Below are 55,618 nucleotides of genomic sequence, written 5' to 3' on the forward strand. Positions count from 1 at the left end.
TCGACAGCGCCGGCGCCGCCGCCGACGAGCTGACCGAGGCGCTGGACGGCGTGCCCGCGCTGGTCGCGCGGATCGACAGCCTCGCGGCCCAGGCCGGAGAGATGGACCTGCCGGCGCTGAGCGCCGAGGTGCAGGGTCTTGCCGCCGATGCGCGCGGTCTTGTCGGCAGCGAGGCGACGCAGGCGCTGCCGGCGCAGATCGCGGCGCTCACGACGCAGCTGAACGGCACGCTTGGTGCGGTGCGCGGCCTCGTCACCGGCATCACCGATCAGGACGGCGTGGCGCGGCTGCTGGCGGCCGTGGACTCGGCCCAGGCCGCGGCTTCTGGCGTGGAAGGCAGCATTGCCGGTGTTCCGGCGCTGATCGATCGACTCGATGCTGTCGCGGCGCAGGCGCAGAGCGTCGATCTTGACGGCATTGCCGCGCAGGTCGAGGGGCTGGCCGCGGATGCCCGCGTCCTCGTCTCCTCCGAGGCGACGCAGGCGCTGCCGGGCCGCATCGGCGCGCTGACTGATCAGCTGTCCGGCGCCGCCAGCGAGGCGCGGGAGCTGATCGCAGAGGTCAACGAGACCGGCGGCGCGGAGCGCCTGCTGGCCGCGGTGGACGCGGCGCAGGAGGCGGCGCGCTCTGTCTCGGCCTCGGTCGACGAAAGCCTCGCCGGGGTTCCGGCGCTGGTCGCCCGCATCGACGCCATCGCGGAAAGCGCGCAGGCCGTGCCGCTGGACCAGCTTGCGGGCCGGGTCGACGCGCTGCTGCGCGACGCGCAGGCCGTCATCGGTCAGGACAGCGCCCGCCAGCTGCCCGAGGAGCTGAACGGCGCGCTGAGCGAGCTGCGGCAGATCCTGTCGGACCTGCGCAGCCAAGGCGTGATCGACAACGTCAATGCCACGCTGGTCTCGGCGCGCACCGCGCTCGAACAGCTGGCCGTGGTGGCCGATACGCTGCCGCAGCTGGCGCAGCGGGCCGATGCGCTGCTGGTCAGCGCCAGCGGCACGGTCGGTGTCGTGGGCAGCCAGACGGAGCCCGCGCTGCGTGACCTGCGCTCGGCGCTGCGGCAGGTCTCGGATGCCGCAGAGGCCGTCTCCAGCCTGGCCCGCGCGATCGAGCGTCGCCCGAACTCTCTTCTGACAGGACGTTAGGACAGCCCATGATCGCCCCCCTGAGACTGCCCCTGATTGGCGCCTCGCTGCTCGCGCTCGCGGCCTGCGGCGGGCCGGAGTATCGCTACTCGGTCCCTGTCAGCGCGCCCGTGGCCCGCGTAGCCGTCTCCGCCTCCAGCATCGAGGTGCGTGATGTCATGCTGCCGACCTACGCCTCGCTCGAGGAGATCTACACCGGGCAGGCGGGCGGGCTGATCCAGTCCCAGCCCGACCTTCTCTGGGCGGACGAGCCGGGGCGCGCCGCCACGCTCGAGCTGTCGCGCGATCTGGGCATCATCACCGGCGCCCGCGTGGCGCCCGAGCCCTGGCCCTTCGACGATTACGCCGACGCGCGCGTCGAGGTGCGGGTCGAGGAGTTCCTCGCCACGCTGCCGGGCGAGGAGACGCCGGGAAGCTTCCGCATCTCGGGCCAGTATTTCGTGGCGACCCTGGATGCCGAAGGGCGCGACCGCGCGGCCCGCTTCGACGTCGCCGCCGCGGCGCCGGCCGGCAGCGGCATCGCGGGCGTCGCCGCGGCGCGGGCCGCCGCCATGGCGCAGCTGGCCGAGACCATCGCCCGCGAGGGCCTGCGTTAAATGCTCTTCGCCTACGGGCGAGGCGCCAAGGGCGGTGAGGGCGAGGGCGGCGCCCTGGTCCGGCTGCCGCCCGATGCCGATCTGACCCAGGCGGTCTGGATCGACCTCTACCGCCCCACGGCCGAGCAGGCCGAGGCTCTGCAGCGCATCGGCCTGCCGGTGCCCAGCCTTGCCGAGATGGAAGAGATCGAGATCTCCAACCGCCTCTACCGCGAGGAGGGGGTCGACGTGATGACCGTCGTCCTTCCGGGGCGCGTCGATCCGACGCTCGAGGTGCGGGACGACGCCAGCGGGGACCTCGGGCAGCACGTCGCGGCGCCGGTCTCTTTCCTGCTGACGCCCGAGCGGCTGGTCTCGGTGCGCCACCATGCGCCGCGCCCCTTCGAAACCTTTGCCGAGCAGGCGGGCCGCTCCAGCGCCGGCTGCGGCAGCACGCTGCGGCTGTTCCTTGGCCTCGTCGAAGAGATCGTCGCCCGGCAGGCCGACCTGCTGGAAGGGGCGGGCCGGGCGCTCGACCGCGTGTCGGCGACGGTCTTCGGCAGCGACGACCATCCCGCGCCCGAGTTGAAGCAGGCGCTGAGGGACATCGGCCGGCAGGGGGAGTTGATGGGCCGCGTGCGGCTGGGCCTGCTCACGCTGGAGCGCATGCTTTCGGTGGTGCAGCTCTGGCACGGGAAGGGGCCGGACCGCGAGGTCACCCCGCTGATCAAGAGCCTGATGCGCGACATCAACGCCCTCGAGGTGCATGCCGATTTTCTGGCGAACCGCGTGAGCCTCGCCACCGATGCGACGCTCGGCCATATCAACCTTGACCAGAACGAGAGCATCAAGGCGCTGTCTGTCGTCGCCGCGCTGTTCCTGCCGCCGACGCTGATCGCGAGCATCTACGGCATGAACTTCAAGGTGATGCCCGAACTCGACCTTGCCTGGGGCTATCCGGTGGTGCTGGGCGCCATGGTCGTCTCTTCCGCCGGCACCTGGGCCTGGTTCAAGTCGCGCGGCTGGCTGTAGCGGCGGCGAGCGCGGGCCCGCCGCCAGCCGTGGTCAGGTAATGACGTCGGGCTCACCGCGGCCGGTATGGGCGCGGATACCGGCGATGCCGTCGGCGGCCGAGATGATCGGCGTCAGCGCCTCCTGCGGATCGAGCATCAGCGCATCTTCCTGCGTCTCGTAGCGCTCGAGGTAGACGCGGAGCGTGGCGCCGACGGTGCCGGTGCCCGAGAGGCGATAGACCACGCGGCTGCCGTCCTCGAACATCACGCGGATGCCCTGGGCAGAGGCCTTGCTGCCGTCGATCGGATCCTCGTAGGCGAAGTCGTCGGCCTCGGACACGGTCAGCGCGCCGAAGGTCTTGCCCGGCAGATCGGGCAGGGCGCCGCGCAGCGCATCCATCAGGGCGCCGGCCTTCTCGGCCTCGACGTCCTCGTAGTCGTGGCGCGAGTAGTAGTTGCGCCCGTACTCCCGCCAATGCGCCTCCATCAGCGCCTGAACGGATTTGCCGCTCGCCGCGAGGATATTGAGCCAGAGGAGCACCGCCCAGAGGCCATCCTTTTCGCGCACGTGGTCGGAGCCTGTGCCGGCGCTTTCCTCGCCGCAGAGCGTGGCGCGCCCGGCATCGAGGAGGGTGCCGAAGAACTTCCAGCCCGTGGGCGTGGCGAAGCACTCGATCCCCTTGGCCTCGGCGACCCTGTCGACCGCGCGCGAGGTCGGCATGGAGCGGGCGACGCCCTTGAGGCCCTGCGCATAGCCGGGGGCCAGATGCGCCTGCGCTGCCAGCAGCGCGAGGCTGTCCGAGGGGGTTACGTAAATCCCGCGCCCGAGGATCATGTTGCGATCGCCGTCGCCGTCCGAGGCGGCGCCGAAATCGGGCGCGTCCTCGGCCATCAGCTCATCGACCAGCGGCTTGGCCCAGATCGGGTTGGGATCGGGGTGGCCGCCGCCAAAATCCTTCGACGGTACGGCGTTGATCACCGAGCCGGCCGGCGCACCGAGGCGCTTTTCGAGGATCTCGGTGGCATAGGGGCCGGTCACGGCATGCATCGCGTCAAAACGCAAGGTGAAGCCGCCCTTGATCATGCTGCGGATCGCGTCGAAATCGAACAGCGTCTCCATCAGCGCGGCGTAATCCTCGACCGGGTCGATCACCTCGACCGCCATGTCGCCAAGCTGCACCTCGGCGAGGCTGCTCAGGTCGACGTCCTGGCTTTCCAGAATTTTGTAGGCCTCGATCTTGCGGGTGGCGTCGTAGATTTTCTCGGTCACACCCTCGGGCGCGGGGCCGCCGTTGGGCGTGTTGAACTTGAGGCCGAAGTCGCCCTCTTCGCCGCCCGGGTTGTGGCTGGCCGAGAGGATGAAGCCGCCGCCCGTCTCGCGCTTGCGGATCAGGTGCGAGGCCGCGGGCGTCGACAGCAGGCCGTTCCGCCCGACGATGCAGCGCGCCGCGCCATTGGCTGCGGCCATGCGCAGGATCACCTGGATCGCGCGCTCGTTGAAATAGCGCCCATCGCCGCCGACGACGAAGGTCTTGCCTTCCGCGCCGCCGATCCCGTCGATGATCGACTGGACGTAGTTCTCGAGGAAATGGGCCTGCATGAAGACGCGGGTCTTCTTGCGCAGGCCAGATGTACCCGGCTTCTGGCCCTCGATCGGGCTCGTTTCAACCGTGATGACGTCCATCGTCTGCGTCCTTTCCATCTGGCTCTAGCACCATGGCGATAACGGAACTGCCCTGCACGCGGGTCCGCTTTCCGTGAGGTTTCGGGATCTCGTCGGGCCGCGCGGTGTCGATGTAGCGCACCCAGTGCCGGCCGGGCGGCGGCTCGGGCAGGGTAACGCGGGCGGGGCGGCCCTGGTTGAAGACGGCGAAGATCGCGTATTCGAGCGTCGCATAGTCGGGCGTGCCGCTGGCTGTCCGCATCTCGACGCAGATCAGCTTGCGCGAGGGATCCTGCCAGTCCTCGGGCGTCATCGGCTGGCCATTGGCGCGGCGCCAGAAGAGATCCGGCATCCCGTCCGTCTGTCGCGGCTGGGCATGCAGGAACCGCTTCTGCCGCAGGATGGGATGCTCTTGCCGAAAGGCGATCAGCTTTTTCACGAAGGCGAGGAAGGCCGGATCGGCGCCCTCCCAATCGACCCAGCCGATCGGGTTGTCCTGGCAATAGGCATTGTTGTTGCCGCCCTGGCTGTTGCCCAGCTCGTCCCCCGCCAGCAGCATCGGCGTGCCCTGACTGAGAAGGAGCGTCGCCATCAGGTTGCGGCGGCGGCGGTCGCGGGCGGCGATGATCGCCGCATCCTCGGTCGGCCCCTCCTGGCCGAGGTTGCCGGAGTGGTTGTCGGAATGGCCGTCGCGGTTATCCTCACCATTCGCCTCGTTGTGCTTCTCGGCATAGCTGACGGTATCCATGAGGGTAAAGCCGTCATGCGCGGTGATGAAGTTGACCGAGGCACTGGCCGGCCGTCCGTCGTGGTCGAACTGCCGCGCGCTGCCGGCGACGCGTTGGGACAGGCGCCCGACCAACCCGCCGTCTCGGCGCCAGAAGCGGCGCACGTCGTCGCGGAACTTGTCGTTCCATTCCGAGAAGGGCGGCGGATAGGCGCCAAGCTGGTAGCCGCCGGGGCCGATGTCCCAGGGCTCGGCGATCAGCTTCACGGTCGAGAGGACGGGATCCTGCCGCAGCGCCTGGAAGAAGGGCGCGCGCCGGTCGAAGCCATGGGGCAGGCGTCCCAGCGTCGAGGCGAGATCGAAGCGGAAGCCGTCGACACCCATCACCTCGACCCAATAGCGCAGCGAATCCGTGATCATCCGCAGGACCATCGGATGGGCCGCGTTCAGGCTGTTGCCGCAGCCGGTATCGTCAAGGATGTAGCGCGGATCCTCGGCCAGCCTGTAGTAGGTGGCATTGTCGATGCCGCGGAAGGACAGCGTCGGGCCAAGGTGATTGCCCTCGCCCGTGTGGTTGTAGACCACGTCGAGAATGACCTCGATCCCGGCCTCGTGGAAGCGGTCGACCATCTGCCGGAATTCGACGATCTTTCCGATGCTTAGGTACTGCGGCTCAGGCGCATGGAAGCCGATGGTCTGGTAGCCCCAGTAGTTTGTCAGCCCCTTGTCGGCGAGGAAACGGTCCGTCAGGAAGGCCTGGACGGGCAGGAGCTCGATCGCGGTCACGCCCAGATCGGTCAGGTGATCGAGGATCGGCTCCGAGGCGAGGCCGAGGAAGCCGCCGCGATCCGGGATATCCCCGCGGCCCGCCGTCAGCCCCTTCACATGCGCCTCGTAGATCACGCTCTCTTCGAGGGGGCGTCCGGGGCGGCGGGGATGGACCTGCGGGCGCTCGGTCACCACGGCGCGGGGCATGTAGGGCGCGCTGTCGCGGGTGTCGAAAGACAGATCCGCCTCCTCGTGCCCCGGCACGTAGCCCATGAGGGCGTCATGCCAGGTCGGGTGGCCTGTCAGCTGCCGGGCATAGGGGTCGATCAGCAGCTTGTAGGGGTTGAACCTGTGGCCCTGCTCCGGCGCATAGGGGCCGTGGACGCGGTAGCCGTAGTGCTGGCCGGGGCGCAGGCCGGGCAGGTGGCCATGCCAGACATGGTGCGTCTTTTCCGGCAGCATGACGCGGCGCAGCTCCTCGCCCTCGGGCGAGAAAAGGCACAGCTCGATCGCCTCGGCATTGATCGAGAAGAGGGCGAAATTCACGCCCTCCTCGTCCGGCGTGGCGCCCAGAGGATAGGGCTGGCCGGGGCCGGGGGCGGCGGTTCTGGCGATGGTCCGGGCGTCGAGGGTCATGCCGCCGGCGCGACCTCCCGGAAGAGGGCGGCATAGGCCTGGGCGGAGGGGCCCCAGCCGACGGGCTGGCGCATCGCGTTGCGCTGGAGCTGGCCCCAGAGGTCGGAGCGGGCGTAAAGATCGCAAAGCTGGTCGATCGCCACGCCGAAGGTTTCGGCGATGACGGGGTGGAACTGCACCCCCGTCGCGACGCCGCGGTCAAGCGCGGCGGCATTGGCATTGATGACGGTATCGGCGAGGCCGCCGGTCATCGCCACCAGCGGAACCGTCCCGTAGCGCAGCGCGTAAAGCTGGGTCAGGCCGCAGGGTTCGAACCGTGAGGGCACGAGGATCGCGTCGCCGCCGGCGATCAGCCGATGCGCCAGCACTTCGTCGTAGCCGATCTGCACGGCAAGGTTCGGCTCGCGCTCCGCCATCTCGCGCAGGGCGTCTTCGAACCGCGCCTCGCCCGATCCCAGAAGCGCGAGCTGGCCGCCGCGCCGCAGCAGGCGGGGCAGGGCCTCGATCAGCAGGTCGATGCCCTTCTGCTCGGTCAGGCGGGTGACGCAGACGCAGAGTGGCCCCTCGGCCTCGGGCAGGCCCATGGCACCGCGCAGGGCGGCGGTATTGGGGGCCTTGCCGCGGGCGCTGCGGTATGTGCGGTTGATGTGCTCGTCCGTCGCCGGGTTCCAGACGGTCTCGTCGATGCCGTTCAGGATCCCCGAAAGATGGTCGCGGCGGCTGCGCAGCAGTCCGTCGAGGCCGCCGCCGTAGTCGTCGCGCATCAGCTCGGCCGCGTAGGTGGGCGAGACGGTGGTCAGCCGATCCGCCGAGGTCAGCCCCGCCTTGAGCGCCGAGATCCGCCCCCAGAACTCGAAGCCATCGGGGGTGAACCGCTCCGGCGGCAAGCGCAGCGCAGAGAGGCGGCTGGCCTCGGCGAGGCCCTGGAAGGCGATGTTGTGGATCGTGACGATGGTGCCGACCTTGCCGGTCCCGCCCATGGCATGAACGTATTCAGGGGCCAGCGCCGCCTGCCAATCGTGGCACTGCAGCACCTCGGGGCGCCAGGTCCCGCCCTCTGCCTGGGCGTCAGTCACGCCCTCGAGGCCGATGCGCGCGGCGATCCAGCTAAGCGCGGCAAAGCGCTCGGGGTTGTCGGGCCAGTCGGCCCCGCTTTCGTCGATGTAGGGTCCGCCCGGACGGTCGTAGAGATGCGGCGCATCGAGGACCAGAAGGTCCAGATCCGCCGCCTCTGCCGCCAGAACCCTGGCCGCGCCGCCGAAGAGGTCCGGATCCTCGAGGACGCTGCGGGTCTCGGAGAGTTGCGCCATGACCGCCGGATAGCCGGGGATCAGCACCCGCATCCGCAGCCCTTCCTGCATCAGGGCCGAGGGCAGGGCGCCCACGACATCGGCAAGCCCGCCGGTCTTGATCAGCGGGGCGCATTCGGAGGCAACGGAAAGTACGTCGGTCACGGGGTCACGGCTCCTCTTGGGGACGGGTATTAACGGCTCATCCGCGCGCTTTAGTTCCCGTCTCCGCGGCCCAGGCGTCGATCATCGGCTGGGTGACCAGCGTCACGCCTCCGGGCGAGACGCGGAAATGGCGCGCATCCTCTTCGGGATCCTCCCCGACGACGAGGCCTTCGGGGATCGAGACCCCTGCATCGACGACGGCGCGGGTCAGCCGGGCATGGCGGGCGATGGTGACGTAGGGCAGCACCACGCAGTGATCGAGCACGGCGTAGGAATTGGTATGCACCTGCGTGAACAGGAGCGAATTGCGCACCTCGGTGCCCGAGACGATGCAGCCGCCCGAGACCATGGAGGAAACCGCGCTGCCGCGCCGCTTCTCCTCGTCGTGGATGAACTTGGCGGGCGGGGCGGCCTCGGAATAGGTCGAGATCGGCCAGTCGCGGTCCCAGAGGTTCAGCTCCGGGTCGAAGTTGGTCAGATCGATGTTCGCCTGCCAGAAGGCATCGACGGTGCCGACGTCGCGCCAGTAGGCCTCGCGCCCCTCGTCGCGCACGCAGGAGTCGTCGAAACGATGCGCCATGGCGCGCCCCTGCTCGACCAGCCGCGGGATCAGGTCGGTGCCGAAATCGTGGCTGGAGCCATCGTCATGGGCGTCGTTCAGCAGCAGCTCGCGCAGGAGCGGCCAGGAGAAGACGTAGATCCCCATCGAGGCCAGCGCCTTGTCCGGATGGCCGGGCATGGCCGGCGGATCGGCGGGCTTCTCGAGGAAGGAGGTGATGCGCCCGCTCTCGTCGGTGTCCATCACGCCGAAGGCGCTGGCCTCCTCGCGCGGGACGGTCAGGCAGCCGACGGTGACATCGGCGCCGCTGTCGACATGCTGCTGCAGCATGATCTCGTAATCCATCTTGTAGATGTGGTCGCCGGCCAGGATCACGATGTGGTCGATGTTGTAGCCGTCGATGATATCGACGTTCTGCGTCACGGCATCGGCGGTGCCGCGGTACCACATGCTCTCGTCCATCCGCTGCGAGGCGGGCAGGATGTCGAAGAACTCGTTCCGCTCGGGGCGCAGCGGCGTCCAGGCGTGCTGCAGGTGGCGGATCAGGCTGTGCGCCTTGTACTGGGTGGCCACGGCGATCTTGCGGATGCCGGAATTGGTCGCGTTCGACAGGGCGAAGTCGATGATCCGCGCCTTGCCGCCGAAGTAGACGGCCGGCTTCACGCGCCGGTCGGTCAGCTCGCGCAGGCGGCTGCCGCGGCCTCCGGCCAGCACGAAGGCCATGGTGCGCTGTGACAATCTGTGGGTCTGCTGCATTGATCTCGCCCCTCCCTCGGCGCGCCCCCCGCGCCGGTTCGGTGTCGAGACTAGCCCAGCGGACCCGCGCTGCAAAGGCGCCGCCGTCGCCCTTGGCGCGAAAGTTTCGCGGCTACAGAAGGTTGCGCGGCTGCGGCGGGCGCAGGCGCAGATCGGCCGGCAGGGCGTGGTCCATCACCCGCTGGGCATTGGGCATGTCGTTGTGCATCACCCGCTGCGTCGCAACGGCGCGGGTATGCCCAAGGCTCAGCCAGCGCTGGATCAGCCGGGCGCGGATATCCTCGATCGGGACCTCGAGGAAGGCCGAGACATGCCAGAGCGGCGCGAGGCGCGACCAGGGCGCCTCGTCGTGGAGCAGGTAGTTGCCCTCGACGATGACCACCGGGCAATCCGAGGGTACGACCTGCGCGCCGGCGATGGCGATGTCGCGGGCCCGGTCAAAGATCGGGGCGACGACATCCTCTTCGGCGGCGAGGCGGCGGATCAGGTGAAGAAAGCCGCCCGCGTCGAAGCTTTCGGGGGCGCCCTTGCGGGTGCGCATCCCCCACATGTCCAAGACCGCGTTGTCGAGGTGGAAGCCGTCCATCGGCACCACCTCGGCCTGGCACTTCTTCAGCCGCAGGCGCTTGGCCAGTTCGGCGGCGAGGGTGGTCTTGCCGCTGGCGGGTGCGCCGGCGATGGCGACGAGGATGCGGTGCTGCTGCGTCCGCAGCGCCTCGACGCGCTCTGTCAGGGCTTCCACCTGCTCGGTCAGATCCAGCACCTTGCCCTCGTTGCCCCCGTCAGACTGCATTCAACTCCTCTTCGGGAGCCTTAGCGCCCGTCATATAGGCAACTGCGTCGGACATGGAGTGGTTTTTCGGGTCGATGACGCAAAGACGCCGGCCAAGGCGATGTACATGCACCCGGTCCGCCACCTCGAAGACATGCGGCATGTTGTGGCTGATCAGGATGATCGGGATGCCCTTGGCGCGCACGTCCTGGATCAGCTCCAGCACGCGGCGGCTTTCCTTGACGCCGAGCGCGGCGGTCGGCTCGTCGAGGATCACCACCTTCGAGCCGAAGGCGGCGGCGCGGGCGACGGCGACGCCCTGCCGCTGCCCGCCCGACAGCGTCTCGACCGGCTGGTTGATGTTCTGGATCGTCATCAGCCCCAGGTCGTTCAGCTTCTCGCGGGCGAAGCGCTCCATCTCCTTGTGGTCCAGCTGGCGCAGCACGCGGCCCATGAACCCCGGTTTCCGGATCTCGCGGCCCATGAACATGTTGTCGGCGATCGAGAGGGCGGGGGACATCGCGAGGGTCTGGTAGACCGTCTCGATCCCGGCGCGGCGGGCGTCGTGCGGTGTGGCGAAGCGCACCGGCTCTCCGTTCAGGCGGATCTCGCCCTCGTCGGGGATCACGGCGCCCGACAGCGCCTTGATCAGGGTCGATTTGCCGGCGCCGTTGTCGCCGATCACCGCCAGCACCTCGCCCGGGTAAAGCTCGAAGTCGCAGTGGTCGAGCGCGGTGACGCGGCCGTAGTGCTTGACGAGGCCCTTGGCAGAAAGAATGGGGGTCATGCCGATACCTTCCTGATCCACTGGTCCACGGCCACGGCGGCGATGATCAGCACGCCGATGAAGAAGTAGGTCCATTGCGCATCCGCCCCCATCAGCCGCAGGCCGAGGGAGAAGACGCCGACGATCAGCGCGCCGAAGAGCGTGCCGAGGATGCTGCCGCGCCCGCCGAAGAGAGAGATGCCGCCGATCACCACGGCGGTGATCGATTCGATGTTCGCCTCGTAGGCCGAGGTCGGCGAGACGGAGCCGATGCGCCCGATCAGCGCCCAGCCGGCGAAGCCGCAAATCAGCCCGGCGAGGGTATAGACCCCGATCAGGGTGCGATCCGCGTTCACGCCCGAAAGCTGCGCGGCCTCTGCGTCGTCGCCCACGGCATAGACATGCCGCCCCCAGGCGGTGGAGCGCAGGATCCAGGCCAGGCCCAGCACCAGCACCACCATGAAGACCACGCCGACGGTGAAGACCGCGCCGCCGATCTGGAACTTGGCCCCGAAAAGCTGCAGCAGCGACGCCTCGGCCTGGATGTCCTGCGCGCGGATCGTCTCGTTGCGGGAATAGAGGTAATTGGTGGCGAGAAAGACCTGCCATGTGCCCAGCGTGACGATGAAGGGCGGCAGCTTCATCTTCGCGACCAGTGTCCCGTTGATCGCGCCGCACAGCGCGCCGCAGCCCAGACCGCAGGCCAGCGCCAAGGGCACCGGGATGCCGTAGCGAAAGGCGAATTGCCCCATCACGACGGAGCTGAGGACGGTGATCGCGCCGACCGACAAATCGATGCCGGCGGTCAGGATCACAAGGCTTTGCGCCGCGGCGACGATGCCGACGATCTGCACCTGCTGCAGCACCAGCGTCAGCGAAAAGGGCGAGAAGAACCTGTCGCCGATCAGCAGGCCGAAGATCGCGATCGAGGCGATCAGCACGATCAGCGGCACCAGCGCCGGCGTCGCATGCAGCGTGTTTTGCACCCGGGTCATCAGCCCGGCGCGGCGACTGCCGAACTCCGCCGGTGTCTCCGTCCGCCTCTCGCGGACCGAGGTTTCGTAGTCGCTCTCGCCTGTCATTGCCGGCTCCCCCCGTCAGGCCCTGTCGAAACGGCGGCCCGGCCCCTCCTTGCCGGGCCGCCGGGTGGTCATCACGCGCGGGCCATCAGCCCCAGCAGAGGTCCTGACCTTCCTCGGCCGAGATCGACTCCACCGCATCGACCGGCGCATCGGTCACCAGCTGCACGCCGGTATCGGTGAAATCCTTGCCCTCGGTCGGCTGGGGCAGGGTGCCGTCGGTGGCGTACTGGTGGATCGCCTCGATCCCCAGCCGCGCCATGTCGAGCGGGTACTGCTGCGAGGTGGCGCCGATCACGCCGTCGGCCACGTTCTGAACGCCGGGGCAACCGCCGTCGACGCTGACGATCAGCACGTCGTTCTCGCGCCCGATGGCGCGCAGCGCCTCGTAGGCGCCGGCGGCGGCGGGCTCGTTGATGGTATAGACGACGTCGATCATCGGATCCTGCGTCAGCAGGTTCTCCATCGCGGTGCGCCCGCCTTCCTCGTTGCCTTGGGTGACGTCATGGCCGACGATGCGGGGGTCGTCCTCGTCGCCGTAGCGGTTCGGATCGCCGATATCGATGCCGAAGCCCTGCATGAAGCCCTGGTCGCGCAGCACGCCCACGGTCGGCTGGCTGACGTTCAGGTCGAGAAAGGCGATGTGCGCGTCCGCGGCGCCATCGCCCATCGTCGCGGCCGCCCACTCTCCGATCAGCTCCCCGGCGAGGAAGTTGTCGGTGGCGAAGGTGGCATCGGCGGCATCGACGGGGTCGAGCGGCGTGTCGAGCGCGATCACGAGGATCCCGGCGTCGCGCGCCTGCTGGACAGAGCTGACGATCGCCGAGGTGTCCGAGGCGGTCAGCAGGATGCCGGCGGCGCCGCTGGCGATGCAGGTCTCGATCGCGTCGACCTGGCTTTCGTGATCGCCGTCTACGGTGCCGGCATAGCTGTTGAGCGTCATGCCCAGCTCTTCGGCGGCCTGGCTCGCCCCTTCGCGCATCTTCACGAAGAAGGGGTTGGTGTCGGTTTTCGTCACGATGCAGGCGAGGATATCCTCGTCCTGCGCCGCGGCGGCCTGCGATAGTGCCACGAGGGCAGCCAGCGCGGATGCGCAGCAGATGGTCGTGCGGTTCATGTCGTCCTCCCTGGGGTCACCCGCCACTCCTCCTTGGCGGGATCATGGCAGCTTCCGCAGATGAGACGCGTCGGTCAAGCCGCCGTTTGTACGGCTTTGCAGGAATTTTCGCGGCCCTCCGGCGCGGGGGAGGCGGCTGCGCCCTTGTCTCGCGACGAGGGATGTCGGACAAGGAGCGCGACGTGCCGCTGGATACGCGGGCCGGTTGATCGGCCCTGACGTGGCAGGAATGCGGCGGAACTCGCGCGCATGCCGATGGTTCATTTGTTGGAACCCACGGGTCCGACCATGAGCGGCGGGCATGCGGGACCGGAAGGGGAGGGAGCGCGGATGTATTACGAGATGATCGGCTTTCACGGCGAGGCGCAGGACGAGCCGTTGACCGACGAGATCGAATGCCCCGATCTGTCGAAGGCGACCCTGTTCCTCGATTTGGATGGCACGCTGGTCGATCTGGCGCCGACGCCGGATGGCATTCAGGTCGCGCCCGATCTGGGCGAGCTTCTTGGCCTGCTCTACGAGCGCACCGAGGGGCGGACAGTCATCATCAGCGGCCGCGCCATCGAGGATGCGGCGCAGTACCTGCAGGGCTTCGGCGGCCCGATGATCGGCGGCCACGGCGCGCAGGAGCGGCTGGTCGATGGCACGATCAAGCGCCACGAGCTTGCCGACGAGACCACTGTGCAGCGGCTGGGCGACATGGCGGACAGCTTTGCCGCGACGCATCCCGGCCTGCTGTGCGAGCGCAAGCCCACCGGCGTGGTGCTGCATTTCCGCAAGGACGAGTCCCTTGCGGCGCCGGCCTATGCCTTCCTGCGCGCCCTGAGCGAGACGCACCGCGGCTTTGACCTGCATCATTCGAAGATGGCCTACGAGCTTCGGCCTGCGGGCATCGGCAAGGATGTCTCGATGCGCAAGATGATGCAGCAGGACGGCTTTGCCGGCACGCGCCCGATCTTCTTCGGCGACGACGTGACCGACGAGCCGGCGCTGCAATGGGTGGCCGCGCAGGGCGGCATCGCCGTCAAGATCGGCGAAGGCGAGACCGCCGCGCAGGCCCGGCTCGAAGACCCGAGTTCAGCCCGCCGGACCCTGCGCCGCTGGACCCAGAAGGAACACTGAACTTCATGCCCGAACACAGGCTCGTCGTCGTCTCCAACCGCATCCCGACCGGAGAGGCGCCGTCAGGCGGTCTCGTGGTCGCGCTGCACGACGCCCTCAAAGAGCGGGGCGGGGTCTGGATCGGCAGCTCCGGCTCGACCGCCGAGGGTGCCACCGAAGACCTTCACACCATCGCGGAAGAGCCCTACCAGCGGCTGTCCTTCGATCTGAGCGAGCAGGAGAACGAGGGCTATTACCTCGGCTATTCCAATGCCGTCCTCTGGCCGCTGTTCCACCACCGCACCGACCTGATCGCCGTCGATACGGAGCACGCGCGGATCTACCAAGAGGTGAACGCCAAGGTCGCCCGCATGGTGGCCCGCGTGGTCGGCCCCGACGACCTGATCTGGATCCAGGACTACCATTTCCTGCCGCTCGCGAGCGAGCTGCGGAAGCTGGGCGTGGACAACCGCATCGGTTTCTTCCTGCATATTCCCTTCCCGAATTCGTCGGACATGCCGGCCCTGCCGGAACGGCGCCTGATGCCGGACTGGCTCTCGGCCTATGACCTCGTGGGGCTGCAGACGCAGCGCGACGTGTCGAATGCGCTCGATTTCCTGCTGCGCGACGGCGGCGCCGAGATCCTGCTGCGCGGCCGGCTGCGGCTGGGCAATCGCCAGTTCGAGCTGCGCAGCTTTCCCATCGGGATCGACGTTGATGCCTTCGCCACCGCCTCGACCGAGAATGCCGGCGCGGGCGAGCGACTGCGCTTGGGCCCCGGCGAGAAGCTGGTGCTGGGGGTTGATCGCCTCGATTACTCCAAGGGCATCCCGAACCGGGTCGAGGCCTTTGGCGAATATCTGCGCGGGCGCCCGGACCCCGAGCAGCGGGCGACGCTGCTGCAGATCGCGCCGCCCAGCCGCGAGAACGTCGAGGCCTATCGCGACATCCGCCACGACCTCGAGACGATCTCTGGCCGGGTCAACGGCGAGATGGCCGAGCTTGACTGGACGCCGGTGCGCTACATCCGGCGCAACGTGCCGCGCGACACGCTGGCGGGCCTCTACCGCCGGGCGGATGCCTGCCTCGTCACGCCGCTGGCGGACGGGATGAACCTGGTGGCGAAGGAATTCGTGGCCGCGCAGGATCCCGAGAATCCCGGCGTTCTCATCCTGTCGCATTTCGCCGGCGCGGCAGAGCAGCTCGACGAGGCGCTGATGGTGAACCCCTATGACGCCGTCGAGGCGGGGAAGGCGATCCAGAAGGCGCTGGACATGCCGCTGCACGAGCGGCGCGCCCGCCATCTGAGCCTGATCCGCAGCATCCGGGACTACGATATCACCTGGTGGACCGAGGCCTATCTCGGCGCGCTGCAAGAGGCCGGGCCCCTGCGTGGATCGTGATGCAAGAAATTTGCATCGCGTCAGGAACCGGGCCGCGTCTGCGGGGTTCACCCGGCAGAAGAGGCGCCGTTCCCTCGTCTCTCATTCCCCGAAGCCGGTCTTGGCCGTGTCGTTCTATCATTCCCTCGGAACGACACGGCCGCCGGTAAATCGGTTTCCCCCTCACATTGCGCCGACCCGTTCCCAGCCAGCCGCGATTGCCGTAGGCTCGTAGCTTGTGACAGGTTGGAGGGGTGTCGATGACCGATAGCGCGAGCGAGCGCCGGGAACGGATCGGCGTCATCTTCAGGACGCGCCGTGTCGTCATGGGCGTCGTGGGGCTGATCGGCGATGTCCAGCTTGGCCTCATCGCCGCAGGCGTCGCTTTCTATTCGATCTTCGCGGTTTTCCCGGCCATCGCGGCGATGATCTCGGTCTTCGGCCTGCTGGCCGATCCGGCGGTCATCGAGGAGCAGCTGCAGATGATGCAGGAGCTTATCCCTGCCGAGGCCTATCTGCTGCTGGCGGATCAGGTGCGGGCGCTGGTGACGGCCGAGACGGGGGCGCTGGGGCTGACGACGCTGATCTCGATCGGCGTCGCGCTGTTCTCGGCGCGCAACGGCGTCGCCTCCCTTATTCTCGGGCTGAACCAGATCCACGACCGCCCGAACCGCGGCGGCATTCGGCATATCGTCGTCGCGATCACGCTGACTGCGACGCTGATCCTGATCGCCATCGTGGCGCTGCTGGTGATCGTGGTCGCGCCCCTGGCCCTGGCCGTCGTGCCGCTCGGCCCCTTTGCGACCCTGCTGCTCGAGGTGCTGCGCTGGTTGATCGCTCTGGCGGTGGTGCTGGCGGCGCTCGGGGTGATCTACCGCTTCGGGCCGAACATGCGCGGTTCGCGAGGGGCCTGGCTGACGCCGGGCGCGCTTCTCGTGGTCGTGCTCTGGCTGGCCGCCTCGGCGGGCTTCTCGTTCTACCTGACGAACTTCGGCAGCTACAACGAGGTCTACGGATCGCTCGGCGCGGCCGTGGCGATGCTCATGTGGCTTTATATCTCGGCGTTTCTGGTGCTGCTGGGGGCAGCCGTCAACGTTGTCCTGCGGCGCGAGAGGCGCCGCCTGCGACAGGCGTGACGGCCCGGGCGCCCGCGCGCCCGGGCCAATCCGATCAGTCGTGCAGCGGCTGGGTTGAGGAGAAGAACATCGCCTGGCTGACTGCGGAGCGCACCTGCTCTTCGCCGTAGGGCTTGGAGATCAGGAAGGCCGGCTCGGGCCGTTCGCCGGTCAGCAGCCGCTCGGGGAAGGCGGTGATGAAGATCACCGGCAGCGAGCCATGCTTCTCGAGGATGTCGCGCACGGCATCGATGCCGGAGCTGTTGTCCGCGAGCTGGATGTCGGCGAGGACCAGGTCCGGCTTTTCCTCGCCGGCGAGGCGCACGGCATCGTCGCGCGTCCGGGCAACGCCGGTGATCGCATGACCCATGTCCGAGACGATGGACTGCAGATCCATGGCGATGATCGCCTCGTCCTCGATCACGAGGATCTTGCCGGAGATCGAATCCTCCATCTCCTGCCGCGCAAGGTCGAGAAGATGCTTGGCCTCGGATTCCTCGACCTGCATCACCATGGCGATCTCGCCGGTCGAGAATTCCTCGATGGTGTGCAGAAGCAGCGCCTCGCGCGTGTTCGGCGTCAGCTTCGCGAGGTGGGCTTGCGCGGCGGCGGCAAGGCCGCTCTCGTTTTCATCGAGGCCGGCGACGGGCGCGCCCGAGCTGTCCCAGATGCTGTGGAAGACGCGGAAGAGGGCGACGCGCGGGCTGGCCGAATGATCGAAGATCGACCGATCTTCGAGGATGGCTTCCAGCGTGGCGGCGGCGTAGGTGTCGCCACTGGTCTGGTTGCCCGTCAGCGCGCGCGCGTAGCGTCTCAGATAGGGCAGTTCGTTCCCGATCAGCTTCGCAAGATCCGGCGCGGCGGTCGTGGTGTTCATGAGGTCAGCGTTCCCGATTTCCGACTTTTTCTGGAACCGAACACCGGCGGAGGCATTGTGGTTCCACGAATGCGCCCACACAAGCTTTTGTAGTGGGACCCAGCGCGGCAAGAACAAGGTTGCTTCACTCGATGACACAGAAAGATCCGCGGTCGGCGCGTGGAGAAGATATTGACGCGCATCTGAAACGGGCATTCAGAGAGATCACGGACGAGGGGCTGCCTGACCGCTTCTCCAGCCTCCTAGAGCGTCTGCGCGAGGGGCAGGAGCCTGAGGGTGCAGCAAGCACCGCCGGTCAGAGTTCAGAAGGCGAGGCATGATGACAGCACGCGATCCGCGCGACGAGCTGGTGGAGCACCTGCCAGCCATGCGCGCCTTTGCCCTGTCGCTCACGCGGAACGGGGCGCAGGCGGACGATCTGGTGCAGGACACCGTCGTCAAGGCCTGGACCAACTTCGACAAGTTCAAACCCGGCACCAACCTGCGGGCCTGGCTTTTCACGATTCTGCGCAACACCTTCTATTCCGGGCGCCGCAAGGCGCAGCGCGAGGTTCCCGACGTCGACGGTGTCTTCACCGCGAGCCTTGCCGAGAAGCCCGCGCATGACGGTCGTCTGCAGATGAACGATTTCCTGCGGGCCTTCGCCAAGCTGCCGGACGAACAGCGCGAGGCGCTGGCCCTCGTCGGGGCCTCCGGCTTCTCCTACGAGGAAGCGGCGGACATGTGCGGCGTGGCCATCGGCACGATCAAGAGCCGCGCCAACCGGGCCCGCGTCAGACTGTCCGAGCTTCTGGGTCTCGGCGACGAGAACGCCCTCGAGATGACGGATGAGGCGACGGTCGCGGTGCTTGCCTCGAATGGTGGGCAGCACTTGTGACCTTCGGCAGGGCGGGGTCGACCTCGGGCGCAGATGACCAGCGCCCGGACCGCCCCCGCGGGCTGGTCGTTCGCATTGTCAGCTTTCTCTCGCTGGCCCTGCTGCCGATCGGCCTGATCGCCGTGGTGCAGACCCGCGAATTCCAGCAGGAATCGGCCCGCAGGTCCGAGCTTTCGCTGCTTGCGATGACGGGGCAGGCGGCGGCGCCGGTCGATAACCTTCTGCAACGCACTCAGGGCGTCGCCGAGGCCATCGGCCTCGCCATCGACGATTTCGACAATCCGGCGCTCTGCTCGGACTACCTTGCCGCCTATATCGAGGATCGACGCCTCTACGCGGCCATCGGCTTCGTCTCGACCGGCGGGGTCATGCGCTGCTCCTCGCGCGACGTGGTGGTGGATCTGTCAGGTACCGAGCTGTTCGAGCGGATGAGCGCCGGCGCGCAGGTCGTCGTGGCGCCGGGCCGGGGCGAGCTGTCCTATCGCGAGCCGGTCGTGAACGTCGTCACCCCGATGATACGCGACGGCGCGCTGCAGGGCTTTGTCCTTATTGCCATCCCGCAGCGCCGCTTCGCCCAGCGGGCGCCCGAGGCGCTGGAAGAGGGCGAGACCCTCGTGCAGCTGGTGATCTACAACCGCGAGGGCGAGATCCTCAGCGCGCTCGATCCCGACCGGCCCGTCGCCGAGCTTCTGCCGGGCGGAACTGACCTCAATCAGCGCACGGCCCTGGTGCCGACCACCGAAAGCCTGACCACCGACTGGGACGGTCGCCGTATCATCGCGGCCCAGCCGCTTCTGGCGGGATCGGTCTACGCGCTGGGGGTCTGGCGTCAGCCGTCCCTCTACGGCGGGGCCTGGGCGGCCTCGCTCTTTCCGCTGCTGATGTGGCTGGCCAGCCTTCTGGTGGCCTACTACGCCGTTCACCGGCTGGTGATCCGGCACGTCCGCCGGCTGGGCCGGACCATGCGCCGCTTTGCCACCGACCGGCAGCTGCCCGAGGAACCGTCTCACCACGAGATGACGGGCGAGCTGCGCGAGATCGAGGACGAGTTCCGGCAGATGGCCGACAGCATCCTGCGCGACGAGGCCGCCGCCGAGGACCGCCTGCGCGAGCGCGGGGTCCTGCTCAAGGAAGTGCACCACAGAGTCAAGAACAACCTGCAGCTGATCTCCTCGATCATGTCGATGCAGATGCGGCGGATCCCCGATCCGCAGATGCGCTCCGTGCTCGAGCGGCTGCAGGACCGTGTGCTCGGCCTCGCCACCATTCACCGCACGCTTTACGAAAGCGAGCATGTCGGGCGGGTCGATGCCGGCCGCCTCCTGCGCGAGATCGTGGCCCAGCAGTTCCATGGCGAAGCCGCCGATCTCGACCTGCAGTTCGAGCTTCAGTCGCTCGAGCTTCTGCCCGATCAGGCGGTGCCGCTGTCGCTGCTGGTTTCGGAGGCTGTCGCCAATGCGCTGACCAACATCGGCGCCCAGCCCGGAGAGGCCCCCTGGCTGAAGGTCGGTCTCGCCGCACTCGACGAGGACAATGCCCGTGTCGAGGTGGTCAATTCCACCGATGGCAGTGCGGCCCATGCCGCCGCAGCGGGCAAAAGCGGTCGAGGTCTGGGCATGAACCTGATACAGGCCTTCTCGGCGCAGCTCGGTGGGCCTTGCCGCATCGAGATCGGCGAGGACCAGAGCTACAAGCTGCAGACGACCTTCCCGATCCGGGCCATGCAATTCGAGCCACAGGATTACTGACGTGAGCCTCGCCACGGCCCAGGCTGCCGATCCGGTGCAGTCGGACATCCTCAAGGACCGGGCCGCCCCCGCGCCGCCGGGCGCGCCGCCGCGTGTCCTGATCACCGCCAGCGAAGCCTACCCAGAATTCGAGCGCCGGTTCCTGAACGCGAAGCGCCGCGTGCGCATGTGCTTCCGGGTCTTCGACCCTTTCACGCGCCTGCGCTCGGACGAGGCGCGGGCCATCGGCGCTGACTGGTACGACCTGATCGTGCACAAGCTGCGCCAGGGCCTCGACGTTGAGTTGACGATCACGGATTTCGATCCCATCGCAGTCACGCCGTTGCACGCGGCGACTTGGGACAGCATCCGCGCCATGGTCGCGGCCGAGGAGGCGGCGGGTGCCGCCGGGCCCGAGGGGATCGGCCGTCTGATCCTGCGCCCGGGTATGCATCCCGCCCGCGTCGGCACGGTGCCGCGGCTGCTGCTGTCGCTGCGCAGCTACGGCGAGGTCGCGCGCCTGACGCACCGGCTGAACCGCCTGCCGATGCCCGAGCGGATCGAGCAGCTGCGCACCCGCCCGGGCCTGCGCCAGCACGTCGCCTGGCGGCCCGAGGGCAAGCTGCGCCCGCGCCTCACGCCGGTGCCGGAGTTCTTTCCCGTCACCCATCACCAGAAGATCGCCATCTTCGACGACGACTGGCTTTACGTCGGCGGCCTCGATCTCGACGAGCGGCGCTTCGACGACTGGGCGCACGAGCGTCCGGCGCAGGAGACCTGGCACGACGTGCAGCTTCTGGTGCAGGGCAGGGCGGTGCAGGACGCCCATCGGCATCTCGACACTTTCCTGCGCGTGAACAGCGGGCAGGAAAGGCCCGTTCCGACGGGCCAACTGCTGCGCACGCTCTCCTCCCGCCGCCGCTTTCCGGTCCTGCGGATGAGCCCCGCCCCCGCGGTGCAGGAGCTTGAGCAGGCGCATCTCGACCAGATCACCGTCGCCCGCGATCTTCTCTATATCGAGACGCAGTTCCTGCGCGATCGCGGCATCGCCCGCGCGCTGGCCCGGGCGGGTCGCCGGCAGCCAGGCCTCGGACTGATCGTCGTCCTGCCCGCGGCCCCCGAGACGGCGGCCTTCGAGGCGCCGCGCGCGGATGCGAAGTACGGCGAATACCTTCAGGCCCGCTGCATCGAGAAGATACGGCGCGCTTTCGGCGACCGGGTGCTTTTCGTTTCCCCCGCGGGCAAGCGCCGCGCGGACGAGACCGATCACGGCCCCCGGGCCAAGCTGTTCAAGGCGCCGATCATCTACGTGCATGCGAAGGTCGCCATCGGCGATACCGACAGCGCCATCGTCTCATCGGCCAATCTCAACGGGCGCAGCCTTCACTGGGACACCGAGGCGGGTCTGCGTCTGCGCGCCGCGGACTACGGCCCCGATGCCGTGCGCGATATCCGGACCGCCTGCATGACGCATTGGATGGGCGAGGCAGGCCCGCCCCGCGACGGGGAAACCGGCCCCGAAGTCGTCGCCCGCTGGCGCGCCCAGGTGCGGGCAGACAGCGCGCGCGAGCCCTCGACGCGCGAGCAGTTCCTGCTGCCTTACGTCCTGCGTCCGGCCCTGCGGATCGCCCGCAACATGCCGGGCGTGCCGGAATCCATGGTCTGATCCTCGACGCGAGAGAGCGTACGGAACCGTAACGAGGCCGGGTGGTTCGTCTGGAGACAGGGCAGCCTGCAGGAGACGCAGATGACCATCGGAGCGATGGTCCTTGCCCTGGCGGCCGTGGTCGTCATCGCCTTTCTGATCTTCCTTCTCACGGGTGGGGGGCAGTAGGCAGATAGACTTCCGGCGGTCGCGGGCCGGGACCGGCACATACGACCGGGTCGCGGGGTTTGTCGGCCAGCCACACCATGTTTAGCAATTTCGGCAATCCCCGCGGCCCCCTGCCAGTGGCGCAAGGCCCAGCCCGCCGCCACGGCAGGTGGGCCTCGGGCGGGGTCCCATGCTTGAAGCCCCCTGTGCGCATGACTAAGACTCTCGAAGGGGTTCTCATCGTAGACGATCCCCCCAAAGGGAAAAGGCAGGGCAGATGCACGATCCGGTAGAGACATACATGAACCTCGTCCCGATGGTGGTCGAGCAGACGAGCCGCGGCGAGCGCGCCTACGACATCTTTTCGCGCCTTCTCAAGGAGCGGGTAATCTTCGTGAACGGCCCCGTGCACGACGGCATGAGCCAGCTGATCGTCGCCCAGCTGCTGCACCTCGAGTCCGAGAACCCGCGCAAGGAAATCTCGCTCTACATCAACAGCCCCGGCGGTGTCGTCACCTCCGGCCTGTCGATCTACGACACGATGCAGTACATCCGGCCCAAGGTCTCAACCCTGGTGATCGGGCAGGCGGCCTCCATGGGCTCGCTCCTGCTGACCGCGGGCGCCAAGGACCTGCGCTTCTCGCTGCCCAACAGCCGCGTGATGGTGCACCAGCCCTCGGGCGGCTACCAGGGCCAGGCGACGGACATCATGATCCACGCGCAGGAAACCCAGAAGCTCAAGCAGCGGCTGAACGAGATCTACCACCACCACACCGGCCAGCCGATCGAGAAGGTCGAGGCCGCGCTCGAGCGGGACAACTTCATGTCGCCGCAAGAGGCGAAGGACTGGGGTCTCATCGACGAGATCTTGACCAGCCGCGAGGACGCGGGCGACAAGACGCCGAATACCGCGGGCTAAGGCGATCGCGCGGGGCCCTTATTAGGCCCCGCGCAGGCCAGCTCGCGAAGACGTAAAGCGCGGGAATTTGCCGTTGTGGCCGTTCGGGCACTGGCCTATCCTAGCCGAACGGCAGCCCGTGCGAGAGATCAGACAAGGTCAAGAAGGGCCGATCGGCCCAGGGGAGCGAGATGGCGAACCAGTCCGGCAGCGACAGCAAGAACACGCTTTACTGCAGTTTCTGCGGCAAGAGCCAGCATGAGGTCCGCAAGCTCATTGCCGGCCCGACCGTGTTCATCTGCGACGAATGCGTCGAGCTGTGCATGGACATCATCCGCGAGGAGACGAAGGGCGCCGGGCTGAAAAGCTCTGACGGCGTGCCGTCCCCGCGCGAGATCTCCGAGGTGCTCGACGACTACGTGATCGGCCAGATGCATGCCAAGCGCGTGCTCGCCGTGGCCGTTCACAACCACTACAAGCGCCTGAACCACGCGGCCAAGGCCAGCGATATCGAGCTTGCGAAATCCAACATCCTGCTGATCGGCCCCACCGGCTGCGGCAAGACGCTGCTGGCGCAGACGCTGGCGCGCATCCTCGACGTGCCCTTCACCATGGCCGATGCGACGACCCTGACCGAGGCCGGCTACGTCGGCGAGGATGTCGAGAACATCATCCTCAAGTTGCTGCAGGCGAGCGAATACAATGTGGAGCGCGCGCAGCGCGGCATCGTCTACATCGACGAGGTCGACAAGATCACGCGTAAGTCCGACAACCCCTCGATCACTCGCGACGTCTCGGGCGAGGGTGTGCAGCAGGCGCTGCTGAAGATCATGGAAGGCACCGTCGCCTCCGTGCCGCCGCAGGGCGGGCGCAAGCATCCGCAGCAGGAGTTCCTGCAGGTCGACACGACCAACATCCTCTTTATCTGCGGCGGCGCCTTCGCCGGCCTCGACCGGATCATCGCGCAGCGCGGCAAGGGAAGCTCCATGGGCTTCGGCGCCGATGTGCGCGACAACGAGGACCGAGGCCTGGGCCAGATCTTCACCGAGCTCGAGCCCGAGGATCTGCTGAAGTTCGGCCTGATCCCGGAATTCGTCGGCCGTCTGCCGGTGATCGCCACACTGAATGATCTGGACGAGGACGCGCTGGTCACCATCCTGACGCAGCCGAAGAACGCCCTGGTCAAGCAGTACCAGCGCCTCTTCGACATCGAAGATACGAAGCTGACCTTCACCGAGGACGCCCTGATGGCCATCGCCAAGCGGGCCATCGCCCGCAAGACCGGTGCCCGCGGGTTGCGCTCGATCATGGAGGACATCCTTCTCGACACGATGTTCGAGCTGCCGAGCCTCTCCTCGGTCACGGAAGTCGTGGTCAACGAAGAGGCTGTCGGCCCCGAGGCCAAGCCCCTGATGATCTACGCCGACGAGAAGAAGAAGGGGAATGCCAGCGCGAGCTGAGCCTCCCTTCACGGCACAAGTTGAATGCGGTCGGCCTTCGCCGGCCGCATTTTTCGTTCGGCGGCGCGCCGCCAAGCGCCGCGGCCTCGCATCCGCGACGGCGGCGAGGGGCGCCTTTGGCTGGACCTTTCCGCCTGTTTGCGGCATGAGAGGGCAGAGCAGCGGGATCGCGAATATGAGCTTTCTGAACAACCTGAAACGCGGTGTCACCTGGTGGAACGGGTCGACCCTGAACACCCAGTTCTGGAGCTGGCGTCACGGCACCCGTGTCGGCGAGGATGCGCAGGGCAATGTCTTCTATCGCAATGCCGATGGAAGCCGCCGCTGGGTGATCTACAACGGCGAGGCCGAGGCGAGCCGGGTCAGCCCCGAGTGGCATGGCTGGCTGCACCACACCTACCAGGACCCGCCGACGATCATGCCGATGCATGCGCCCAAGTGGTCCAAGCCGCATGAGCCGAACTACACCGGCAGTGATCAGGCCTATGTGCCCCCCGGCTCGATCCGCCGCGCCGATCCGCTGCCGCGCAGCGACTACGACGCCTGGTCGCCGGAATAACCCGATGAGAGGCCTGGTTCGGGCGGCCCTCGCGGCGGCCCTCCTCCTGCCGATCGGAAGCGCGCTGCCGGCGCAGGAGTCGGTCCAGACCCTGCCGGCCGAGCGTGCCAGCGGCGGCAGCCTGCGGATCCTCGACAAGATCACCGGCATCGTGCGGGACTACGACATGACCGCCGGTGAGACGGTGACTCAGGGCCTTCTGACCGTGACGCTGGGCGAATGCCGCTACCCCACCGCGAACCCGGCGGGCGATGCCTTCGAGCTTCTGACGATCCGCTACGGCGAGGCGCCCCAGCCGGTCTTCCGTGGCTGGATGATCGCGACGGCGCCGGCGCTCAACCCGCTCGATCACCCGCGCTACGACGTCTGGCCCCTGCGCTGCAGAACCTCCTGACCCGTGGCGGCAGGGCCGGTGCCGAAACGGGCGCTGCGCTCCGTCGCCTCGGCCAGAAGTATCCGGTAGTCAGACTGGTCGATCTCGACGAAGCCGAGGCTGGCGAGGTGCGGCGTGAGGAACTGCGCGTCGAGCAGCTGGAAGCCGCCGCTGCGCAGCCGGTCCACCAGCCATGTCAGCGCGAGCTTCGATCCGTCGGTGCGCGGACTGACCATGCTTTCGGCGAAGAAGGCAGCGCCGATCTCAAGCCCGTACAGCCCACCGGCAAGGGCGCCATCCTGCCAGACCTCGACCGAATGGGCGCGGCCCGCCTCGTGCAGCTGCGTGTAGAGATCGAGGATCGGCGCGTTGATCCAGGTCTCTGCCCGGCCGGCACAGGCCTCCATCACCGCGCGGAAGGCGCTATCGTAGCTGACGGAAAAGCCGCCGCGGCGGATACGGCGGGCGAGGCTGCGCGAGACATGCAGGTGGTCCAGCGGCAGGACGGCGCGCCGCCGCGGCTCGACCCAGTAAAGCTCCGGATCGTCGCGCGCATCCGACATCGGGAAAAGTCCCGCCCGATACGCGTGCAGCAGAAGCTCGGGCGTAACGGGCGGGGCCATGGGGTCAGACGAGGGTGGCGGTCTTCAGCCAGTCCTCGAGCCAGTGGATGGTGTAATCCCCGGCCTGGATCTGCGGATCCTGCAGCAGCGCATGGAACAGCGGCACCGTGGTGTCGACGCCGTCCACGATCAGCTCTCCCAGGGCGCGATGCAGCCGGGCCAGCGCCTCGGCCCGGTCGCCGCCATGCACGATCAGCTTGGCGATCAGCGAGTCGTAATACGGCGGGATGCGGTATCCGTCGTAAAGCGCCGAATCCATCCGCACGCCCAGCCCGCCGGGGGCGTGGTACTGCGTGATGCGGCCGGGCGAGGGCGAAAAGCCGGGAAGCTTCTCGGCGTTGATGCGCACCTCGATGGCATGGCCGCGGATATGCAGATCCTCCTGGGCGAAGGACATCGGCAGGCCGGAGGCGACGCGCAGCTGCTCGCGCACGAGATCGACGCCGAAGATCGCCTCGGTCACCGGATGCTCCACCTGCAGGCGGGTGTTCATCTCGATGAAGTAGAACTCGTCGTTCTCGAAGAGGAACTCGATCGTGCCGGCGCCGGCATAGCCGATCTCGGCCACGGCATCGGCGCAAACCTTGCCGATCCGGTCGCGCAGCTCCTGCGTGATGGCGGGGCCGGGGGCCTCTTCCAGCACCTTCTGGTGACGGCGCTGCAGCGAGCAGTCCCGCTCGCCAAGGTGAACCGCCTTGCCCTTGCCATCACCGAAGACCTGGATCTCGATATGGCGCGGGGTCGAGAGGTACTTCTCGATGTAGACCTCGTCGTTGCCGAAGGCCGCCTTGGATTCGCTGCGCGCGGTGCGGAAGGCCGCCTCCAGCGCCTGCTCGGTTTCGGCGACCTTCATGCCGCGGCCGCCGCCACCGGCGGTGGCCTTGATGATCACCGGGTAGCCGATCTCGGCGGCCACGCGCTTGGCATCCTCGAAGGTCGGCACGCCGCCCTCGGAGCCGGGCACGCAGGGCACGCCGAGGCGCCGCATGGTTTCCTTGGCGGTGATCTTGTCGCCCATGATGCGGATATGCTCCGCACGCGGGCCGACGAAGGTCAGGCCATGATCCTCGACCGCCTGCACGAAGGCGGCGTTCTCGGACAGGAAGCCGTAGCCCGGATGGATGGCCTGGGCGCCGGTAACCTCGCAGGCGGAAAGGATCGCCGGGAAGGACAGGTAGGAGCTGCCGGAGGGCGGCGGGCCGATGCAGATCGCCTCGTCCGCCATGCGCACATGCATCGCGTCGGCATCGGCGGTGGAATGGACCGCGACCGAGGCGATGCCCATCTCGCGGCAGGCACGCACGACCCGCAGCGCGATCTCGCCCCGGTTGGCGATCAGGACCTTGTCGAACATGGCTGGGCCTTACTCGATGATCATCAGCGGCGCGCCGTATTCCACGGGAGAGGCATCTCCCACGAGGATGCGGCGGACGGTGCCCGAGCGGGGCGCCGGGATCGCGTTCATGGTCTTCATCGCCTCGATGATCAGGAGGGTATCCCCTTCCTTCACCGAATCGCCGACGGAGACGAAGGCGGCAGAGCCGGGCTCTGCCTGCAGGTAGACGGTGCCGACCATGGGCGAGGTCACGGCGCCGGGGTGATCGGCGGGATTGTCGCTGGCGGCGGCTTTGCCGCTGTCGCCCTGCGGGGCGGCCGGGGCCGCTGCGGGGGCCGGCGCCTGCGGCGCGGCGGGGGCCTGGGCCACCATCTGCACTTCGCGGGCGCGGGTGACGCGCACGTTCAGGCTGTCGTGTTCGCCGAAGTCGCGCTTGACCTGAAGCTCCGTCAGGTCGTTGTCGTTCAGCAGCTTTGCCAAAGCTCGAATGAAGCTGACGTCGTCGTCATGCCTGGTGGTATCGGTCATCCGCCTCTCGCCTTTTCAGCACTGTACTAGGCGCGCTTCATCGCGCTGTTGCGGCAGCTATACGCGAGGTTGCGGTTGGGGAAAAGCCGAAGAGGATTCCGGGCCTCGTGGGTCAGCCTCCCGCGGCCTCTCGGGCGGCCGATCGGCCGTCTCGTCGCGATCCCAAGACGCGAAGAGGGGCGGGTGCTGCGGCCGGAGCGGGTCGCGGAGCGGCCATGGCGTCTCGGGCGCAACCTGCCTGCCGGGCAGGGCTTCGCTCTCCTCGCCGGTCAGACGCAGCCTACGTTCCTCGCGTTCGGCGCGGGTGGTTGAGGGCAACATCGGAACATCCCAGGGCTTGAGGGTGCGGATCTCCTCTGGGGTGTCCAGCCGCAGCAGGGCCTGCCGCACTTCGCCCCAGAGCGAGGCCGGCGGCGGGCGCTGGCGCAGCGTGTTATCGGGCCCCTCAGGCGCGACGGCCTCCGAGGCGGCTTTCGGGGCGGACCTCTCGGGCACGGGGCCGGCCACCTCGGCCGGGCCGCCGTGCGGGCGCGCCTCCGGCGGCGCGAGGCCCGGCGCGAGCGGTAAGGGTCTGACGTTCATGGCCACGAGCTAACTCTCGTAAAAGGCCCCCGATGTTGCGGTGCCACAGGAAGATTAAGGATGTCTTAACGTTCGGCTGCCAATGCGCGGCATCTGCCTTCCAAGGCCTTCAGCCTTCTTAAACCCCCGCCGCCTTAACCCTGTGCCTGAACGATCTGCCGGGGGTTCGAACGCGATGGACGATACGGTGCAGGCCGAGGCTGCCGGGCAGGAGGCGCCGCAGCCGCCCTCAGATATCAAGCACCGCCTGTTGCGGCCGCTGCCACCCGAGGCGATCGCGCCGCAGATCACGCCCTCGCGCGCACTGCGGCTGGCCGCGACGCGGGCGGCAGAGCAGTCCTTGCGTCTGGCCGTCACGGTGCTGGGCGTCGCCGAGGATCTGCTCTCGGTCGAGGAGCTTCAAGATCGGCTCGAGGAGGGCCACCTGATCTTCGGCTGCCAGAGCGGGGAAAGCAGCGCCTGGTCGGGCTTTTGTGCCATGGATTCCGAAATGCGCTGCGCCGTGGTCGAGATGCAGACACTGGGCCGGCTGCGGAGCGAAGCCGCGCCGGAGCGGCCGATCACCGTCTCGGACGCGGCCCTCGCCGCGCCGGTGATGCAGCGCCTGCTGGCCGAAGTCCTCCTGACCACCTGCGGAACCGCTCTCGACGGCTGGGTCGAGGGGCATGTGCTGGCGCAGCGCCTGTCCTCTCCGCGAATCGTCGGCATGGTGCTGCCCGAGGATCGCTATCGCCTCGTGCGTATTACGCTGGACCTCGGCACCGCCGGGCGTCAGGGAGAGCTGTTGCTGGCCTTGCCGCGCCAAGCCACCTCGGCGGAGGTGCCGGAATCGCCGGTCCGGTGCGGCTGGACCGAATCGCTGCGCAGCGAGGTCATGGCATCGCCGGCAGAGATGGTCGCCGTGCTGCACCGGATGCGGCTGCCGCTGGACCAGGTGCAGCAATTCGCCATCGGCGCGGTGATTCCCCTGCATGGCACGACGGTTTCCTCCGTGCGCCTCGAGGCGGCGGAGGCGCAGCTGGTGGCGCGTGGGCGCCTTGGCCAGAGCGGTGGGATGCGGGCGCTGCGGATCCAGATGCCAGAGGCGCCGGTGATGTCCGACGGTCTTGGCCGGTCCGGTGCCCCCGAGGAGGACTGGCTCTCCGGAGACTCCCATGCGCCCGAGGTGGGCGCCCTCGCGGTCGGGGCGGACATGCCGGAGGATGGGCCGGATACGGAGGCGGCCGAGACAGAAGAAGACGCGATGCCCGTCTTCGCCGCCATGGCAGACTTCGATCCCCTGGCCGAGGATTAGACCCGGCCTATGCTAAATACGAAAAAAGCGCCCCAAAGAGGGCGCTTCTTCACGGTCGGTCCGTTCGATCGGTCGGGGTCTCAGCTGCCCCAGTTACGCACGGCGCCGCAATCCACGTGGACGAAGTTGGAGCCCGAGTAGCGGCCCACGCCGCCAGACCGGCAGGCGGTCGCGGCATCGGCCAGCTGCGACATGCTGCGGCTCTGAAGGCGCAGGTCCGCGGCCTGGCCGCGCATGTGCAGGGAATTCGAGGCCACGCCCGAGCTGTTGCGCCGCAGCATCGCGTTGGTCTGCGGGCTGCGGTAGCCCGAGAGCAGCATGTAGGGCTCATCGACCTCCAGCAGGCGATGCGCCGCGGCGGCGATATCGACCGTGCGCGTGTCGATGGTGATCTGGGAGCCGGTGCGCCAGTCGCGCATGAAGGCGTTGATCTCGTTCATCACCTCGCCGAGGTACTCGCCCTCGATCCAGTAGATGGAGTCCAGCCGCTCGCCGGTCCGGCCGTTGTACATGCGGATTCGCCGCACATCGCCCGCGCCGCGCAGGAAGCCTGCTGCCTGAGAATAGGTCGGTGCCGCCGTTACCGCAGTGGCCGCGAATGCACCGAGAAGTCCACGGCGGGACAAACCCGCCTTGCCTGTTTTCGTCTCTGTCATTTGAGCGCCTGTCCCGTCGCTTACCTGTTTGCCGGTCGTTTCGCCGGCTCTGTGCAATCTCGTCATCGGATGCACCCCTTCTATGGCACAGGTCGATTCTTCGACCAAGCCTTTCTGAGGCGGTTCCCGTGAAGATTGCGTAATCGGCGGGAACCTGCCCAAAAGGCTAAAGGGTTAACTGATTTGGAACAGGTGGTGCCCCAGTGCCACGGGTGGCCGGGTGGCCCGCTACGCGATTGGCGGCGCGGTGCGGACATCATAGTTTCGCCGCGTGGGGATGTATCCTCGACCGGGTTCCGCCCTGTCGGGACCAGAAGAAGAAAAGAGGACCCATCGATGCAGGCTCTTCATCACCATGCCGCGCGCGGGCTGCGCGCCGCCGCGCTGGTCCTGGCCGCCGGGCTGGCGCCCTTGCCGGCCTTGGCGCAGGTCACCCCCTTCCGCCAGGCCGTCGCCGAGGCTTCGGCGCAATCGGACGAGGTGGCCGCGCTCTACCGCGCGCGGGGATTCGAGGGGCTCTGGACCGGCAGCGACGTGGCCGCCATCGCGCGGCGCAACGCCTTCCTGGCCGCGCTCGGCGGCGCCGCCATGCAGGGGCTCCCGGCGCAGGACTACGATGCCCTCGGGCTGATGGCGCAGATGCGCGCCGCCCGCACCGCCGAGGAGCGCGGGCGCATGGACGTCGCGATGACGCGGCTCTTTCTGGACTATGCGCGCGACGTGCAGACGGGGCTGCTGACGCCTTCGGCCGTGGTGCCGCTGATCAAGCGGGAGGTGCCGATCCGCAGCGCCGAGGCGCTGGTCGCGGGGCTGACGGCGGGCGATCCGGCCCGCTTCTTCCGCAGCCTGCCCCCCTCGAGCCCCGAATACGTGCGCCTGATGCAGGCCCGGATGGAGCTGTCGCAGCAGGCCGCTCTCGGCGGCTGGGGGCCGCGGCTGCAGCAGGGCGCCCGGCCCGGCGATACCGGCCCCGCCGTCGTGGCGCTGCGCGACCGGCTGGTCGCGATGGCCCTGCTGCGCCCGACCTCCAGCGCGGCTTTCGATGCGGCGATGGAGCGGGCGGTGCGCCGGTTCCAGGCCTCGGTCGGGCTGACCGAGGACGGCACCGTCGGCGGCGCGACGCTGGAGGCGCTGAACGTGCCGCTCGAGGAGCGGCTGCATGCCGTCCTCGTCGCGATGGAGCGCGAGCGCTGGACCAACATGGACCGTGGCGACCGGCACATCTGGGTCAACCTGACCGACTTCCACGCCACCATCGTGGATGAGGACCGGGTCACCTTCTCGACCCGCTCGGTCATCGGATCGACCGGCGCCGACCGGCAGACGCCCGAGTTCTCGGACGTGATGGACCACATGGTGATCAATCCCAGCTGGTACATCCCGCGCTCGATCATCGTGAACGAGTACCTGCCGCGGCTGCGCGCGAATCCCCAGTCCCTCGGGCATCTGCAGGTCGTCAGCGCCGGCGGGCAGGTGGTCAGCCGCAACCAGAGCTTCGCGCAGTACAGCGCCAGCAGCTTTCCCTATTCGATGCGCCAGCCGCCGGGCCCCTCGAACGCGCTGGGGCAGGTGAAGTTCATGTTCCCGAACCGCTACAACATCTACCTGCATGACACGCCCAGCCAGCACCTGTTCGGCAATACGGTGCGGGCCTACAGCCACGGCTGCATCCGCCTCGACGATCCCTATGACTTCGCCTACGCGCTGCTCGCGCCGCAAAGCGAGGATCCGCGCGGGATGTTCCAGTCGATCTTGAACACCGGGCAGGAGCGGCGGGTGAATCTCGATCAGCCGGTGCCGGTGCACCTTGTCTACAGGACGGCCTTCACCAGCCTCGACGGCACGGTGAACTACCGCCCCGACATCTACGGGCGCGACGCCGCGATCTGGGCGGCGCTGGCGCGCGAAGGGGTGGCCCTCGGCGCGCCCGCCAGCTAATCACCGGCGCCAAGGGGGGCGCCGATGCCGCACACGATAGCACAGATCGCCGACGCGCTGGGGGTCGAGGCCCTGGGCGACGCCAGCCTCACCGTCACAGGCGCGGCAGAGCCTGCCGCCGCCGGGCCGGGCCAGCTGGCCCTCGCGCTTTCGCCGCAGTGGGCGCAGGCACTGGGGCAGGGCGGGGCCCGCGCTGCCATGCTCTGGCCGGGCGCCGACTGGCAGGCGCTGGGGCTCGAGGCGGCGGTGATCGCGCCGCGCGGGCGTCTGGCGATGGGCCGCGTCACGGCGATGTTCGACCCCGGCCCAGAGATCGCCCCCGGCATCCACCCCCAAGCCCATGTCGAGGAAGGCGCGGAACTGGGCGAGGATCTGGCCATCGGCCCCTTCACCAGCATCGGTAAGGGCGCCCGGATCGGCGCCGGAACCCGCATCGCGCCGGGCGTGACCATCGGCGCCGGGGCCGAGATCGGCCCGGGCGCGCTGATCCACGCCGGCGTGCGCATCGGGCGCGGCGTGCGCATCGGCGCCCGCGCGATCATCCAGCCCAATGCCGTGATCGGCGGGGACGGCTTTTCCTTCGTTACCGAAGAGCCCGCCAAGCTCGAGGCCGCGCGGGCCCAGCTGGGCCAGGTCGAGGGCGCCGGCAAGGGCGATCCGACCTGGCATCGCATCCACTCGCTCGGCTCGGTGGTACTGGGCGACGACGTCGAGATCGGCGCCAATACCACCATCGATTCGGGGACCATCCGTCCCACCCGGATCGGTAATGGCACCAAGATCGACAACCTCGTGCAGGTCGGCCACAACTGCCTGATCGGGGAGCATTGCCTGCTGTGCGGGCATGTCGGCCTCGCCGGCAGCGTCACCATCGGCGACAGGGCGGTGCTGGCCGGGAAGGTCGGCGTGGCCGACAACCTGACCATCGGCGCCGACGTTGTGGTGACCGGCGCCTCGAGCGTGTTGTCGAACGTGCCGGCAGGCTGGGTGATGATGGGCTACCCGGCCACCAAGATCGAAATCCAGATCGAAAGCTACAAGGCGCTGCGCCGCCTGCCGCGCCTGATGCGGTCATTGACCGGCAGTCAAAAACCGGTTCCCAAACCGGGACAGGGCAAGTAAATCAGCGACCAGAAAACGGGGGCGCAGACCATGCAGATGGACAAGACCTTGGACGCGGACGCAAGCATGCTGCCCTCGGCCCATCGGGACATCGGCGCCCGGGTGACCGCGATCCTCGCAGAACAGGCGATGCTGGAGCCCTCTGACGTCGAGCCGCAGCATTCCCTTGCCGAGATCGGCATCGACAGCCTCGGGCTGGTCGAAAGCATCTTCGCCATCGAAGAGGCTTTCGACATCCAGGTGCCGTTCAACGCCAACGATCCGGCCGCCAGTGCCGAAGCCTTCGACATCTCGACGGTGGCCACAATCACCGCCGCGGTCGAAAGCCTCGTGAGGCAGCAGCACGCGTGACGCAGGAAGGACGGTCCCCCGCGCCGGCGGCCCGAGCCGGGGTGCATCGCGTGGTCATCACCGGCGCCGGCACGATCAATGCGCTTGGCCATGACGTGCCCTCGACCCTCGCCGCGATGCGCGAGGGGCGCTGCGGCATCGGCCCCCTCTCGATCCGCGACGTGGACCGGCTGAGCGTCAGGATCGGCGGCCAGGTCACCGGCTTCGACGAGGCGCAGCATTTCTCGCGGCAGGAGCTCTCGCTCTACGACCGTTTCACCCAGTTCGCCCTGATCGCGGCGCGGGAGGCGATGGCCCAATCCGGCCTCGCGCCAGAGGGGGAGGCGGCGCTGCGGATCGGCGTCGTGCTGGGCAATTCCGGCGGCGGCCTCGGCACCACCGACGACAACTACCGCGCCGTCTACGAAGAGGGGAAAAGCCGCGTGCATCCCTTCGTCGTGCCGCGCCTGATGAACAACGCCGCCGCCAGCCATATCTCGATGGCGCACGGGCTGATGGGCCCCAGCTTCACCGTCTCGACTGCCTGCGCCAGTTCGAACCACGCGATGGGGCTGGCCTTCCAGATGGTCCGCTCGGGCGCGGCGCCCGCGATGGTGACCGGCGGGTCCGAGGCGATGCTCTGCTTCGGCGGGGTGAAGGCCTGGGAGGGGCTGCGCGTGATGTCCCGCAGGGGCTGCCGGCCCTTCTCGCGCGACCGGGATGGCATGGTGCAGGGCGAGGGCGCGGCGGTCTACGTCTTCGAGACGGAAGAGAGCGCGCGCGCCCGCGGCGCCGAGATCCTGGCCGAGGTCGCGGGCTTTGCCATGACCTCGGACGCCAGCGATATCGTCATGCCCAGCCAGCAGGGCGCCGAGCGGGCGATCGCCGGGGCGCTCGCGGATGCGGGGCTCTCCGCGGGGGAGGTCGGCTACATCAACGCCCATGGCACCGGCACCGCCGCGAACGACCGCACCGAATGCGCCGCCGTCGCCTCGGTCTTCGGTGCGGCGGCAGAGCGGGTGATGATCTCGTCGACGAAATCGATGCACGGGCACCTGATCGGCGGCACCGGCGCGGTCGAGCTTCTGGCTTGCCTCAGCGCGCTGCGCGACGGGGTGGTGCCGCCGACCATCGGCTATGCCGAGGCCGATCCCGACTGCCCGCTCGACGTGGTGCCCAATGTCGCGCGCGAGGCGCGGGTGGGCGCGGCCCTGTCGAATGCCTTCGCCTTCGGCGGTCTCAACGCCGTTCTGGCGCTGCGGGCCGGGTGACGGGGGCCCGCCTGTCGGGCCCCCGCCGGATCGGCGTCACTCGCCTTCGCTGATCGCGTCGAAACCGGCGGTGAAGCCCGCCAGCGACATGTCCAGCGTGACCTCCTGGTCCGGCGCCGCGGCCGGAACGATGCGCACGGTGCCCGAGGCGCCGCGGCGGAACTGGGTCAGCTGCTCGTCCGACAGGCCGAAGCGCGAGACGCAGCCCGCCTGGTTGCAGAACTCGTAAGGATACTGCCGCGCCTCGTTGGTGCCGATCTGCAGCGTCAGCTGCTCGGTCAGCTGGGTTTCCAGCGGCACCACGACCACCACGCCGGCAGCGGCCTGGTTGCCCTCTTCGAGCGGCAGGATGCTGATCTCGGCGACGGCGTTCTCCTCGCCGTCCAGCAGCAGCTGGTACAGCTGGCAGGGCTCGGCCTCGCCTTCGGGCGCCCGCAGGCAGCGCTGCGACCAGTCGTCGAATTCGTCGCGGATATAGGGCTGGCCGGGGGCATCCGCCGCGGCGGCGGGGTCGGCCTGCGCCGTCCCGAGGTCCAGCGCGTCCTGGCCGGCGGTGTCTTCACTCGCGGCGCCGGTCTCCTGGCCCGCGGCATCGGCCTCGGCCTCCTGCGCAAGGGCCGGTCCCGCCAGTGGCAGGGCGCCCAGGATCGCGGCGAGGGTCAGGGGCTTAAGCTGTTTCAGCATGGTCATGTCCCGTTTTGGGGTCGGTCATCTGCGCCCCTCTAACATGCTGCCGCGCCAACTGTCAGGAAGAAACCCGTGAGCACGGGGCGGCAGGGCGGCAGTTTGCCCAGAACGTGAAAAAGGGGCCGCCGGCGGCCCCTTTCCCTTGGTCTCTCCCCGTCGGACTTGGCCGACTGTGTCTCCCCGTCGGACTTGGCCGACGCGTTTTGTAAAGGCTACGAGACAACCGGGGATCGGTCAACGGATCTCTGACCGTGGCGCGCGAAACCTCGACCCTGCCTGCCTGCGCCTCAGGCCGGGCGCAGCGCCGCGTCCAGCGCCTGCCAAAGCTCCTCCACCGGCTCGCAGCCGATGGAAAGGCGCAGCGCGCCCGGATCGACCGCGTCCCCCCAGCGCGCGCGCCGCTCGGCCGAGCTGTGGGTGCCCCCGAAGGAGGTCGCGGCGCGCAGGTAGCGGCAGGTGTCGACCAGCCGCTCGGCGGCCTCTTCATCCGCCAGCGTCAGCCCGATCAGGAAGCCGAAGCGGGTCATCTGCGACGTCGCCAGCCCATGCGAGGGATCGCCCGGCAGGCCGGGATAGCGCACCGCCCGCACGGCGGGATGCGCTGCGAGCCGCGCGGCGATGACCTCGGCGCTGTCGCACATGCGGGCGAACCGTAGCTCCAGCGTCTCGAGGCTGCGGTGCAGCAGCCAGGCGTCGAAGGCGCCGGGGATCCCGCCCGAGATCTTGCGCCAGTCGCGCACTGCCTCGAGGATCGCCGGATCGTTGCTCGCCAGATGCCCGGCCAGAAGGTCGGAATGCCCGCCCGGCGCCTTGGTATCGGCGGCCACGACGACATCCGCCCCCAACGCCAGCGGCCGCTGCCCGAAGGGCGTCATCGTCGTGTTGTCGACCACCGTGAGCCCACCCGCGGCCCGCACGGCCCGCGCCGTCTCGGCGATGTCGATCAGGTCGAGCCCGGGGTTCGAGGGCGTCTCGAGGAAGACCATGGCAAAGCCCTCGAAGCCTCCTTCGGAGAACGCCGTCGTCGGACGCTGCTCGACCTCGACGCCCAACCGCGCCAGGTAGTTCTCCGCCAGCAGCCGGCTGGTGTAATAGCCGTCCGTCGGCAGCAGCAGCCTGTCCCCGGCCTTGAGGAGCGCGAAGAAGGCCGCCGCGATCGCCGCCATGCCCGACGGGAATAGCAGCGCCGGCGCCCCCTCGAGATGGCCCAGCGCATGCTCGGCCGCCTCCCAGGTCGGATTGGCCATGCGCCCGTAGGCCGGCACGCCGGCGGGATCGCCGGGCAGGTGGAACACCGAACTCATGGTCAGCGGCAGCGACAGCGGCTCGCCCTTCTCGGGCAGGGTGCCGCGCAGGTGCAGCAGATCGGCGGCGGAGGGCATGTCGGTCATCGCGGAACCTCTTGGACGAAACCGGCACACCAAAGGCGCAGCCTTGCCGAAGCACAAGCCCCCATCTTCTCTTTGCAAATATCCCGGGGGGAGGCCCGGCGCAGCCGGGACGGGGGGCAGCGCCCCCCCAGCCCCGCCGTCAGGCCGCGCGCCGCCTCAGCGGACTTCCCAGCCCGAGGCCGAAAGCTCGTCCAGCGGGCGCAGCTTGAGCAGCGCGATCCGGTTCTCCTCCTTCGAGACGACCTCGAAGCGGAAGCCGTGAAAGCTGAAGACCTGGCCTTCCTCGGGGATCAGCTGCGCCTCGTGGATCACGAGGCCGGCGATGGTATTCGCCTCTTCCTCGGGCAGTTGCCAGTCCTGGCGGCGGTTGATGTCGCGGATCGACATGCCGCCATCCACCAGGTAGGCGCCATCCTCGGTCCGGGCCATCGGCTCCTCCTGCGCCTCGTCGAACTCGTCGCTGATCTCGCCGACGATCTCCTCGAGGATATCCTCGAGCGTGATCAGCCCGCGCAGCGCGCCGTATTCGTCCACGACCAGCGCGAAATGCGTGTGCCGCTTGAGGAACTCGCGCATCTGATCGTCGAGCGTGGTGGTCTCGGGGATGAAGTAGGGCTTCATCGCCACGCTCATGATGTCGAAGGTGGCAAGCTCCGCCGCCTCGACCGCGCCATCGGCCATCAGTCGGTTCATCGCCCGCAGCAGGTCCTTGGCATGCAGGATGCCGACGATGTTCTCCTGCTCCTCGCGGTAGAGGGGCAGGCGGGTATGCGGGCTGTCGAGGACGGCGCGCAGGATATCGGTGGCGGGTAGGGCGGCATCGATCATCTCGATGTTCGACCGGTGCAGCATGATCTCCTCGACGGTGCGCTCGCTCAGGTCGAGGGCGCCGAGGATGCGGTCGCGGTCCTCCTTCTCGACCACGCCCTCGGACTGGCCAAGGCTCAGCGCGCCGGCGATCTCCTCGCGCACGGCAAGGACGTTGGCGCCCGGATCGGTCCGCACGCCCACCGCCCGCAGCAGAAGCCGCACGAGCACCTGGATCGCCGAGACGACGGGCGAGAAGACCAGGACCACCAGCGCGATCGGCCGCGCGACCAGCGAGGCGACCTTTTCCGAATTGGTGATCGCGAAGGTCTTCGGCAGCACCTCGGCAAAGATCAGCACCAGCAGCGTCATCACCAGGGTGGCGACGGCGACGCCGCTTTCGCCGAAGACGCGGGTCAGGGTGGCCGTGGCCAGCGAGGTGGCGAGGATGTTGACGACGTTGTTGCCCAGCAGGACAGAGCCGATCAGCCGTTCGCTGTCCTCGGTGATGTTCAGCGCGTGCACGGCGCCGGAGCTGCCCTTGTCGGCGGCCGTGCGCAGCTTGCCGCGCGAGGCGGCGGTGAGGGCCGTCTCGGAGCCCGAGAAGAAGGCCGAGAGGATCAGCAGAACGAGGATCGCGCCGCAGGTCAGCCAGAAGGCGACGTCGAGAGAGGAGGGGTCCATTTTGGTCCGTATGAGGAAAGTGGGATCAGGATATCAAGCGTGGGTTGTGGCGATCAAGTCTCCTCTGCCGGTCGGGCCGCAACCGCGGGCCCGCGCGACAGCGGGTGATGCGTCTCGACCAGCTCGGCGAGGCGCTCGTGCTGTACATGGGTATAGATCTCGGTGGTGGACAGGTCCGCGTGACCCAGCAGCGTCTGGATCACCCGCAGGTCCGCGCCATTGGCCAGCAGATGGGTGGCAAAGGCATGGCGCAGGCGATGCGGCGTGACCTGCGCCGGATCCAGCCCGGCGGCGGCGGCAAGCTGCTTGATCATGGCGAAGAAGGCCTGCCGCGTCAGGTGCCCCTCGCGCCCGCGGGCCGGGAAGAGAAAGCGCGAGGGCGGGTGGCCCTTCGCGCGCCCTTCGGTCTCCTCGGCGTCGCGCCGGGCGAGCCAGCCGCGCAGCGCCTCCCGCGAGGGGGAAGACAGCGGCACCATGCGCTCGCGCCCGCCCTTGCCGCGCACGAGGATCATCTTCGGATCGCCGCGCACCGCGGCCACCGGCAGGCCGACCAGCTCCGTGACCCGCAGCCCGGTGGCATAGAGCAGCTCCATCAGGCAGGTGGCGCGGGCGGCGTCCCGGTGCTGGCGCGCGGCGGCCAGCAGCGCCTCGACCTGCGCCACGCTCAGCGTGCCGGGCAGGCTGCGGGCGCGGCCCGGACCCTTCAGCCGGATCGCCGGATCGCTCTCGCGCCAGCCTTCCTCGAAGGCAAAGCGGTAGAGCTGCCGGATCGCCGAGAGGCGCCGCGCGCGGGTCGCCCGGCTCAGCCCCTCGGCGTCGCAGGCGACGAGGTAATCCTCGATCTGCGCCTGTTCGGCCCCGGCGAAATGCAGATCGCGCCGCGCCAGCCAGCCGGCGAAATCCTTCAGGTCGCGCCCATAGGCCAGCAGCGTGTTGCGCGCCGCGCCCTCTTCGGCGGCCCGCGCCTCGAGAAAGGTCGAGAGCCAGCGCTCCATCGGCCATTGGCCCGAGGGGTGGGCCGGGGCGGTCACGCCGGCCGGTCCAGCAGCAGGACCTGCAGCGCGGCGCGCCGCGCGATATCCTCGAGCCCGAGGCTGCGCAGCAGCGCGAGCGCATCGGCCAGCGCCTGCGGCTCTGCGCTGACGCCCTGATCGAAGGTGGCGATGGCGCGCAGCATCGCCTCGCCCGGCTTGCCCGCCTCGACCAGCGCCTGCAGCGGCTCGGGCACCGGGTGATCGGCGAAGGCGGCCGCCAGCGCGGCCTCGCGCGGATCGGCAGGCTCGATCCCGGCGGTCTCTCCGGCGGCGATGCCGGCGGCCAGCGGATCGTCGAGCCCCCGTGCAGCGGTCTCGTATAGCGGGGAGAGCAGGGCGATCCGCTGCGCGAGGGCCGCGGTCTCGCCCTCGAGCGGGCGGTCCAGAAGCGCCTGCGCGTAGTGCCGGGCGAAGGGCACCTGCAGCCCGGCCTGCTCCATCGCCTCCCAGGCGGGGGGCAGGGCCTCGTCCAGCGTGGCGGTGGTGCCGCCTTCGGGTGCTGTGCCCGCGGCGGGCGGTCCGGCCCGCAGCGCCGCCTCGAGTGCCTGGATCGCCGCGGCGCGGTCCCAGACCCCGCCGGAGGCGGCGGGCGCGTGATCGCCGTAAAGGGCAAAGAGCACCGCGGGATCGAGCCCGCCCGCGCGGACCAGACGCTCGGCCGCCTCGATCTGCACCCGCCAGGGGTTCGTGTCGCGCAGGTCGGCCTGCGCAAAGGCCAGCGGCAGCGTGCGGCTGGGCAGCGCCTCGCCGATCGCCTCGCGCATGCGGAAGACCAGCGGGCTGGGGCGCGAGGGATCGCGCAGCGGCTCCGCGCCCTCGTGCATGTTGTCGTCGAGAAAGCGGTGCAGCAGATCCTCGATCTCGGGATCGAGGGTGCCGAGCGCGGTCGCGCTGTTCAGCGTGACGGCGGCGGCGGGCCAGTCGCCCTCGCGCGCGAGGCAGAAGATGCGCGTCGGCAGGGTGGGCGAGAGGGAGGCCTGCTCCAGCATGGCGGCGCAGGCGGCATCCTCGGTCCCGGTCAGCAGCGCGATGTCGAACCAGCGGCGCGTGACCTCGGGGGTGTCGAGGCCGACCTGCTCGAGCATGGCCTGCGCCTCCTGCAGCGCGCCCATGTCCAGCAGCCGGTCGGTGCGCGCCAGAAGGAAGGACGCCTCGCCGGAGGCGCCGAGGGGCGGCTGCGCCTCGGCCAGCATCAGAAGGCGCGTCAGCTCCTGCATCGCGGGCGTCTGCTGCGTGTCGAGGGCGCGGATCAGGGTGATCAGCTGCGCCGCATCGCTGGCCGACCAAAGATCGCCGGGCAGCCCGGTGATCCGCGGCCCGAGCAGCCCGACCCCGTCGGGCGAGGGCGCGCCGAGGCTGCGGGTGCTGACATCGGGCACGGTGGCGCTGTCGGCGACAGGCGTCTCACCCGGAACCGCGCCGGACCCGGGACCGGTTCGGCCCGCCTCGGGCGGCTGCGGCGCCGGGGCCGCCGGCGGCGCGACAAGGCTTTGCGACAGCCAGTCGATGGCCGAAAGCGGTGCCTCGCCCTCGGTCTGGGCAGAGGCCGCGCCCGCCGAAAGGGCCAGCAGCAGCGCCGGGGCCAGCGCCAGCCGCCGGGCCCCTGGGCGGGCTTGCGTCATTCCTGCACCTCGAGGGTGACCGGCTTGGTCACTTGCTGCACCGGCGCCTCGAAGTCCGCCGGGAAGAGCATCGGGCCGATATAGGCATAGGCCGTCAGCGCCACCCCCCCGAGAACCGCCAATACCAGCGCCAGCTTGATCAGCGTCCAGATCAGTCGCCACAGCATCTTGTCCTGCCCCTTGCCCTTGCGGATGGACGGCTTCACGCGCCATCGTCTTTCCGGCTTTATAACTGGTCTTCCGTCGAAGATCACGCCATTCAGGGCGCTGCAAGCGCGAGGAGGCGTCAGGGCCGTGACCGGCGGAAACAAGACCACGCGGAAAGAGGCGGCAGCGCCTGCCTGGCAGGGCCCGCCGGCCCTGCTGCGCCCGCTCGTGCTGATCGGCATGCCCGGCTCGGGCAAGAGCGCGATCGGCCGGGCGCTCTCGGCGCGGCTGGGCGTTCCGCTGAACGATTCGGACGCCGAGATCGAGGCCGCGGCGCAGGCGAGCATCGCCGAGATTTTCGCCCGCGACGGAGAGGCCTTCTTCCGCGCCGGCGAGGCCAAGGTGATCGAGCGGCTGCTGGCGCAGCGCCCGCCCGCCGTGATCGCCACCGGCGGCGGCGCCTTTTTGTCGCCCGCGACGCGTGCGGCGGTGGCGCGCGAGGGCGTCTCGCTCTGGCTCGACGTGGCGCTGCCGGTGCTGTGGGACCGGGTCCGTCACAAGACCCATCGCCCGCTGCTGCAGACCCCGGACCCCCGGGGCCGGCTGGCCGCGCTGCTGGAAGAGCGGGGGCCGGTCTATGCCGAGGCCGCGCTGCGCATCCGCGTAACGCGCGAACAGCGGCTCGACGAGGCGGTCGAAGCCGTCCTCGCCGCGATTGCCGCCGTGCCCGGCCTCCTGCGCGATCCCGACACCTGGACCCGGAGCCTGCCCCGATGACCGAACCCCAGACCGTCCGCGTCGATCTTCCCGGACGCGGCTACGACATCCTCGTCGGCCCCAGCCTCCTGCCGCGGGCCGGCAGCCTGATCGCGCCTTTCCTGCGCCGCCCGCGCGCGGTGATCGTCACCGACGAGACCGTCGGCGCCCTGCACCTGCCCGCGCTAGAGGCCGCGCTGGCCGCCGAGGGCATCGAAAGCGCCGCCCTTGCCCTGCCGCCGGGCGAGGGCACGAAAAGCTGGCCGATGCTCGCGCGCTGCACCGAGTGGCTGCTGGAAAACCGTGTCGAGCGGCAGGATCTGGTGATCGCGCTCGGCGGCGGGGTGATCGGCGATCTCGTTGGCTTCGCGGCGGCGATCCTGCGCCGCGGCGTGCGCTTCGTGCAAATCCCGACCTCGCTGCTGGCGCAGGTCGACAGCTCCGTCGGGGGCAAGACGGGGATCAATGCCGCGCAGGGCAAGAACCTTGTCGGTGCCTTCCACCAGCCCAGCCTCGTGCTGGCCGATACCGGCCTTCTGGATACCCTGCCGCCGCGCGACCTGAGGGCGGGCTACGGCGAGGTGATGAAATACGGGCTGCTTGGCGACGCCGACTTCTTCGCATGGCTCGAAGAGGCCGGCCCCGCGCTGCTGGCGGGTGATCCGCAGGCCCGCGCCCGCGCCGTCCGCCGCTCCTGCGAGATGAAGGCCGGGATCGTCATGCGCGACGAGACCGAGCAGGGCGAGCGCGCGCTGCTGAACCTTGGCCATACCTTCGGCCATGCGCTCGAGGCGGCGACCGGCTACTCGGACCGGCTGCTGCATGGCGAAGGCGTGGCCCTGGGCTGCGTGCTGGCCTTCGATCTGTCCGCGCGTCTGGGGCTGTGCAGCCAGGAAGAGTCGCCGCGCCTGCGCGCGCATCTGCAGCGCATGGGGCTGGCGACGGATCTGGCGCAGGTGCCCGGCGGGCTGCCGGGGGCCGAGGACCTGCTGGCGCTGATGGGGCAGGACAAGAAGGTCGTGGCCGGGCAGCTGCGCTTCATCCTCGCGCGCGGGATCGGAGAGGCCTTCGTGACCGGCGATGTGCCGCGCGAGGATGTGCTGGCGGTGCTGCGCGCCTCGCTCGAGGGCTGAGGCGGCTCAGGCCGGCGCGGCAAGCCGCTCTGCCAGGGCGACGAGGCGGCTCAGCGCCTCGTCCAGCCGCGCGTCGTCCACCGTCAGGGCGACGCGGACATGCCCGGCCCCCGCGGTGCCGAAGCTTTCGCCCGGCATCACGGCGATACGCTCCTCGTCCAGCAGGCGGCGGCCGAAGGCCTCGCCCGACAGGCCGGTCGCCCGGATGTCGAGCATGGCGTACATCGCGCCGCGCATCGGCGCGGCCCGCACCGACGTCGTCCGCGCCAGCACCCGCTCCACGATCGCGCGGCGGCGGCGAAAGGGCTCTGCGATGCCCGCCTCGAAGCCCGCGCCCTGCTGCAGCGCGAACAGGGCCGCGTCCTGGATGTAGCCGGGGATGCCGTAGGTCGTATGGGTCGCCAGCGCATCGAGCGCGGCGATTGCCGCCTCCGGCCCGACGATCCAGCCGACGCGGCTGCCGGTCATCGCATGGCTCTTCGACAGGCTGCCGACGACCAGCGTGCGCTCCGCCATGCCGGGCAGGGCGCGGGGCGACAGATGCGCCCCCTCCCAGACCTGGGTGTCGTAGACCTCGTCCGAGATCAGCCACAGGTCGGCCTCCCGGCAGACCCGTGCGATCCCTTCGAGCGTGGCGCGGGAATAGAGCGCGCCGGTCGGGTTGTTGGGCGAGTTGATCAGCAGCGAGCGGGTGCGTCCCTGCGAAGCGCCCGCCTGCGCGGCTTGGCGCAGATCGTCCTCGGCGGGCTGGAACCCGGCCTCCGCGGCGGCGATGACGCTGCGCGGCTGCGCGCCCACGGCGCGGATCGTGCCGGGGTAGGTGGCGTAATAGGGATCGACGTAGAGCGCGACGTCGCCCGGATCGCAGGCAGCCCGATGCGCGGCGAAAAGGCCCGCCTGGCCGCCGGGCATGACGATGACGTTCGCGGGCGTGGTGACAACGCCGCTCTGCGCCTGCACCCGTGCCGCGATCTCGGCCCGCAGGGCCGGGGTGCCGGCGATCTCGGCATAGCCGGTGCGGCCGCCCCGCGCCGCCGCATCCATCGCGGCGAGGATGGCGGGATCGGTGCGGATGTCATGCTCGCCGATGGAGAGCGGGATCACCGGCTCCCCGGCTGCGATCATGCGCATGGCGCGGCGGTGCAGATCCCAGCCGTCGGGCCCGCCGGCGGTGATCGAGGAGAGGGTCGCTGACAGGGTGCTCATGCCGCGGGCGTGGCACCCCGGCGCGGGGCTGTCAATTCTCTGCCCCCATGATGCGGCGCGGACCCGGCCCGGCCCGGCCCTCGATATCCCCGGGATTGTAGAGGCTGCAGCGGTCGAGCGAGAGGCAGCCGCAGCCGATGCAGCCGTCGAGGTTGTCGCGCAGCCGCTCGAGCGCGGCGATGCGGGCGTCGATCTTCATGCGAAACCCGCCGGCGATGCGGCCCCAGTCCGCGCGGCTCGGGGCGCGCCCCTCGGGCAGGGCGGCCATCTGCTCGGCGATCTCGGCCAGCGGAAAGCCTAGCCGCTGCGCGATCATCGCGAAGGAGAGCCGGCGCAGGTCGGAGCGGTCGTAGCGCCGGTGGCCACCCGCGTTGCGCAGCGGGCGCACGATGCCATGCGTCTCGTAAAAGCGGATCGCCGAGACGGCGAGGCCGGTGCGCGCGGCCAGATCGCCGATGCTGAGGCCCTGCGACAGCGGTTTGCGGTGTGACATTGTTCTTGATCTCAAGTGGACTTGAGAAATTACACCCGACTCGCCACGCAAGAGCAAGGGGGTGCAATGCAGTTCATCATGACCAATCCGGAGGCCGGCTCCGGCCTTCTGGCCGATGGCCTGGCCGAGAGGGGGCCGGACGGAGGCCTCGTCCTGCCGCCGGCCTTCACCGCGCCCCCTGCGCGGCGTGGTTTCTTTACCCTCATCAAAAGGAGACGACGCATGGCCCATCTGGAACATGCCAATCTGACGGTCGCCGATCCCGAGGCCACCGCAAGCCTGCTCGAGACGCTTTTCGGCTGGCGGGTGCGCTGGTCCGGCACGGCGATCCACGGTGGCAGGTCGCTGCACGTCGGAGAGCCGGGGACCGGCAGTTACCTTGCGATCTACCGCGGCGCCGAGGCCGCGCAGCAGGCGCCCGTCGACAGCTATACCACGCGCGGCGCGCTGAACCACATCGGCGTCGTCGTCGCCGATCTGGACGCGACCGAGGACAAGGTCCGCGCCCTCGGCTACACCCCCGGCAGCCATGCCGATTACGAGCCGGGCCGCCGCTTCTACTTCCGCGAGGAGAACGACATCGAGATCGAGGTGATCAGCTACGCCTGACCGCCGCGGCCCGGCGGCAACCGACAGCCGCCGGGCCGCGATCCGATTGCTCGCGGCGCTCGCCTCCGTCATGATGGGGCACAGACCCAAAGCCGGAGAGCCAGCCATGAAAACACGCGCCGCAGTAGCCTTCCAGGCCGGCAAGCCGCTCGAGATTACCGAGGTCAACCTCGAGGGGCCCAAGGCCGGCGAGGTGATGATCGAGATCAAGGCCACCGGCCTGTGCCATACCGACGAATTCACCCGCTCGGGCGACGATCCCGAGGGCATCTTTCCCGCCATCCTCGGTCACGAGGGCGCGGGCGTGGTGGTCGAGGTCGGCGAGGGCGTGACGACCGTCAAGCCGGGCGATCACGTGATCCCGCTCTACACGCCCGAGTGCCGGGAGTGCGCCTCCTGCCTGAGCGGCAAGACCAACCTCTGCACCGCGATCCGCTCGACCCAGGGGCAGGGGCTGATGCCTGACGGCACCTCGCGCTTCAGCACGCTCGATGGCGAGATGATCCATCACTACATGGGCTGCTCGACCTTCTCGAACTACACGGTCCTGCCCGAGATCGCGGTCGCCAAGATCCGCGAGGACGCGCCCTTCGACATGGCCTGCTACATCGGCTGCGGCGTCACCACCGGCGTCGGTGCCGTGGTCAATACCGCCAAGGTCGAGATCGGCGCGACCGCCGTCGTCTTCGGCCTCGGCGGGATCGGGCTGAACGTGATCCAGGGCCTGCGCCTGGCGGGCGCCGACATGATCATCGGCGTCGATCTGAACAACGACAAGAAGCCCATGGCCGAGAAATTCGGCATGACCCATTTCATCAACCCCTCCGAGATCGGCGAGGACATCGTGCCCTACATCGTCAACCTGACGAAGCGGCGCGGCGACCTGATCGGCGGGGCGGACTACAGCTTCGACGCCACCGGCAACACCACCGTGATGCGGCAGGCGCTGGAATGCACGCATCGCGGCTGGGGCATGTCGGTGATCATCGGCGTCGCGGCGGCGGGGGCCGAGATCTCGACCCGGCCGTTCCAGCTTGTCACCGGGCGCGTCTGGAAGGGCACCGCCTTCGGCGGCGCGCGCGGGCGCACCGACGTGCCGAAGATCGTCGACTGGTACATGGAGGGCAAGATCGAGATCGACCCGATGATCACCCACCGCCTGAAGCTGGACGAGATCAACCACGGCTTCGACCTGATGCACGAGGGCAAGTCGATCCGCGCCATCGTGGAGTACTGAGCGTGGAGCTGATTTCCGACAACCGCAGCTTCGGCGGCCGCCAGCGCGTCTATCGCCACGCCTCGCAGGCGCTGTCCTGCGAGATGACCTTCGGTCTTTACCTGCCGCCGCAGGCCGAGGCGGGGCCGGTGCCGGTGCTGTGGTACCTCGCCGGTCTGACCTGCACCCATGAGAACGGCATGACCAAGGCCGGGCTGCAGCAGCACGCGGCCCGGCACGGGCTGGCACTGGTCTTTCCCGACACCTCGCCGCGCGGCGAGGGCGTCGCGGACGACGAGGCCTTCGATCTGGGGCAGGGCGCGGGGTTCTACCTGAACGCCGCGCAGGACCCCTGGGCGCCGCATTTCCGCATGCAGGACTACGTGCTGGACGAGCTGCCGCGGCTTCTGGCGGAGGAGGGCCTGCCGCTGAGCGGCAAGCATGGCATCATGGGCCATTCCATGGGCGGGCACGGCGCGCTGACGCTGGCGCTGAAGAACCCCGAGGCCTATGCCTCGGTCTCGGCGCTGGCGCCGATCGTGACGCCCACGACCAGCGACTGGGGCCGCAAGCAGTTCGCCGCCTACCTCGGTGAGGACGAGGCGGTCTGGGCCGAGCATGACGCCTGCCAGCTTCTGGAAAGCCGCGGCTGGACCGGCGACATCCTGATCGACCAAGGCACCGAGGACCAGTTCCTCGAGCTGCTGCAGCCCGAGGCCATGGCCGATACCCTCGCCCGGACCCGCACGCCGGGGGTGCTGCGGATGCAGGAGGGCTACGATCACAGCTACTTCTTTGTCGCGAGTTTCGCGGGCGACCACGTCGCCTGGCATGCCGAGCGTCTGACGCGCTGAGACGGGCGGAGCGGGGGCCAGCCCCCGCACCCCCGGGATATTTGCAAAGAGAAGAAAGGGGGGCGCGGGTTGGACGTCGCGCCCCCCGCTTCAGAGGCCTAGGGCCGAAGCGACGGCCTCGATCAGGCTCTCGTGGACATCCGCGCGGCTCGCGCCCGGCGGATCGGTGCAGATCGGATCCTCTCCCGCCTCCTCCAGCATCTGCGCGCCGCCGGGTCTGCAGGGGGCGAGCGCGGTGAAATGGCTCGCCGGGGCGATCACCCTGTAGTCGGCCCCCGGCAGGCGGCGGGCGAGGTCATTGCCCTCGGGCCCGACATCGGCGGCGGCAAGGCGGTGCGCCCTGCCGAGGTTGATCAGCGTGATCCCGGCCAGCGCCGTCTCGAGGCTGCCGGGCTGCACCGCCCCGCCGAAGCCGGGATCCACGATCGCGGCGCGGGTGATGCGGGGGTCCCGGAAACCCGCCTCGAAGCCGGGCTCGTCGGCGAAGTGCACGCCGCCCTGGACGAAGAACCGGCAATCGCCGGCCTCCGGCCCGGCTTCGCAGCCTCTGTCCTGGGCCGCGCCGTCGAAGCGTACCCCCGCGAGGCCAAGAGCCGTGGCGCCGCCCAGAGAGAAGCCGAAGACACCGATCCGCTCCGCGTCCACGAAGGGGGCAAAGGCGGGATCGGACAGGACCGCGTCCAGCGCCGCCGTGAGGTCGGCGCCGCGGGCCGCGAGATCGGTGGAGCGGCGCGGGGAGCTGTCGCCGCTGGTCGAGCCCGGGTGATCGACCGCGAGCACCATGGCGCCGCGCGCCACGAGGCCGGAGGAGAGCCAGCCGAGGCCGTCCGCGGAACCGCCCGATCCATGCGAGAGAAGCACCAGCGGATGCGGCCCTTCGGCGACAGCCGGGCCGATGAAGGCGAAACTCGGCTCGAAGAGCGGGCCGTCGCCGACCGGGGCGCGGTAGGTCGGCCCGGCCGCTGGATACCAGAGGGAGGCCGCGACGGGCCGGGCCCGGTGGGCGGCGTTCAGATCGAAGCGGTCGTAGCCGGGCAGCATCTCGGCGTCGGCGGGGGCCGCGGCGGCGCAGGCCAGCGCGGCGAGCAGGGTCAGGCGTGTCATAGGGGGCGTCCTTGTGGTGATCCTGCCTCTCTCTGGGCCGCGCCGGACGGGTCTGGCGTCCTTTATCCGGGAAAAAGGTCGCCTCGATCCGGATCCAGGATAGAAGACCTGCCATGCCGATGCTTCCCGTTCCCGCCTTCGTCGCCTTGGTCCTGGGCTACATCGCCCTGCGCGCCGCGCTGTCGGAGCGCCGACCGCTGCTGATCGCCTTTCTCGCGGCCTGTTCCGCGCAATCCGCCCTGGTCGCGCTGGTGGGCGGCTATGGCATCGAGGTCCTGCGCCCGGTGCTGCCGGTCAGCGCCGCGATGATCCCGCCGCTGGCCTTGATCACGTTTCGGGACGCGATGCTCGGCCGCCTCGCGCCGCGCCGGGTGGCGGTACATCTGGCGGCACCGGTGGGCGCCGCCCTCTGCCGCATCCTTGCGCCCGGGATGACCGATCCGGTGGTGATGGCGATCTTCCTTGGCTACGGCATCGCCATGCTGCTGCGGTTGCGCCGCGCCCCCGACATGCCGCTCGCGCGGCTCGAGGCGGGGCAGGTGCCGGTGCTGATCTGGAGGGGGCTGGGCTGGGCCCTGATCGGCTCTGCCGCCGCGGACGCGGCGATCGCCTTGGCTTACATGACCGGCCATGCCGGCTGGACCGGCTGGGTGATCACCGTCTCGTCCTCGCTCGCGCTGCTGCTTCTCGGCCTGCTCAGCGGCAGCCCTGCCGCCTCGGGCCCCGAGAAGGAGCATCGGGTGGCCACGCCCGCTGAACCGGACGAGGAGACGGGGGCCGAGGACAGCGCGATCTTGGCGAGGGTCGAGGCCGTGCTGGCGCGCGATCCGCTGCATCTCGACCCGGGCCTGACGCTCTCGCGGCTGGCGCGGCGGCTGCAGCTTCCGGAAAAGCGGCTGTCGGCGGCGGTGAACAGAGGGGCGGGTGAGAACGTCTCTCGCTTCGTCAACGCCCGGCGCATCCACCATGCCTGCCGCCTGATCGAGGGCGGCGCCAGCGTGACGGAGGCGATGCTGAACAGCGGTTTCAACACGAAATCGAACTTCAACAGGGAGTTTCGGCGGGTGACGGGGGTCGCGCCGAGCCTTTGGCAGGGGGCGGAGGCTCCCATGCCCGGCGTCATCGCCACCGGCGGCTATCGAGAGCCGCGCTGGACGGGGCCGGACGGCTCTGCTAGGCAGAGCTCATGACGAGCACGGCCATCATCCCCGGCTGCATCATTCCCTGCTGACACAAGTCACGCGGGCCGCTCTTCCGTTTCCTTCCGAAACCTTTTAGCCGAGCCCGCGGGCAACCCGCGCGAGGCGACGCATGACGATCAGGCTTTACAACACCCGCACCCGGTCGAAGGAGGAGTTCACTCCGATCGATCCCGACAACGTGCGGATGTATGTCTGCGGCCCCACGGTCTACGACCGCGCGCATCTGGGCAATGCCCGGCCGGTGCTGGTCTTCGACGTGCTCTACCGGCTGCTGCGTCACGTCCACGGCGAGACGGCCGTGACCTATGCGCGCAACCTCACCGACGTCGACGACAAGATCAACGCCCGCGCCGCAGAGGCCGGGCGCACGATCCGCGACATCACCGAAGAGACGACGGGCTGGTTCCACGAGGACATGGACGCCCTGGGCGCCCTGCGCCCCGATCACGAGCCGCGCGCGACCGAGTGGATCGGCCAGATGCGCGCGATGATCGAGCGGCTGGAGCTGGCGGGCCATGCCTATGCCGCCGAGGGGCACGTGCTGTTCTCCGTCTCGAGCTACGAGGGCTACGGCAGCCTCTCGGGCCGCAGCCTCGACGACATGATCGCCGGCGCGCGGGTCGATCCCGCGCCCTACAAGCGCGACCCGATGGATTTCGTGCTGTGGAAGCCCAGCACCGAGGACGAGCCGGGCTGGGACGGACCGACGATCCGCGGCGAGGCGCTGGCGCGCGGGCGCCCCGGCTGGCACATCGAATGTTCGGCCATGGCGGTGGAGCTGCTGGGCGAAAGCTTCGACATCCATGGCGGCGGGATCGACCTGATGTTCCCGCACCACGAGAACGAATGCGCCCAGAGCCTCTGCGCCCATCCCACGGGGGATTTCGCCAAGGTCTGGATGCACAACGAGATGCTGCAGGTCGAGGGCAGGAAGATGTCCAAGTCGCTGGGCAACTTCTTCACCGTGCGCGACCTGCTGGATCAGGGCGTGCCGGGCGAAGTGATCCGCCTGGTGATGCTGGGTACGCATTATCGCAAGCCGATGGACTGGACCGAGGAGCGGCGGGGCGAGGCCGAGGCGACGCTGCGCCGCTGGTACGGCCATCTGGCGCAGCACGGCTATAACGCCGCGATGATCCGGACCCTGCGCGCCGAGGGGCTGTGGCAGCCGGACGAGGCCTTCCTCGGGACCTTGTCGAACGATCTCAACACCCCCGGCGCGCTGGCGCGGCTGCATGTGCTGGCTCAGGCCCGCACCCCCAAGGCGCTGGCGCCCATGGCCCATGCGCTGGAGATGCTGGGGCTGGTGCCGGATTGGGACCGGCTGGAAGAGACGGCCCGGCCCGCCGCACAGGAGGATTGGGTCGATGCGGCGGTGACGAAACTGCTGGCCGACCGCTCTGCCGCGCGGGCGGCCAGGGATTTTGCCGCCGCCGATGCGATCCGCGACCGGCTGACGGCGGCGGGCGTGCAGGTGAGCGATGTCGGCGGCAGCGCAAGCTGGCAGCCCGGGCCGGGGTTCGATCCCGCCAAGCTGAAGGATCCGTCATGACCGAGCGGCTGTATCTTTACGACACCACGCTGCGCGACGGGCAGCAGACGCAGGGCGTCCAGTTCTCGACGCTGGAAAAGCAGCGCATCGCCGGGGTCCTCGACGATCTGGGCATCGATTACATCGAGGGCGGCTGGCCCGGCGCCAATCCAACCGACAGCGCGTTTTTCGAGGATGCGCCCGAGACGCGGGCGACTCTGACCGCCTTCGGCATGACCAAGCGGGCGGGGCGTTCTGCGGCGAACGACGAGGTGCTGGCTGGCGTTCTGAACGCGCGGACGCCGGCGGTCTGCCTCGTCGGCAAGACGCATGACTACCACGTGACCCACGCGCTGGGGATCACGCTCGAGGAGAACCTCGAGAACATCCGCGCCAGCGTGGCGCATCTGGTCGCCGAGGGGCGTGAGGCGCTGTTCGACGCCGAGCATTTCTTCGACGGCTGGAAGGACGATGCCGCATATGCGCTGGCCTGCGTGACGGCGGCCTACGAGGCCGGCGCCCGCTGGATCGTGCTGTGCGATACCAACGGCGGCACCATGCCCGAGGAAATCGCCGAGATCGTGGGCGCGGTCATCGCCAGCGGCATCCCCGGCGCGCGCCTCGGCATCCATTGCCACGACGACACCGGGCAGGCCGTGGCGGGCAGCCTCGCGGCGGTGCGGGCCGGGGTGCGGCAGGTGCAGGGCACGCTCAACGGGCTGGGCGAGCGCTGCGGCAATGCCAGCCTGACGACGCTGATTCCGACGCTGCTGCTGAAGGAGCCCTTTGCCGGAACGCTGGAGACGGGCGTAACCGCCGAGGCGCTGACCGGGCTGCGCCGCGCCTCGCGCCTGCTCGATGACATCCTGAACCGCGTGCCGGCCAAGCAGGCGCCCTACGTCGGCGCCAGCGCCTTTGCCCACAAGGCGGGGCTGCATGCCAGCGCCATCGCCAAGGCGCCGCAGACTTACGAGCACGTGGAGCCGGGCCTCGTCGGCAATGCGCGCATCGTGCCGATGTCGAACCAGGCCGGGCAGTCGAACCTGCGGGCGCGGCTGGCTGGCATGGGCCTTGAGGTGGAGGCCGGCGATCCGGCGCTGGCGCGCATCCTGGACGGCATCAAGGCGCGCGAGACGGAGGGCTATGCCTACGACACCGCGCAGGCCAGCTTCGAGCTTCTGGCGCGCGAGGAGCTGGGCCTTCTGCCGCATTACTTCGACGTGCAGCGCTACCGCGTCTCGATCGAGCGGCGGCGCGGGCCGAGGGGCGAGCCGCTGACGCTGTCGGAGGCGGTGGTCGTGCTCGAGGTCGGCGGCGAGCGGATGCTGAGCGTGTCGGAAAGCCTTTCGCCCGAGGGAGCCGACCAGGGGCCGGTCAACGCGCTGGCGCGCGCGCTGACCAAGGACATGGGGCCTTACCAGGCGGCGATGGAGGACTGGCGGCTGGTGGACTTCAAGGTCCGCATCACCGGCGGCGGCACCCAGGCCGTGACCCGCGTCATCATCGACAGCGAGGACGGGCAGGGGCGGCTGTGGTCGACGGTCGGCGTCTCGCCCAATATCGTCGATGCGAGCTTCGAGGCGCTGCGCGAGGCGATGCTCTGGAAGCTGGTGCGCGACGGGGTCACGGCGCGATGAGGGGCCACATAGGGCCTGCCGTCGCAGGGGGGCGCTGCCCCCCCTCCGCGCGGGGCGCGGAGTCCCCCCGGAGTATTTTTCGAAACATGAAGGGGGCGGCGCGCGATGTCGCTTGATGCCTGCGCCGAGGCCGTGGCCAAGGGCGATCCCGATCGTTTCGCCGCCGCCATGGCCGCGCCCGTGGCCGCGCGGCGGCGGCTCTTGCCGCTTTACGCCTTCAACCTCGAGATCGCGCGGGCGCCCTGGGTCACGCAGGAGCCGCTGATCGCCGAGATGCGCCTGCAATGGTGGCGCGATGCGCTGGCCGAGGCGGAGACCGGCAAGATCCGGCGCCACGAGGTGGTGCAGCCCCTTGCCGAGGTCATGGAGGAGGCGGGCCTCGGGGCCGAGGATTTCGCGCCGATCATCGACGCCCGGCGCTGGGATGTCTCTGGCGAGGGGTTTGCCGACATGGCGGCGCTCGAGGCGCATCTGCAGGCGGGGATCGGCACGCTGACCTGGCTGTCCGCGCGGGCGCTGGGGGCAAAGTCTGCGCTGGAGCCGGCAGTGCGGGCGGCGGGCCTGGGCTTTGCTTCTGCGGCCTGGCTCGAGGCCTTGCCGCAGCTGCGCGCGGCGGGGCGCGATCCGCTGCCTGCCGCGCTGGGGCCGGAGGGACTGGCCCGGCGCGGGCTTTCGGCGCTGCGCGAGGCGCGGGCGGCGCGCATGGGAGCGGCGGTGCCGGCACTGCGGGCCGGCTGGCGCGCGCCGGGCATCCTGGCGCGGGCCGAGGCCGATCCCGCTGCCGCCGAGGAGGGCCGCCTTGCCGAGCCCGAGGTGCGGCGCCGCGGGCGCCTGGCCTGGCTGGGGCTTACCGGGCGCTGGTAGCGGGCTTGGCGCGGTAGCGCAGCCAGAGGAGCGAGGCGCCGGCCAGCGTCAGCAGCGGCAGCATGGCGAGGTTGACGTTGACCCAGCCCTCCTGCGCCGTCCCGCCGGCGCAGTTCATCAGTCCGCCCGAGGCGAGGCTGCCCAGCGTCACCAGCCCGAAGACCAGGAAATCATTCATCCCCTGCACCGTCCCGCGCTCGCTCGGGGCATGGGCGGCGGTGAGCATGGCCGTCGCCCCGATGAAGCCGAAGTTCCAGCCAAGGCCCAGCAGGATCAGCGTGCCGAAGAACTGGCTGAGCGCGACGCCCGAGAGGCCGATCACGCCCGCCGCCGCCAGGAGGACGAGGCCGCTGGCGACGATGCGCTGCGCGCCGAAGCGGGCGATCAGGCTGCCGGTGAAGAAGGAGGGCAGGTACATCGCCAGCACATGCGCCGAGACCACGTCCGAGGCATTGCCCGTCGTGAAGCCGCAGCCGACCACCGCCAAGGGCGCCGAGGTCATCACGAGGTTCATCAGCGCGTAGCTGACCATGGCGCAGAGGATGGCGACGGCGATGGTCGGATCGCGCAGCAGCTGGCCACGGCTGCGGCCGCCCGCCTCGGGGATGCCGCCCTTGCGCCCGTCCGGCAGGTCGAGGCCGAAAAACAGCAGGACGCCGACGAGGTTCAGGACCGCGACGCCGATATAGGTGCCGAGGAAGGGCACGACGGCGGCATCCTGCACCAGCTTGTTCAGCTGCGGGCCGAGGATCGCGGCGATCAGCCCACCGGCCATGACATAGGAAATCGCGCGGGGGCGGAACGCGTCCGAGGCCGCGTCGGCGGCGGCGAAGCGGTAGAAGCCCTGCGCCGACATGTAGATGCCGGTCAGGTAGGAGCCCAGCAGAAGCACCACGAAGGAGCCCGACCAGAGCCCCGCCGCCGCAACCAGCGCCCCGGCCGCGCCCGCCAGCGCCCCGAGCGTGAAGCCGAAGCGGCGGCCGCGCGCCTGCATCAGCGGCGAGAGCCAGGGCGCCGTCGTCATGGAGCCGAAGACGATGACCGAGATCGGCAGCGTCGCGAGGCAGGGGTTCGGCGAGAGCATGCCCCCCGCGAGGCCGCCGATGATGAAGATCATCGGCATCTGCGCCCCCAGGATCGCCTGCGCGGCGACGAGGACGGCGACGTTGCGGCGGGCGCGGCGGGCGCGGCGGGGGTCTGTGGCAGCCTGGGTCATGGCGCAAGGGTTAGGTGCGGCGGCGGGTGCTGTCCAGAGACAGGAGCCGCCGGGCCCGATCGATCGATTGCACGACGTTCTCGCGGGCGCGCCCGCGCCGAAGTCCTAGTTTCGGCAGAACATGACCTTCGTTCACCAAGCCTTTTTAAAATGGGTCTATTCCCGCGCTTAAGGTGGAGGCTTCATGGACCTCGTTTCCGTTCCCGGTGTCCTGGAGCGGGCCATGATCGAACCGAGGGTGGCCGGTCATGGGGCAGCGCCGACGCTGCGCCTCCGAGCGCTAATAATCATCCGGCCCGGACTTCGCCCCGTGCAGCGGCCGCAGAGGGGCGGCCCATTCATGCCGCGGGCGTACGGGCGCAGCCATGGTGCGGGTGCTTTCCATCCCGCGGTTCATCGCCTAAAACGGGCCAACTCGCCAGAAACGGACCGAAATGAAGACCATTACCACAACCGACGCGCTGGCGGCCTTCTGTGCCGAGGCGGCACGCCAGCCCTATGTCACGGTCGATACGGAGTTCCTGCGCGAGCGGACCTTT

At 69.4% G+C, this 55,618-nt stretch carries 53 protein-coding genes (2 of these 53 cut by a window edge); 29 read left to right on the forward strand and 24 right to left on the reverse strand.

What is annotated here, in order from left to right; all coding sequences use genetic code 11:
• The 3 genes in view from DFP88_RS03350 to DFP88_RS03360 are tightly spaced (at most 8 nt apart) and all read left to right on the forward strand, a layout consistent with a single transcriptional unit that may run on beyond the window.
• Positions 1-1,139: the final stretch of an MlaD family protein gene (locus tag DFP88_RS03350; RefSeq protein WP_110813006.1), read on the forward strand. It extends 1,879 nt beyond the left edge of the window; only the last 1,139 of its 3,018 coding nucleotides appear in the window; its start codon lies beyond the left edge, outside the window; the stop codon is at positions 1,137-1,139.
• 8 nt (positions 1,140-1,147) lie between these two features.
• The gene (locus DFP88_RS03355) at positions 1,148-1,735 is read left to right on the forward strand and encodes a PqiC family protein (RefSeq protein WP_110813007.1); all 588 of its coding nucleotides are present in this window, start codon (positions 1,148-1,150) and stop codon (positions 1,733-1,735) included.
• Entirely contained in the window at positions 1,736-2,746 is a 1,011-nt protein-coding gene (locus DFP88_RS03360) for a magnesium transporter CorA family protein (RefSeq protein ID WP_110813008.1), read from the forward strand.
• Positions 2,747-2,779: 33 nt separating this feature from the next.
• Here DFP88_RS03360 and DFP88_RS03365 read toward each other — a convergent pair whose 3' ends face one another.
• The 8 genes from DFP88_RS03365 to DFP88_RS03400 form a co-directional block, all read right to left on the reverse strand.
• Positions 2,780-4,411 (reverse strand): alpha-D-glucose phosphate-specific phosphoglucomutase, encoded by a 1,632-nt coding sequence (locus DFP88_RS03365; protein ID WP_110813009.1) that lies wholly within the window; start codon positions 4,409-4,411, stop codon positions 2,780-2,782.
• Positions 4,392-6,521 carry a glycogen debranching protein GlgX gene (gene glgX / locus DFP88_RS03370; RefSeq protein ID WP_110813010.1) on the reverse strand — a complete coding sequence of 710 codons (2,130 nt, stop codon included), beginning with the start codon at positions 6,519-6,521 and terminating at the stop codon, positions 4,392-4,394. Before glgX ends, DFP88_RS03365 begins: the two co-directional genes overlap by 20 nt.
• Positions 6,518-7,975 (reverse strand): glycogen synthase GlgA, encoded by a 1,458-nt coding sequence (glgA, locus tag DFP88_RS03375; protein ID WP_110813011.1) that lies wholly within the window; start codon positions 7,973-7,975, stop codon positions 6,518-6,520. The genes glgX and glgA overlap by 4 nt, the downstream gene beginning before the upstream one ends.
• A gap of 37 nt (positions 7,976-8,012) precedes the next feature.
• On the reverse strand, positions 8,013-9,290 hold the full coding sequence (gene glgC / locus DFP88_RS03380; RefSeq protein WP_110813012.1) for a glucose-1-phosphate adenylyltransferase: 1,278 nt from the start codon (positions 9,288-9,290) through the stop codon (positions 8,013-8,015).
• Between the two features lie 112 nt (positions 9,291-9,402).
• On the reverse strand, positions 9,403-10,083 hold the full coding sequence (locus DFP88_RS03385) for a nucleoside/nucleotide kinase family protein (RefSeq protein WP_181418546.1): 681 nt from the start codon (positions 10,081-10,083) through the stop codon (positions 9,403-9,405).
• Positions 10,073-10,849, reverse strand: a complete 777-nt coding sequence (locus DFP88_RS03390) for an ATP-binding cassette domain-containing protein (protein WP_110813013.1) — start codon at positions 10,847-10,849, stop codon at positions 10,073-10,075. Before DFP88_RS03390 ends, DFP88_RS03385 begins: the two co-directional genes overlap by 11 nt.
• Positions 10,846-11,910, reverse strand: coding sequence for an ABC transporter permease (locus DFP88_RS03395; protein ID WP_110813014.1), 1,065 nt, complete (start codon positions 11,908-11,910; stop codon positions 10,846-10,848). The genes DFP88_RS03390 and DFP88_RS03395 overlap by 4 nt, the downstream gene beginning before the upstream one ends.
• A gap of 85 nt (positions 11,911-11,995) precedes the next feature.
• Positions 11,996-13,024, reverse strand: a complete 1,029-nt coding sequence (locus DFP88_RS03400; RefSeq protein WP_110813015.1) for a sugar ABC transporter substrate-binding protein — start codon at positions 13,022-13,024, stop codon at positions 11,996-11,998.
• A gap of 330 nt (positions 13,025-13,354) precedes the next feature.
• Here DFP88_RS03400 and otsB point away from each other — a divergent pair, with 330 nt between their 5' ends.
• The 3 genes from otsB (at position 13,355) to DFP88_RS03415 (ending at position 16,643) form a co-directional block, all read left to right on the forward strand.
• A complete protein-coding gene (gene otsB / locus DFP88_RS03405) occupies positions 13,355-14,146 on the forward strand; it encodes a trehalose-phosphatase (RefSeq protein WP_110813016.1) in 792 nt (263 codons plus the stop codon).
• Positions 14,147-14,151: 5 nt separating this feature from the next.
• The gene (locus DFP88_RS03410; protein WP_110813017.1) at positions 14,152-15,528 is read left to right on the forward strand and encodes an alpha,alpha-trehalose-phosphate synthase (UDP-forming); all 1,377 of its coding nucleotides are present in this window, start codon (positions 14,152-14,154) and stop codon (positions 15,526-15,528) included.
• A 239-nt stretch (positions 15,529-15,767) separates the two neighbouring features.
• On the forward strand, positions 15,768-16,643 hold the full coding sequence (locus tag DFP88_RS03415; RefSeq protein WP_245904659.1) for a YihY/virulence factor BrkB family protein: 876 nt from the start codon (positions 15,768-15,770) through the stop codon (positions 16,641-16,643).
• 34 nt (positions 16,644-16,677) lie between these two features.
• On the opposite strand, the gene DFP88_RS03420 is transcribed toward DFP88_RS03415, so the two are convergent.
• Complete coding sequence (locus DFP88_RS03420; RefSeq protein WP_110813018.1) at positions 16,678-17,499, reverse strand: response regulator; 822 nt, start codon at positions 17,497-17,499, stop codon at positions 16,678-16,680.
• A 131-nt stretch (positions 17,500-17,630) separates the two neighbouring features.
• Between DFP88_RS03420 and DFP88_RS03425 the strand changes: the two genes are divergently transcribed.
• The 8 genes from DFP88_RS03425 (at position 17,631) to DFP88_RS03460 (ending at position 25,227) form a co-directional block, all read left to right on the forward strand.
• On the forward strand, positions 17,631-17,819 hold the full coding sequence (locus tag DFP88_RS03425) for a NepR family anti-sigma factor (RefSeq protein WP_110813019.1): 189 nt from the start codon (positions 17,631-17,633) through the stop codon (positions 17,817-17,819).
• Positions 17,819-18,376: an RNA polymerase sigma factor gene (locus DFP88_RS03430; RefSeq protein WP_110813020.1), complete on the forward strand. Its 558-nt coding sequence runs from the start codon at positions 17,819-17,821 to the stop codon at positions 18,374-18,376. Before DFP88_RS03425 ends, DFP88_RS03430 begins: the two co-directional genes overlap by 1 nt.
• Entirely contained in the window at positions 18,373-20,124 is a 1,752-nt protein-coding gene (locus tag DFP88_RS03435) for a sensor histidine kinase (RefSeq protein WP_110813021.1), read from the forward strand. The genes DFP88_RS03430 and DFP88_RS03435 overlap by 4 nt, the downstream gene beginning before the upstream one ends.
• Before the next feature lies 1 nt (position 20,125).
• A complete protein-coding gene (locus tag DFP88_RS03440; RefSeq protein WP_110813022.1) occupies positions 20,126-21,769 on the forward strand; it encodes a phospholipase D-like domain-containing protein in 1,644 nt (547 codons plus the stop codon).
• 424 nt (positions 21,770-22,193) lie between these two features.
• Complete coding sequence (locus DFP88_RS03445; RefSeq protein WP_110813023.1) at positions 22,194-22,835, forward strand: ATP-dependent Clp protease proteolytic subunit; 642 nt, start codon at positions 22,194-22,196, stop codon at positions 22,833-22,835.
• A 170-nt stretch (positions 22,836-23,005) separates the two neighbouring features.
• A complete protein-coding gene (gene clpX, locus DFP88_RS03450; protein ID WP_110813024.1) occupies positions 23,006-24,274 on the forward strand; it encodes an ATP-dependent Clp protease ATP-binding subunit ClpX in 1,269 nt (422 codons plus the stop codon).
• 175 nt (positions 24,275-24,449) lie between these two features.
• Positions 24,450-24,833 carry an NADH:ubiquinone oxidoreductase subunit NDUFA12 gene (locus tag DFP88_RS03455; protein WP_110813025.1) on the forward strand — a complete coding sequence of 128 codons (384 nt, stop codon included), beginning with the start codon at positions 24,450-24,452 and terminating at the stop codon, positions 24,831-24,833.
• Between the two features lie 4 nt (positions 24,834-24,837).
• Positions 24,838-25,227 carry a DUF2155 domain-containing protein gene (locus DFP88_RS03460; RefSeq protein ID WP_110813026.1) on the forward strand — a complete coding sequence of 130 codons (390 nt, stop codon included), beginning with the start codon at positions 24,838-24,840 and terminating at the stop codon, positions 25,225-25,227.
• Here the strand turns inward: DFP88_RS03460 and aat are convergent.
• The 4 genes from aat to DFP88_RS03480 are packed head-to-tail and all read right to left on the reverse strand — an operon-like array spanning position 25,191 to position 28,275.
• The gene (aat, locus tag DFP88_RS03465) at positions 25,191-25,829 is read right to left on the reverse strand and encodes a leucyl/phenylalanyl-tRNA--protein transferase (protein ID WP_110813027.1); all 639 of its coding nucleotides are present in this window, start codon (positions 25,827-25,829) and stop codon (positions 25,191-25,193) included. The genes DFP88_RS03460 and aat overlap by 37 nt on opposite strands.
• Positions 25,830-25,833: 4 nt before the next feature.
• On the reverse strand, positions 25,834-27,183 hold the full coding sequence (gene accC, locus DFP88_RS03470) for an acetyl-CoA carboxylase biotin carboxylase subunit (RefSeq protein WP_110813028.1): 1,350 nt from the start codon (positions 27,181-27,183) through the stop codon (positions 25,834-25,836).
• 9 nt (positions 27,184-27,192) lie between these two features.
• Positions 27,193-27,693 carry an acetyl-CoA carboxylase biotin carboxyl carrier protein gene (gene accB, locus DFP88_RS03475; RefSeq protein WP_110813029.1) on the reverse strand — a complete coding sequence of 167 codons (501 nt, stop codon included), beginning with the start codon at positions 27,691-27,693 and terminating at the stop codon, positions 27,193-27,195.
• A gap of 57 nt (positions 27,694-27,750) precedes the next feature.
• On the reverse strand, positions 27,751-28,275 hold the full coding sequence (locus tag DFP88_RS03480; RefSeq protein ID WP_146227403.1) for a hypothetical protein: 525 nt from the start codon (positions 28,273-28,275) through the stop codon (positions 27,751-27,753).
• A 175-nt stretch (positions 28,276-28,450) separates the two neighbouring features.
• On the opposite strand from DFP88_RS03480, the gene DFP88_RS03485 reads away from it, so the two are divergent.
• Positions 28,451-29,569 (forward strand): FliM/FliN family flagellar motor switch protein, encoded by a 1,119-nt coding sequence (locus tag DFP88_RS03485; protein ID WP_146227405.1) that lies wholly within the window; start codon positions 28,451-28,453, stop codon positions 29,567-29,569.
• Between the two features lie 80 nt (positions 29,570-29,649).
• Here DFP88_RS03485 and mepK read toward each other — a convergent pair whose 3' ends face one another.
• Positions 29,650-30,225: a peptidoglycan L,D-endopeptidase MepK gene (mepK, locus tag DFP88_RS03490; protein WP_110813032.1), complete on the reverse strand. Its 576-nt coding sequence runs from the start codon at positions 30,223-30,225 to the stop codon at positions 29,650-29,652.
• A gap of 336 nt (positions 30,226-30,561) precedes the next feature.
• Between mepK and DFP88_RS03495 the strand changes: the two genes are divergently transcribed.
• From DFP88_RS03495 to DFP88_RS03510, 4 genes are all read left to right on the forward strand, one after another.
• Positions 30,562-32,163, forward strand: a complete 1,602-nt coding sequence (locus DFP88_RS03495) for a L,D-transpeptidase family protein (protein ID WP_110813033.1) — start codon at positions 30,562-30,564, stop codon at positions 32,161-32,163.
• Between the two features lie 24 nt (positions 32,164-32,187).
• Complete coding sequence (locus DFP88_RS03500; RefSeq protein WP_110813034.1) at positions 32,188-33,285, forward strand: UDP-3-O-(3-hydroxymyristoyl)glucosamine N-acyltransferase; 1,098 nt, start codon at positions 32,188-32,190, stop codon at positions 33,283-33,285.
• 66 nt (positions 33,286-33,351) lie between these two features.
• A complete protein-coding gene (locus DFP88_RS03505; protein WP_110813308.1) occupies positions 33,352-33,636 on the forward strand; it encodes an acyl carrier protein in 285 nt (94 codons plus the stop codon).
• Between the two features lie 41 nt (positions 33,637-33,677).
• Positions 33,678-34,886 (forward strand): beta-ketoacyl-[acyl-carrier-protein] synthase family protein, encoded by a 1,209-nt coding sequence (locus DFP88_RS03510; protein ID WP_110813035.1) that lies wholly within the window; start codon positions 33,678-33,680, stop codon positions 34,884-34,886.
• A gap of 36 nt (positions 34,887-34,922) precedes the next feature.
• Here the strand turns inward: DFP88_RS03510 and DFP88_RS03515 are convergent, their stop codons facing one another.
• From DFP88_RS03515 to DFP88_RS03540, 6 genes are all read right to left on the reverse strand, one after another.
• The gene (locus tag DFP88_RS03515; RefSeq protein WP_110813309.1) at positions 34,923-35,570 is read right to left on the reverse strand and encodes an invasion associated locus B family protein; all 648 of its coding nucleotides are present in this window, start codon (positions 35,568-35,570) and stop codon (positions 34,923-34,925) included.
• Positions 35,571-35,860: 290 nt separating this feature from the next.
• Positions 35,861-36,964 carry a cystathionine gamma-lyase gene (locus tag DFP88_RS03520; RefSeq protein ID WP_110813036.1) on the reverse strand — a complete coding sequence of 368 codons (1,104 nt, stop codon included), beginning with the start codon at positions 36,962-36,964 and terminating at the stop codon, positions 35,861-35,863.
• Positions 36,965-37,120: 156 nt separating this feature from the next.
• The gene (locus DFP88_RS03525) at positions 37,121-38,455 is read right to left on the reverse strand and encodes an HlyC/CorC family transporter (RefSeq protein ID WP_110813037.1); all 1,335 of its coding nucleotides are present in this window, start codon (positions 38,453-38,455) and stop codon (positions 37,121-37,123) included.
• A gap of 53 nt (positions 38,456-38,508) precedes the next feature.
• Positions 38,509-39,450, reverse strand: a complete 942-nt coding sequence (locus DFP88_RS03530; protein ID WP_110813038.1) for a tyrosine recombinase — start codon at positions 39,448-39,450, stop codon at positions 38,509-38,511.
• A 32-nt stretch (positions 39,451-39,482) separates the two neighbouring features.
• On the reverse strand, positions 39,483-41,111 hold the full coding sequence (locus tag DFP88_RS03535) for a hypothetical protein (protein WP_245904660.1): 1,629 nt from the start codon (positions 41,109-41,111) through the stop codon (positions 39,483-39,485).
• The gene (locus tag DFP88_RS03540) at positions 41,108-41,317 is read right to left on the reverse strand and encodes a hypothetical protein (RefSeq protein WP_110813039.1); all 210 of its coding nucleotides are present in this window, start codon (positions 41,315-41,317) and stop codon (positions 41,108-41,110) included. The genes DFP88_RS03535 and DFP88_RS03540 overlap by 4 nt, the downstream gene beginning before the upstream one ends.
• A gap of 88 nt (positions 41,318-41,405) precedes the next feature.
• On the opposite strand from DFP88_RS03540, the gene DFP88_RS03545 reads away from it, so the two are divergent.
• Positions 41,406-42,035, forward strand: a complete 630-nt coding sequence (locus DFP88_RS03545; RefSeq protein ID WP_425450801.1) for a shikimate kinase — start codon at positions 41,406-41,408, stop codon at positions 42,033-42,035.
• The gene (aroB, locus tag DFP88_RS03550) at positions 42,032-43,147 is read left to right on the forward strand and encodes a 3-dehydroquinate synthase (RefSeq protein ID WP_110813040.1); all 1,116 of its coding nucleotides are present in this window, start codon (positions 42,032-42,034) and stop codon (positions 43,145-43,147) included. The genes DFP88_RS03545 and aroB overlap by 4 nt, the downstream gene beginning before the upstream one ends.
• A 6-nt stretch (positions 43,148-43,153) precedes the next feature.
• Here aroB and DFP88_RS03555 read toward each other — a convergent pair whose 3' ends face one another.
• Together DFP88_RS03555 and soxR are read right to left on the reverse strand one after the other, a co-directional pair.
• Positions 43,154-44,353: a pyridoxal phosphate-dependent aminotransferase gene (locus DFP88_RS03555; protein ID WP_110813041.1), complete on the reverse strand. Its 1,200-nt coding sequence runs from the start codon at positions 44,351-44,353 to the stop codon at positions 43,154-43,156.
• 31 nt (positions 44,354-44,384) lie between these two features.
• Positions 44,385-44,846, reverse strand: a complete 462-nt coding sequence (gene soxR / locus DFP88_RS03560; protein ID WP_110813042.1) for a redox-sensitive transcriptional activator SoxR — start codon at positions 44,844-44,846, stop codon at positions 44,385-44,387.
• Positions 44,847-44,912: 66 nt separating this feature from the next.
• Between soxR and DFP88_RS03565 the strand changes: the two genes are divergently transcribed.
• From DFP88_RS03565 to fghA, 3 genes are all read left to right on the forward strand, one after another.
• The gene (locus DFP88_RS03565; RefSeq protein ID WP_342767686.1) at positions 44,913-45,455 is read left to right on the forward strand and encodes a VOC family protein; all 543 of its coding nucleotides are present in this window, start codon (positions 44,913-44,915) and stop codon (positions 45,453-45,455) included.
• 106 nt (positions 45,456-45,561) lie between these two features.
• The gene (locus tag DFP88_RS03570) at positions 45,562-46,692 is read left to right on the forward strand and encodes an S-(hydroxymethyl)glutathione dehydrogenase/class III alcohol dehydrogenase (RefSeq protein ID WP_110813043.1); all 1,131 of its coding nucleotides are present in this window, start codon (positions 45,562-45,564) and stop codon (positions 46,690-46,692) included.
• On the forward strand, positions 46,689-47,525 hold the full coding sequence (gene fghA, locus DFP88_RS03575; RefSeq protein WP_281268148.1) for an S-formylglutathione hydrolase: 837 nt from the start codon (positions 46,689-46,691) through the stop codon (positions 47,523-47,525). The genes DFP88_RS03570 and fghA overlap by 4 nt, the downstream gene beginning before the upstream one ends.
• Positions 47,526-47,615: 90 nt before the next feature.
• On the opposite strand, the gene DFP88_RS03580 is transcribed toward fghA, so the two are convergent.
• Complete coding sequence (locus tag DFP88_RS03580; RefSeq protein ID WP_110813045.1) at positions 47,616-48,629, reverse strand: alpha/beta hydrolase family protein; 1,014 nt, start codon at positions 48,627-48,629, stop codon at positions 47,616-47,618.
• Positions 48,630-48,742: 113 nt separating this feature from the next.
• On the opposite strand from DFP88_RS03580, the gene DFP88_RS03585 reads away from it, so the two are divergent.
• From DFP88_RS03585 to DFP88_RS03600, 4 genes are all read left to right on the forward strand, one after another.
• Positions 48,743-49,819, forward strand: a complete 1,077-nt coding sequence (locus DFP88_RS03585; RefSeq protein WP_110813046.1) for a helix-turn-helix domain-containing protein — start codon at positions 48,743-48,745, stop codon at positions 49,817-49,819.
• A gap of 121 nt (positions 49,820-49,940) precedes the next feature.
• On the forward strand, positions 49,941-51,383 hold the full coding sequence (gene cysS / locus DFP88_RS03590; protein WP_110813047.1) for a cysteine--tRNA ligase: 1,443 nt from the start codon (positions 49,941-49,943) through the stop codon (positions 51,381-51,383).
• A complete protein-coding gene (gene cimA / locus DFP88_RS03595) occupies positions 51,380-52,999 on the forward strand; it encodes a citramalate synthase (protein ID WP_110813048.1) in 1,620 nt (539 codons plus the stop codon). Before cysS ends, cimA begins: the two co-directional genes overlap by 4 nt.
• A gap of 105 nt (positions 53,000-53,104) precedes the next feature.
• The gene (locus DFP88_RS03600) at positions 53,105-53,863 is read left to right on the forward strand and encodes a squalene/phytoene synthase family protein (protein ID WP_110813049.1); all 759 of its coding nucleotides are present in this window, start codon (positions 53,105-53,107) and stop codon (positions 53,861-53,863) included.
• On the opposite strand, the gene DFP88_RS03605 is transcribed toward DFP88_RS03600, so the two are convergent.
• Positions 53,847-55,079, reverse strand: a complete 1,233-nt coding sequence (locus DFP88_RS03605) for an MFS transporter (protein ID WP_110813050.1) — start codon at positions 55,077-55,079, stop codon at positions 53,847-53,849. The genes DFP88_RS03600 and DFP88_RS03605 overlap by 17 nt on opposite strands.
• Before the next feature lie 434 nt (positions 55,080-55,513).
• Here DFP88_RS03605 and rnd point away from each other — a divergent pair, with 434 nt between their 5' ends.
• Positions 55,514-55,618 carry the start of a ribonuclease D gene (gene rnd / locus DFP88_RS03610; RefSeq protein ID WP_110813051.1) on the forward strand. It continues 1,062 nt past the right edge of the window, so the window shows 105 of its 1,167 coding nt (coding positions 1-105); its start codon is at positions 55,514-55,516; the stop codon falls past the right edge of the window.

Origin of the sequence: Pseudoroseicyclus aestuarii (assembly GCF_003217255.1) — a bacterium.
Classification (GTDB): domain Bacteria; phylum Pseudomonadota; class Alphaproteobacteria; order Rhodobacterales; family Rhodobacteraceae; genus Pseudoroseicyclus; species Pseudoroseicyclus aestuarii.

Excerpts from the sequence above, each read along its gene's own strand:
- DFP88_RS03355 (WP_110813007.1), top strand. The coding sequence starts at position 1,148 with ATGATCGCCCCCCTGAGACTGCCCCTGATTGGCGCCTCGCTGCTCGCG.
- DFP88_RS03360 (WP_110813008.1), top strand. The coding sequence starts at position 1,736 with ATGCTCTTCGCCTACGGGCGAGGCGCCAAGGGCGGTGAGGGCGAGGGC.
- DFP88_RS03365 (WP_110813009.1), bottom strand. The coding sequence starts at position 4,411 with ATGGACGTCATCACGGTTGAAACGAGCCCGATCGAGGGCCAGAAGCCG.
- glgX (WP_110813010.1), bottom strand. The coding sequence starts at position 6,521 with ATGACCCTCGACGCCCGGACCATCGCCAGAACCGCCGCCCCCGGCCCC.
- glgC (WP_110813012.1), bottom strand. The coding sequence starts at position 9,290 with ATGCAGCAGACCCACAGATTGTCACAGCGCACCATGGCCTTCGTGCTG.
- DFP88_RS03385 (WP_181418546.1), bottom strand. The coding sequence starts at position 10,083 with ATGCAGTCTGACGGGGGCAACGAGGGCAAGGTGCTGGATCTGACCGAG.
- DFP88_RS03390 (WP_110813013.1), bottom strand. The coding sequence starts at position 10,849 with ATGACCCCCATTCTTTCTGCCAAGGGCCTCGTCAAGCACTACGGCCGC.
- DFP88_RS03395 (WP_110813014.1), bottom strand. The coding sequence starts at position 11,910 with ATGACAGGCGAGAGCGACTACGAAACCTCGGTCCGCGAGAGGCGGACG.
- DFP88_RS03400 (WP_110813015.1), bottom strand. The coding sequence starts at position 13,024 with ATGAACCGCACGACCATCTGCTGCGCATCCGCGCTGGCTGCCCTCGTG.
- otsB (WP_110813016.1), top strand. The coding sequence starts at position 13,355 with ATGTATTACGAGATGATCGGCTTTCACGGCGAGGCGCAGGACGAGCCG.
- DFP88_RS03410 (WP_110813017.1), top strand. The coding sequence starts at position 14,152 with ATGCCCGAACACAGGCTCGTCGTCGTCTCCAACCGCATCCCGACCGGA.
- DFP88_RS03415 (WP_245904659.1), top strand. The coding sequence starts at position 15,768 with ATGACCGATAGCGCGAGCGAGCGCCGGGAACGGATCGGCGTCATCTTC.
- DFP88_RS03420 (WP_110813018.1), bottom strand. The coding sequence starts at position 17,499 with ATGAACACCACGACCGCCGCGCCGGATCTTGCGAAGCTGATCGGGAAC.
- DFP88_RS03425 (WP_110813019.1), top strand. The coding sequence starts at position 17,631 with ATGACACAGAAAGATCCGCGGTCGGCGCGTGGAGAAGATATTGACGCG.
- DFP88_RS03430 (WP_110813020.1), top strand. The coding sequence starts at position 17,819 with ATGACAGCACGCGATCCGCGCGACGAGCTGGTGGAGCACCTGCCAGCC.
- DFP88_RS03445 (WP_110813023.1), top strand. The coding sequence starts at position 22,194 with ATGCACGATCCGGTAGAGACATACATGAACCTCGTCCCGATGGTGGTC.
- clpX (WP_110813024.1), top strand. The coding sequence starts at position 23,006 with ATGGCGAACCAGTCCGGCAGCGACAGCAAGAACACGCTTTACTGCAGT.
- DFP88_RS03455 (WP_110813025.1), top strand. The coding sequence starts at position 24,450 with ATGAGCTTTCTGAACAACCTGAAACGCGGTGTCACCTGGTGGAACGGG.
- DFP88_RS03460 (WP_110813026.1), top strand. The coding sequence starts at position 24,838 with ATGAGAGGCCTGGTTCGGGCGGCCCTCGCGGCGGCCCTCCTCCTGCCG.
- aat (WP_110813027.1), bottom strand. The coding sequence starts at position 25,829 with ATGGCCCCGCCCGTTACGCCCGAGCTTCTGCTGCACGCGTATCGGGCG.
- accC (WP_110813028.1), bottom strand. The coding sequence starts at position 27,183 with ATGTTCGACAAGGTCCTGATCGCCAACCGGGGCGAGATCGCGCTGCGG.
- accB (WP_110813029.1), bottom strand. The coding sequence starts at position 27,693 with ATGACCGATACCACCAGGCATGACGACGACGTCAGCTTCATTCGAGCT.
- DFP88_RS03480 (WP_146227403.1), bottom strand. The coding sequence starts at position 28,275 with ATGAACGTCAGACCCTTACCGCTCGCGCCGGGCCTCGCGCCGCCGGAG.
- DFP88_RS03485 (WP_146227405.1), top strand. The coding sequence starts at position 28,451 with ATGGACGATACGGTGCAGGCCGAGGCTGCCGGGCAGGAGGCGCCGCAG.
- mepK (WP_110813032.1), bottom strand. The coding sequence starts at position 30,225 with ATGACAGAGACGAAAACAGGCAAGGCGGGTTTGTCCCGCCGTGGACTT.
- DFP88_RS03495 (WP_110813033.1), top strand. The coding sequence starts at position 30,562 with ATGCAGGCTCTTCATCACCATGCCGCGCGCGGGCTGCGCGCCGCCGCG.
- DFP88_RS03500 (WP_110813034.1), top strand. The coding sequence starts at position 32,188 with ATGCCGCACACGATAGCACAGATCGCCGACGCGCTGGGGGTCGAGGCC.
- DFP88_RS03505 (WP_110813308.1), top strand. The coding sequence starts at position 33,352 with ATGCTGCCCTCGGCCCATCGGGACATCGGCGCCCGGGTGACCGCGATC.
- DFP88_RS03515 (WP_110813309.1), bottom strand. The coding sequence starts at position 35,570 with ATGCTGAAACAGCTTAAGCCCCTGACCCTCGCCGCGATCCTGGGCGCC.
- DFP88_RS03520 (WP_110813036.1), bottom strand. The coding sequence starts at position 36,964 with ATGACCGACATGCCCTCCGCCGCCGATCTGCTGCACCTGCGCGGCACC.
- DFP88_RS03525 (WP_110813037.1), bottom strand. The coding sequence starts at position 38,455 with ATGGACCCCTCCTCTCTCGACGTCGCCTTCTGGCTGACCTGCGGCGCG.
- DFP88_RS03530 (WP_110813038.1), bottom strand. The coding sequence starts at position 39,450 with ATGGAGCGCTGGCTCTCGACCTTTCTCGAGGCGCGGGCCGCCGAAGAG.
- DFP88_RS03535 (WP_245904660.1), bottom strand. The coding sequence starts at position 41,111 with ATGACGCAAGCCCGCCCAGGGGCCCGGCGGCTGGCGCTGGCCCCGGCG.
- aroB (WP_110813040.1), top strand. The coding sequence starts at position 42,032 with ATGACCGAACCCCAGACCGTCCGCGTCGATCTTCCCGGACGCGGCTAC.
- DFP88_RS03555 (WP_110813041.1), bottom strand. The coding sequence starts at position 44,353 with ATGAGCACCCTGTCAGCGACCCTCTCCTCGATCACCGCCGGCGGGCCC.
- soxR (WP_110813042.1), bottom strand. The coding sequence starts at position 44,846 with ATGTCACACCGCAAACCGCTGTCGCAGGGCCTCAGCATCGGCGATCTG.
- DFP88_RS03565 (WP_342767686.1), top strand. The coding sequence starts at position 44,913 with ATGCAGTTCATCATGACCAATCCGGAGGCCGGCTCCGGCCTTCTGGCC.
- DFP88_RS03570 (WP_110813043.1), top strand. The coding sequence starts at position 45,562 with ATGAAAACACGCGCCGCAGTAGCCTTCCAGGCCGGCAAGCCGCTCGAG.
- DFP88_RS03580 (WP_110813045.1), bottom strand. The coding sequence starts at position 48,629 with ATGACACGCCTGACCCTGCTCGCCGCGCTGGCCTGCGCCGCCGCGGCC.
- DFP88_RS03585 (WP_110813046.1), top strand. The coding sequence starts at position 48,743 with ATGCCGATGCTTCCCGTTCCCGCCTTCGTCGCCTTGGTCCTGGGCTAC.
- cysS (WP_110813047.1), top strand. The coding sequence starts at position 49,941 with ATGACGATCAGGCTTTACAACACCCGCACCCGGTCGAAGGAGGAGTTC.
- cimA (WP_110813048.1), top strand. The coding sequence starts at position 51,380 with ATGACCGAGCGGCTGTATCTTTACGACACCACGCTGCGCGACGGGCAG.
- DFP88_RS03600 (WP_110813049.1), top strand. The coding sequence starts at position 53,105 with ATGTCGCTTGATGCCTGCGCCGAGGCCGTGGCCAAGGGCGATCCCGAT.
- DFP88_RS03605 (WP_110813050.1), bottom strand. The coding sequence starts at position 55,079 with ATGACCCAGGCTGCCACAGACCCCCGCCGCGCCCGCCGCGCCCGCCGC.